Below are 56774 nucleotides of genomic sequence, written 5' to 3' on the forward strand. Positions count from 1 at the left end.
GCCTCGCCCGCATCGCGCCACTTCGTGTAGAGCAGCCGCTGCGTCAGGTGAAAGAGCAGCGTGGACGTCCGGGTATCTTCCAGGTGGTCCAGGCTCAGATCGACGGCCTCGCCGATGATGCCGGCGTTCCGGGTGATTGTGGGCCCGACCAGGTCTGGCGTCAGCATCAGCGTCGACTCGTCGGTGAACCTGGCGGTGCGCCTGCTCTGCGAGCGCCGGACAGCGTTGATGGTCTGCCAGGCGATGAGCATGGCCATGACGGTCGTCTTGCCGGCGCCGGTGGCCAGCTTGAGCGCGAGCCGCATCAGCTCTGGATTGGCGTCGTTGTTGGCGTTGGTCAGGTGCTCCAGGAACCCCTTGCCGGCGCGCTCGCTCGGCGCTACCTCCGTCAGCCAGATCACCGCCTCGACGGCCTCGATCTGGCAGAAGAAGGGCCGGATGCCGGCGAACTCGTGGTGCCGCCAGTGCTGGAGCAGCCTGGCCGTCTCGGGCGTCACACCCCAGTGGCTCGGGTTGCCGATGGCACGCCACTGATCGACGCGGCGGCGCAGCTCGTTGATGAGGGGAGTGGGATCGTACTGCTGTGTAGCAGTCGACACGCCTGCGCCCTCGTCAAAGACAAGGCGCTCCTGTCCGGTACGGCGCTTGTGTTTCTTCGGCCTGGGGATCGGGGTGATGAACCGCGCTTCACGCCGAGATTCGATGAGCCGCCCGGTAGGCTGGCCGTCCGCGTCGAGCTCCCAGTGGCGGGCGGGGTACTCGTATGGCGAGTTGAGGATCGGCCGCTCGAAGAAGCTGCCGTCCAAGGTGGGATCATTTTGTGTATCAGTCCATTCCTTGTCAATCGCGGCCCGGCCCGCCACCGGGCGAAGCCCCATTTGCCCCGCCCCGCGCCGGCATGGGATAGTACCGGCCAGATAGCCCGCGGAGGTAGGCCATGGCCAAGCAAGGGTTCCGCGTCATCGACAGCGATCTCCACGTGATCGAGCCCCGCAGTCTCTGGGAGGATTATCTCGATCCCAAGTTCCGGGGCCGGATCGTCACCGTTCCGGGCGACTACGGCGCGGTGCGCGCCCATGTGGACGGCAAGGTCCTGCCGCCCTACGCCGACCGGCCGGAGCGACAGCGCGCGTGGTCGTTCCGTTATCGCCGCCCGGGCGCCGAGCGCCTGCATCGGGGCACGCTGCCCAAAGAGGCGCTCGAGGCCATGGACATCGAGGGCATCGACATCGGCATTCTCTTCCGGACGTGGGCGACCCAGGCGATCAACATCGACGGCCTGGAGCCGGCGTTCGCGGCGGCCATGAGCCGGGCCTGGAACCGCTGGATCGCCGACTTCTGCCAGGAGAGCCCGGAGCGTCTCAAGCCTTCGGCCCTGGTGCCCCTTCAGGATATCGACCTGGCGGTGGCCGAGGCCCGCTTCGGCGTGCGCGAGCTGGGCGCCATCACCCTGGTGCTGCCCTCCCACCTCGTCAACAACCGTCCCATCTACGACCGCTACTACGACCCCCTGTGGGCGGCGGCCCAGGAGATGGACGTCGCGGTGTCCTTTCACGGCAACCACGCGGTGTACGCCGAGCACCTGGCCAAGCGCTACCTGGACAACCTCGTCCTCAGCCACGCCTGCGGCCAGCCCGTGGAGATGATGCTCACGCTGGGGGCTGTGGTGACGGGCGGCGTCCTCTCCCGCTTCCCCCGGCTGCGGATGGCCTTCCTGGAGGGCAACTGTGGCTGGCTGCCCTGGTGGCTGTGGGCCCTGGACGAGCGCTGGGAGGCCTGGGGCGATCAGGAGCGGTTCCAGCAGGACGCCAAGCCCTCGGAGCTCTTCCACCGCCAGTGCTTCATCTCGGCCGAGCCCGAGGAAGAGCTGGTCAAGTATGTGGTGGCCGAGCTGGGCGACGACACTCTTGTGCTGTCCACCGACTGGCCCCACGACGACTCGCGGTTCCCGCACGCCATCGACGGTTTCCTGGCCGACGTCCCGATCCCGGCCGACAGCAAGCGGAAGATCCTCTGGGACAACTGCGCCCGCCTGTACAAGCTCGGGGGGAACTGAGCATGGCCTACGACCTGGTCATCAAGAACGGGATGGTGGTCGACGGCACGGGCTTCTCCCGCTACCGCGCGGACGTGGCGGTGAAGGATGGCCGCATCGCGGAGATCGGCAAGGTCAGCGGCGTGGCCGAGACCACGCTCCACGCCGACGGGCTGTTCGTGGCGCCCGGCGTGATCGACCTGCACACCCACTACGACGCGCAGCCCTACTGGGACCGCCTGTGCACCTCGTCCATCTGGCACGGCGTCACCTCGGTCCTCATGGGCAACTGCGGGCTCACGCTGGCCCCCCTCCGCCCCGAGCACCGCGACGCCATGCTGGCGACCTTCTGCTGTGTCGAGGACATTCCCGTACGGTCGCTGGCCAGCGTGCTCCGCTGGGAGTGGGAGAGCTTCGACGAGTACCTGCGCGCCATCGACGTGGGGCTGGGGCTCAACCTGATGCCGCTGGTCGGCCACAACCCCCTGCGGCTGAGCGCGATGGGCCAGGCCGCCTGGGACCGCGCGGCCACGCCGGACGAGGTCGCCGAGATGCAGCGCCTGCTGCAGGCCTCGCTGCAGGCCGGCGCCTGGGGGTGGAGCACCACGGTGTCGCCCACCCACGCCGGGCCCAAGGGCGAGCCCGTGCCCACGCGGCTCGCCGACGACGCCGAGCGCCTGGCGCTGGGACGGACCCTGGGCGAGTTCAACCGGGGCATCATCGAGATCCTGCCGCCGGGGGCCGGCAAGCCCGGCGAGAGCGACCGCGCGCACCTGCGCGAGGTAGCGGTGACGAGCGGCCGGCGGGTCTTCTTCCTGACCTTCGACGCCGACGCGCGGGGCTTCGTGGAAGACGCCACCCGGGAAGGCGCCCAGCTCACGGCGCTGCTGCGCGCCATCCCCTTCAATCCGAAGTTCACGCTGAAGAAGAGCACGTTCTTCAGCAACCTCGACGGCTGGGACGTGGTCATGGCCAAGCCGTTCGAGGAGCGGCTGGCCGCGCTGGCCGATCCCGCCCGCCGGCCCGCGCTGCGTGAGCAGGCCATGCAGCGCCAGCGGCGGCGGCCGGGGGTGCCGGGCCGGTTCGTACCCTGGGCGTCCATCATCGTCAAGACGGTGGCCCGGGCCGAGCACCGCCCGCTGGAAGGCCGGCGGCTCGTGGAGATCGCCGAGACCGAGGGCAAGCACGTGGCCGACGTCATGCTGGATCTCGCCGTCGCCGAGCGACTGGAGACGGAGTTCCAGCTGGTGACGCGGTCCGCCGAGCAGGAGCGCGAGCTGGCCGAGTTCGTCAAGACGGGCCACGCCCTGCCGTCGCAGACCGACGCCGGCGCCCATCTGAACACCAACCCCTGCACGGCGGGGGAGTCGAGCTACGTGCTCGGGGAATGGGTCCGAGAGCGGCAATATCTAACGCTGGAGGAGGCGGTGCGACGCTTCACGTTCCAGCCGGCGCGCATCATGGGCCTTCGCGACCGTGGCTGGGTGGCCGAGGGGATGGTCGCCGACCTCATGGTGTTCGATCTGGCCCGGATCGGCGTGATGGACGACGAGATCACGCACGACGGCCCCAACGGCACGCCGCGGCGCGTGCAGGGCGCCCACGGCGTGGACTACGTCATCGTCGGAGGCCAGCTGGTGCTGGACCACGGCAAGCACACGGGGGCGCTGCCCGGGCGGGTGCTCAGGGCTTCTTGAGCCGCACCTCTTCCAGCGGCGCCGACCAGGGGTACGGGTTGATCAGCATGAGCGCGGGCTCTTCCACCCGCGGCCCGACCCCGCTGGGCCAGATGTACTGGTAGATCGGCGCGATCCGCACCCGCTCGTGGACGAGCTTCTGGATCTGGTGCAGGAGCGCCTCCCGCTTCTTCTTGTCGGCCTCCCGGCCCTGCTGCTGGTAGAGCGCATCGATGTCCGGGTAACCACCGTACGCGTAGGTTCCGGTCGACGGGTACACCTCCGACATCCGCGACGCCGCGTTGCCGTAGAGCGCGCTGGTGCAGACGCAGACCCCTTTCAGTTCTTCGTCAGCAGGGCCGAGTAGTAGGCCGCGCGCTCCATCGGCCGCATCCGCATCTTGATGCCCTCGCCGCCGTCGAAGCCGTTGGGATAGCCGGCCTCCGCCAGGAGCTTCTTAGCCCGCGCCGGATCGTAGGGATCCGGCGCGATGGGCAGGGCTGCCCTGGACGAGCTTGCTTTTCGCCCGGTGGAAGCTGAACTTGACATCCTCCGCGGTGAAGGGGTTTCACCATCGCGTCGTGCAGGGCGTAGAGGATCCAGAACGGGGTGAGCGCGCCCACGAGCCTGGACGAGCCCTTTCATGGCTTCTCCTTGATCAGAAGAAAAAGGTGAGATTCTTCGTCAGCAGCACGCTCTGGTCGAGGATGATCTTGCGTCGGGCGATCTGCCAGCGGCCGTCCACCCGCCGCAGCAGATCCTCCCGCTTGCCGACGAGCACATCGGTCTCGGTCTCCACGCGGTTGCGATAGATCAGGAACCGGCTCTTGACGCCGACTTCGGTCGGCGACGGGCCCGCCGGTTGCGCCGACAGGATCTGGACGTTGGCGATCATGTGACAGATCCGGGAGGGTGGCTCCTCCGCCCAGTGCACGCCGGTGCGGAGCTGGCCGACCCGGCGGCCCAGCGTCGCCTTGCCCTCGTCGAACCAGTTGACGTCCGTCCCCTCCCGCGTGAACTCCCGGCCGCCCTCGCCGGCGGGGACGTTGCGGCGCATCGGCATCCAGTACCGCGCGTCCTCGGTGAAGAGGGCGAGCCACTCCTCGTACCGGCGCTCGTCCAGGAGCTCGGCTTCCCGATACAGGAACTCCTCGACCTCCTGCTTGAGGAGGAACCGGGCGAGCTCCGGGCTGACGGGGGCGTTCACGGCGCGGCCAGCTCCTTCCAGCTCGCCGCCTCCATGAGCTGGCGCCAGCGCCCGTAGAAGCCGCGCTGATTGTGCTCGCTGGCGTTGGCTTCCGTCACGTCGGCGATGACGCCGGGCAGCGCCAGGCCGTGGTCCTCGAAACGCGCCGTTGCCCGGCCCAGGCCCATCTCGTAGTTGTAGGCGTAGCGCCGGGCGATCGTCCCCCGGCTGGCCCCGTGGGCGTAGTTCCAGTTTTCCATGTCGTCCTGCTCGGTCAACCCCGCCGGCCCCGAGTAGCGGATGTAGTACTGGCGCAGGAAGTCCTTGACCTCGGCCGGCGCGTCGGCGTCGACGAGATACCAGCGCCACACCTCCGTCTGGTGCGGTCCCCGCGGATGCCACACGGCGAGCGTGCGCGGCTGGCGGGCCAGAGGCGACGTGTTGGGGAAGATGGTGCCCGGGCCGCCGAAGAGGCGGGCCTGGGCCCCGCGCCGGCGCTGGCGCTCCTCCTCGCAGCGCCGGAAGTACTCGGCCACGTCCGGCGCGTCCTGATAGGCCGGCGCGATCGGCGCATCGGGCGGCCGGAGGAAGACGATCATCGAGTGGCCGAGGTCGGGAAACGAGACGTCGAGCCAGCGCGCCTGATTCCGTTCCTGCATGTCCCGGCGGCCCTTGCCGCTGGGCCCGATGCCGACCAGGTCGACCGAGCGGTGGCTCACGTTGTGATAGCGGTCGCCCGAGAAGTTCTCGGCGGGAAACTTCCAGTTACAGGGAATGAGCCACTTGTGGACACCGCCGATCACCTCGGTGCCGCCCTCGCGGCCGTCCCAGGCGTCGAGCAGCAGGTCGAGGTAGAGCTTGTACCCGCCGAGGTAGTCGAGAAAGGCCGGGGCCTCGGGGTCCCAGGTCGCCCAGAGGGCGCCTTTGTAGTTCGTCATCTGCGCGACCTCGACCAGTCCCCACCTGGTCCGATCGAGCCGAGGCCCGTAGGCGTCCTTCGCGAAGGGCACCCCGACCAGCGCACCGTCGGTCCCGTAGCTCCAGCCGTGGTAGGGGCAGGTGAACTCGACCGTGTGGCCTTCGTCGTAGCGGCACACCTTCATGCCCCGATGCCGGCAGGAGTTGAGGAACACGCGGACGCGGCCGGCACCGTCGCGGCAGACGATGACCGACTCCTCGCCCATGGACGAGACGAAGAAGTCTCCGGGCTGCCGGACCTGGCTCTCGTGGCCGACGAAGAGCCAGGCCCGCGCGAAGACCCGCTCCAGCTCCTGCCGGTAGAGCTCCTCGCTCACGAAGATCTCCCGGCTGACGATCCCTCGCTCCACGTCGACCAGGCCGTCGAGCATCAGGGTCCCTCCCGCGCCACCTTGGGTGAGCACCGTCCCTGGCTTGCGGCTATCATGCTGTCCCGCACGCTGTCAAACGCGGGCTGGCCGCAGAGGCCAGCCGCCGGGAGGAGGCGCCGACATGCGCATCGGATTCATCGGGTTGGGAAACATGGGCGGGCCGATGGCCTTGAACCTCATGAAGGCCGGCCATTCGCTGGTAGTGCACGACGTCCGGCAGGAGGCGGCCAAGCCGCATCTCGAGCGCGGGGCCAAGTGGGCGTCGAGCCCCCGGGCCGCCGCCGAGGGTGTCGAGCTGGTCCTGACCTCGCTGCCCGGGCCGCCCGAGGTGGAGGCCGTCGCCGTTGGCGCCGACGGGATCGTCCACGGCGCCAGTCGGGACACGATCTACGCCGACCTCTCGACCGGCTCGCCGGCGGTCATCCGCAAGCTGCACGGCGTCTTCCAGGAGCGGGATATTCACATGCTGGACGCGCCGGTCAGCGGCGGCGTGATCGGCGCCCAGCGGGCGACGCTTCAAGTGATGGTCGGAGGCGACGAGGCGCTGTTCGAGAAGATCAAGCCCGTGCTCCAGGCGATCGGCAACAGCGTCAGCTACATGGGCGGGATCGGTTGCGGCACGATCGCCAAGCTGGTCCACAACATGATCAGCATGGCCAGCCGCATGGTCATCGCCGAAGGGTTCACGCTGGGCGTCAAGGCGGGGGTGCGGCCGGAGGCGCTGCTGCAGGCGGTCAAGGGGGGCTCGTTCGGTCAGGGCCTGGCCCTCAGCCACATGCTGCCGGACGTCGTGTTCAAGGGCGACTTCGACACGGTCCGCTTCGCGCTCAAGCTGGCCCGCAAGGATCTGGGCCTGGCCACCGAGCTGGCCCGCCAGTACAACGTGCCCATGCCCATGGCGTCGCTGGCCGAGCAGACCATGGTGGAGGCGATGGTGCGCGGCATGGCGGACAAGGACTCCACGGCGCCCTTCATGCTGCAGGAGGAGCGGGCGGGGGTGAAGGTCCGAACGCGTTAGGGACCGAGGACCAGCAAACCTTCTCGGCCAGCGGCTTCGGCCTGATTGGCGTCGAGCGTCACGAAGGTCAGTGACTCCGGGTCGTCGCCCGCCGCCACCAGAGCCGCTCCGATCTGGAGCGCATCCGCCGCCCGCAGGGGATGGCTCTCGACGATGCGCTCAGCCTGGCGGCGCACGAGGTCGAGGGCGCTCACCTCCGACCATCGCTCCCACACCTCGAGGATCGCCCGCCGGGCCGCCACGAGAGCCGCCGGTGCGGCCCCGGCCTCTCGTCGCCGGCGCGCGAGCGCGGAAAGCAGCTCGACACGCGCCAACGTCCAGACGACGACGTCGTCGTCCTCAGCCATCCAGCGGCGCACACGTGGTGTTTGTCGCTCGACCACGACCAGCGGAACGAGCGCCGAGGTGTCCCAGAACCTCACCAGCCCGACTTCCGATCCGCCCGCAGGGTTCTCAGCACGCCACCTTTCACGCGAATCGGACGCCAGCCCCGTAACCACTTTGCCGTGCCGCCGGAGCCTCGCCGGACGATGCCCTGGCGCTCGAGCTGGGCCAGGCGGTCGTTGCTGGACGCGATGGAACGTCCCTGGACGGGCACCAGGCAGGCCACAGGGCGGTCGCGCTCGAACACCAGCACCGTTCCTCCGCGCTTGACGTGAGCGAGATACATCGACAGACCGTTCTTCAGCTCGGCCACTCTGGCCTTCTTCATGTGGCCATGTTAGTCATGTTGATCGATCGGGTCAACCCTACGCCATCGCGATCACACGACGCGGCCCAGGATGAACTGAATGACATTCCGGAAGTGGCGTGGTCCGTCGCCCTGGGGATACATCGTGGCCATGACTTCCGCCTTTGCTTCCTGCTGGCGTTCGGGCGGAAGGTCAGCTGTCGTGACCCCGGCCAGGACGTCCCACGCCGCCGCGAAGGTCTCGAAGTCGAAGCCGAGCGTTTCGCGTTCGACGCGGGCCTCGATGCCAGCATCGGCAAGCTGCTGCAGGAAGGGGCTGGGGTCGTCCAGGGCTCCTGGCCCAACCCCGGGCACGGGCGGAGGGCCGCCCAGGCGCCCCGCCGTCTGTTGAAACAGCACGATGTCGCAGCTCTCTGGTCCCGCCCAGACGGCGGCGACCAGCCGCCCCTGCGGCCGCAGCACCCGCGCCAGCTCACGCGCCGCCGCGGCGCGATCGAGCACGTACATGAGGCTAAGCGAGGCGAGCACCACGTCGACGGCTCGATCCTCGAGCGGCAAGCTCTCGGCGCGTCCCTGGCGGAGGCTGACCTTGGTCAGGACGGCCGCGTCCATCCGCCGCTGGGCCAGCCGCAGCATCTCCGGGCTGATGTCCACGCCGATGACGTGACCGGACGGTCCGACCTGCCGGCGGCGCGCTCGGTGACCGCCCCGACAGGAACGCCGGCCGGCTACAATCCGGGCATGAGCATCGGCCAGCCGCTCAGGCGCAAGGAGGACGGCCGCCTGCTGCGCGGGCAGGGGCGGTTCACCGACGACTTCTCGCTTCCCGGGCAGGCGTACGCGGCGATGGTGCGCTCGCCGCACCCGCACGCCCGCATCGTGACCATTGATGCCGAGAGCGCCCGCACGATGCCGGGCGTGCTCGCGGTCTTCACGGGCGCCGACGTCCTCGCCGACGGCCTGGGCGCGATCCCCCACAACCCGGTGCCGTCCAACCGCTACGATCTCAAGCTCCGCGCTCCGAACGGCGGATCGATCTTCTTCGGCCCGCACGTGCTGCTGCCCGCCGACCGGGCTCGCCACGTGGGCGAGGCGGTCGCGATGGTCGTGGCCGAGACGAGAGCCCAGGCGGCGGACGCGGCCGAGGCCGTGCGCGTGACGTGGGAGCCGCTGCCGTTCGTCGTCGACACGGCGGAAGCGGCCGAGGGCCGGGCGCCGGCGGTGTGGGACGAAGTGCCCACCAACGTCTGCGTGGATTGCGCCTTCGGCAGCGACGAGGCGGCGGTGGACGCCGCCTTCGCCCGCGCGGCTCACGTGGTGGCCCGGGAGTTCCACGTGGGCCGCGTGACCGGCGCGCCGATCGAGCCGCGCGCCGCCCTGGGAGCGTACGATCCGACCACTGGCCGCTACGTTCTCTACGCGGGGAGCGGCGGCGCGGTCCGCCAGCGCCGCGAGATCGCCGAGGTACTCGGCCTGCCGCCTGAACGGCTGCGCGTCGTCTCGCTCGACGTCGGCGGCAACTTCGGGACGAAGAACCGCGTCTATGTCGAGTCGGGCCTGGTGCTCTGGGCGGCACGCAAGCTCGGGCGCCCGGTCAAGTACACGGCCACCCGGGCCGAGACCCTGGTGAGCGACTACCAGGGCCGTGATCTGGTGACCCGCGTGAAGCTGGCGCTCGACGCCGACGGCCGCTTCCTCGCCTTCAGCGCCGACAACGTCTCCAACGTGGGCGCCCGCGCCGTGTCGTTCTCGCCGCTTGGCAAGGGCTCCGCGCTGGTGACCGGCAACTACGACATCCCGGTGGCGCGGGTGCGCTCGCGCGCCGTGTTCACGCACACGGTGCCGACGCAAGCCTATCGCTCCTCCGGCCGACCGGAGGTGACCTACGCCATCGAGCGGCTGATCGACCTGGCCGCCGCGCAGACCGGCATCGACCGCATCGAGCTACGCCGACGCAATCTGATCGACGCCGGCCGGATGCCGTACACCAACCCCTTCGGTATGGTTTACGACAGCGGGCGCTACGCCGAGAACATGGCGCTGGCCATGCGCCTGGCCGACTGGGACGGCTTCGCCAAGCGCCGGGCCGAGGCCGAGGCGCGGGGTCAGTTGCTGGGCCGGGGGCTCGCCAACTACGTCGAGTCGTCCGTGGGCACGCCGCGCGAGCAGGCCCGGCTGACGGCGCGCCCCGAGGGCGTCGTGGACGTCGTCATCGGCACGCAGTCGGCGGGGCAGGGGCATGAGACGAGCTTCGCCCAGGTCGCCGCCGAGCGCCTGGAGCTCGACGTCGCGGCGATCCGCATCGTGCTGGGGGATACCGATGTGGTCCGCGCCGGGGGCGGGACCCATTCGGGCCGGTCCATGCGCATGGCGGGCACGGTGATCGCGCTGGCCGCCGAGGACTTGATTGCCGAGGGCAAGCGCGAGGCGGCCCAGGCCATGGAGGCCGCCGAGGCCGACGTGCGCTACGCGCGCGGGCGCTTCACCGTCGCCGGCACCGACCGCGGCATCGGCCTGTTCGAGCTGCCGGATGGGCTCACGGTGACGCGCGACAACGAGATGCACGAGCCCGTCTTCCCGAACGGTTGCCACGTGTGCGAGGTGGAGGTCGATCCGGAAACCGGCGCCGTCCGCCTGGCGCGCTATGCTGCGGTCGACGACGTGGGCCGAGCCGTCAACCCCATGATCGTCGAGGGCCAGACCCACGGGGGCATCGTGCAGGGGCTCGGCCAGGCGCTGGGTGAGGCCTGCGTGGTCGACCCCGCTACCGGCCAGACCCTCACCGGCTCGCTGATGGACTACGCGCTGCCCCGCGCCGGCGACCTGCCCTCGTTCCCGACCCTGCTGAACGAGGTGCCGTCGCCGACGAATCCCCTGGGCGTGAAGGCTGGCGGCGAGGGCGGCACGACGCCGGCGCCGGCGGTCGTGGCCAGCGCCATCGCCGATGCGCTGGCGCCGCTCGGCGTCGCGCACATCCCGATGCCAGCCTCGTCAGCGGCGATCTGGGCGGCGATACGCCGGGCCCGGGCGATTCCGCCGGACGGTCCGCGGCTCAGAAGGGCCTGAGCTCGACCTTGCGGAACTTCACGGTGCCGCGACCCCACTGAAGCGCGAACGGGCCGCTGGTGAACTTGGAGTCCCGGATGTCGACGGTCTTCTTCCCGTTCAAGACCACCACGAGATGCGGGCCGCGCATGGTGATCTCGTACGTGTTCCACTTGCCGCCCGCCTTCGGCCTGGGTTCGGCGACAGGAGCCACCTTCACGATGGCGCCGGTGGCGTACGTCGGGTCCGGGCGCTGGTCGAAGATGTTGGCCTCGTAGCAGCTCTCGTCGGTGATCTTTTCCGGATTCTGGCAGCGCATGAAGATGCCGCTGTTGGCGTCGTCGCTGGCCCAGAACTCCACGCGCATCATGAAGTCCCCGTACGAGTTTTTTGAGACCAGGTAGGCGGGCGTCTTGCCGCCCTGAGTGGCCTGGATCGCGCCGTCGGTGCCCATCCAGTTCGCTTCGCCGACACGGTTGAAGTTGTCGAGCCCCTTGGTGCCATCCACGAACGTGATCCAGCCGGGCTCGCCGCCGCGCATAGCGCAGCCACTGAGCGCGGCGACGAGAACCGCAACGACAACAGCGCGGAACGCCAATCCGTTCATGTCAGGCTCCCTTCACGTTGTTTGTGCAGCTCTCAGTCGCGGGGGACATGCCTACCCGATCTGTATTTCGGGCGGCACCTCCGGATTCATCAAAGATGCGCCACCGTCCGCACAAATGACCTGGCCCGTAATCCATTCGGCCTGGTCCAAGCAAAAGAGGGCAACGACGTTCCCCACATCCGCCGGTGTCCCCAGGCGCCCCATCGGTGTCCAGCCCCGGACGTGCCAGTTCCGGATCAGCTGCTGGGCCTGGTCAGGCAATGTGTTCAAGACGCTGTCTTCCGTCCAAGCCGGACTGATGGCGTTCACGGTGATCCTGCGCCTGGCGACAGCGACGGCGAAGTACCGCACGAGAGACTCCAGTGCGGCCTTTGCCGACCCCATGCCGACCCAGGGCTGCAGGCCGCCGGTTCGACTCCCGGCGGCGTAGGTGATAGCGAAGATGCGACCGCCGTCGCGCATCAGCGGGAGCGCTTCCCGAACGCCGACGAGAAACGCCTTGGCCTGAGAATCGAACGCCGTGTCCCACTGCTGCGGGGTGATGTCCAGGGGGGGTTGAAAGAAGGTCGGTACCTCGGGCCGCGCATTGCTCACGAAGATGTCGAGCTTCGCGTGCGAACTTCGGCGAGGGTCTCTTTCGCGGCGACATCGTTCTGGTAGTAGTGGACCGCGACCTTGACGCGTCGATCCGCCAAGGCCAGCACGATCCCTCTCCCGATGCCGCGCGAACCGCCAGTAATCAGCGCGTGCTTTCCATCAAGGGTCATGTGAGTCTCCTCCCGTTATTCGGGCTCGACATGATCTGGATGGGGGCTCATGCTGCCCGGGACTATAGCCTCCTGACCGAGCGGAGACAAGGCATCGGCCGCCAATTGACGCGGCCGCGCATGGCCCACCAGCGCCCCAACCGCCGATCAGTCGATGACCCGATCCGCGTGCACTGGGCCGAGCATCGCGGAGCGAAAGCGGCAAGCAGCTGGCCCCTGAGTCGGCCTATTGGCCATCCAACATCCAACCGTATTGCACGAGACGCGGTGCGCCGTTTACTCGGCTTACTGCCACTGCCGCGCGACGACCGTCGGCTTGATGTTCTGGTTCAGTCGGAAAAGGTTCGTGGGGTCGTACTTCTCCTTCAACGCGAGTAGCCGCTGATATTTGTCGGCGCCGTAGGCTGCCCGGACCCGCTCGGCCCCCTCGTCCCCTTCGCGACCCAGATAGTTCACGTACACACCGCCGGTCGAGAACGGTTGCATGGCCTCCCAGAAGTCACGCGCCCACTGCGTGCAGCGCTTCGCCTCGGCGGGATCGGTGCACAGCCCGAGGGCGACGAACGCGTGCTGTGCATCGCGCGCCGCGAACGCGGTGGTATCTCGATCGATCCGTCCCACCGCGCCGCCCAGCTGGTACTCAAGTAGCGCATGGCACAGCGGCGAGGCGAGCGCCGTGCAATGGGCGATCATGGTGTCGATCGCGTTGTCGCCGACATCGTGAAGGAAACTCGACTTCCAGTAGTGCTGCATCCCGGATGGATACGAGGCGTCCAGCATCGTCTGGACCGCGGTGTATGAGGTCGGCCCCAGCTGATCGACGACCGGCGTGCCAAGCTTTTTCAAGGGCGCCAGCAGGCATTCGCCCTCGGCCACGGGCCCGCAGTAGCACGCGGCGATCCCGGCGACCTTCGCGCCGTCTGGGAGCGTGAGGAGGGCGGCATCGACGGCCAGTTCGTCCGGAGCCGTGTGCGTCAACTCGCGGTACCGCTGGAGCACCTCCCTGGCGATGGCGAAGGGATAGAACACGAACCCGCCCACTACGGGACCGACGGGATGGAGCCGATACTCGAACGAGGTGACGACGCCGAAGTTGCCACCCCCGCCGCGCACGCCCCAGAAGAGGTCTGCGTTCTCGGAATCGCTAGCCGTGCGAAGCTGCCCGTCCGCGGTGACGATGTCGACGGACATGAGGTTATCGCTCGCCAGGCCGTACTTCCGGGCCAGCCAGCCCCAGCCGCCGCCGAGGGTCAGGCCGGCGACCCCGGTCGTGGAGACCTGACCACCCGTGGTGGCCAGCCCGAAGACCTGAGTCTCGTGATCGAACTCGCCCCACGTCACACCGGCCTCGGCCCGGGCCGTCCGTCTGCCTGGATTGACGTGGACGCTCTTCATCCCGGAGAGATCGATCATGAGGCCGGCGTCGCACGCGGCGTTGCCCGCGACATTGTGGCCGCCGCCGCGAACGGCCAGAACCACGTCGTGATCGCGTGCGAAGTTGACACACGTGATGACATCGCCAGCCCCGGCACAGCGGGCGATCAGCGCCGGTCGCTTGTCGATCATGCCATTCCAGATCTTGCGGGCTGCGTCGTACCCGTCGTCGCCGGCGCGCAAGAGTCGACCGCGCAGGCGGCCCTTCAACTCCGCGACGGCCGCCTCTCGGAGAACGTCTTCGGCGCCGCTGTTCATGATGATTCGCACGTCTGCCATGGCTTCCTCCTTTGTTCGGCCGCCATTGCGCCTCTAACGGCCCAGATCAGCGGCATGGGAAAAGCAGCGCGCCTTTTGCGCCTCGCAAAAGGCGTGACGCTTTTGACATGTCCGCTGCATCTGGTTGTTATGTGGCACGCTGAGCGCCTTCGGCTAAGGCGGTCCGGAATACATCGTTCAATCGAGCACGAAGATCGCTGCCTACCAACAGATCCGGCCGACCCTGACCGGAGAAGGTCGCACACCGTGGCGCTCCAATTCACCCTCAATGAATTCACCGATCTCGGGGATAGGATCACCGAGACCGAGTTCCGAGGTTTGCGCTTTTAACTCGGGAAGATTCGATATGGCCTGTCGGATTCGCGTTGGCGCCACCAAATCGACTAGGTCCTGAAAACGCACCGGAAGTATACCGAGTCCTTCTTCAATGTGTTTTATCGCCAACAAGGGACGGAGCACGTAGAAGTACTTCTTAAGGCGCACCTTGTCCTTATACAGGTACGCTCGCGCATTGCGGCGTGCCATGCGCGCGAAGCGCGTCCGCTCGATTGCGAAGTTATCCGTCATCTGTGCGTTCGAGCCTCGGACACGGCGCCATCACTGTCACGTCACGGCTCGATCCTGACTTCGATCGTCCCAAGGCGGTCGAACCGGGCGACGACACGATCACCGGCGCGTGCGGCGATCGGAAGGGTGAAGCTCCCCGAAAGGATCATCTGCCCGCCTGTGAGCTTCAGTCCCGTCGCGGCGAGTTGATTCGCCAACCACGCAACCGCCTTTGCCGGCCCGCCCAAGACTTCTGAGCCCGTGCCATTGCGACAACCTCGCCGTTCTTTTCGAGCACGACTGTGATTGACGCGAGATCGCCGACGTCGGCAGGCGTCATCACCGAAGGCGAGACCACCATGTACGCCGCCGCGGCATTGTCAGCCGTAACATCCTCCAGCTTCCATCCTCCGCTGAAGCGAGTCCTGGCGAGCTCCAGGGAGGCGCCGAGCCCTCCCGTAGCTGAGAGGATGGCGGATTCGGTGAGACCTGGCCCGGAAACCTCGTGGGCAAGGGAGAAGGTCACCTCCGGCTCCACGAGGAAATCGGGCCCGCCGGATAGGGATACCTCGCTGGCGGCCAGAGCGGTCTCGAAGGGGTGACCCCGCGTTGGCTCACGAGCTTGAAACCGCTCGCGGATTATCGGATTGGTGAACGCGGTTTTCCATCCGACGTGGCGAAGACCTGAACGACTCTTCAGCGCTGCGACACGCGCTTGGATTTCATAGGCATCGGCCAGCGTCAATTCCGGGTGCTCGCGAGTGAATGGGACGAGCATCCTCCCGCTCTGTTCTGCCCCGGCCGGCAGGTGGAATGCGTGGTTATCCGTCGATCTCAAGCCGAGCGTCGGCACGTTCTGACGGCGACGAGATCGTCGTCAGCTACCGCGCGGACGTCCCGGACGCCCAGCGTAAGGAGCGCTGCTGTCCTGCCAGACGCGGTCACAAACTCCACCTCGAGCCCGTCGGGCTCATAGACCTCCACCACCGCGCCCAGATCGCCCTTCCGCAGCCCATACTCGGGTACGTCCCGGTCGAGAACGATGGTGTCCAAAACGCGATACGTCATCTTCCGGCCTCCGGATACGCCGTCACGAACCTGGCGAAGTCCTCACCGGCGCGAATGACCCAGACGCTCACGAGGGCCGCCGGGGCGCCGGCTGGCCCAACCAGAGTAGCGCGGACCACGTATTTCTGCCCGTATCGAGTCGGTTCGTCGGCCGTCGCTTCCTTGGAGAGGTGCTGGCTACGGAGGTCTGCCTCGAGCTGCCTCTAATTTTGAGATGAGTAGCCAAGTGACTGAAAGAAGGCGGCTTTGAACCGCCCCACGGGATGACCGCGTGAGAGCAGGTAGTCATGCAGCTTTGCCGGTTCGACAACTGCACGATCCGCATTCGGGATCAGCAATCGCTAGCGTTCCTTACGTTCTCCTGAGTCCGCCAACTCTGGTACGGATAACGCTGGGCATCAGCCGCGCGCGTAGCGCGTCGGCTGCATGCCCGAGTTAGGGTTCGGTTCCGCCACATCATTCGCAAAAGGGCGATCAATCGATCAGCTGGTCCGCCCGAATCAAGAGCGATTGTGGAATCGGCAAGCCGAGGGCCTTGGCGGTGGTGAGGTTGATGATCAGCTCAAACTTCGTCGGTTGCTCCACGGGGAGGTCGCCAGGCTTGGCGCCCTTCAGGATCCTGTCCACAAACAACGCCCCATGCCGGTACATCTCTGGCAAATTCACTCCATAGGCCATCAGACCACCAGCCCCGGCGAGTTCCCTGACTCCGTACATCGCCGGGATTCGGTACGTCGCGGCGAGGTCGATGATCCGTGCTTGATGAGCCAGGAACATCCCGTCCGGAGGTACCGTGAGAGCTTGCACGCGCTCTTGGGTCATCGCCGAAAAAGCACCCTGGAGGTCTTGGGGGTCCCGCACCGCCATCGCATGAAGCTGTACCTTGAGCCGCCGCGCTGCGGCTTCGATCACCTTCAAACTCGGTCCATGTATCGGGTTGGCGGGGTTCCAGAGGGCAGCAATCCGAGCGGCTTCGGGCACCGCCTCCTTGAGGATCTCAAGGCGTTTCGCATTCAACTCCACGCCTGCGAGGTGTGTCCAGCCCGTGATGTTGCCCCCGGGGCGCGCCAAGCGAGGGACGAGTCCACTCCCGACCGGATCGGCGACAAATCCGATGACGATCGGAATCGTCGTGGTGGCTTGCTTGGCTGCCAGCGCTGATGGCGTCGTCGAGGCGAAGATAATGTCAACCTTGAGGCGTACCAGATCAGCCGCAAGCTCGGGGAGCCGACCCTGCCGTCCCTCGGCGTATCGAACCTCAATGACCATGTTCTGGCCGTCGATCCAACCGTACTCGCGAAGCCCTCGGCGAAACGCCTCCAGGTGCGGTGTACCGGGGGCCGCCGATCCGAACTCAAGATACCCTACCCGGGCTGTCTTCGGCTGTGCCTCAGTGGCAGGCCCGGCAGTGAGTACGCCGAGGACGAGGACGACGACGACAGGCATAAATTCCTTGCGAGTAACCATCCCACCTCCTATCACCGAACTTTCCTCTGGGTCGGCCTCACCGTAACCACTTCCCCTCGAGAGTTCCCGAAGCCGAACGCAGCGCTCAGCGGCCGGCGCAGCCGGTCCGCTGAAGCGGCTTGTTCGACGAGCGCGGCTCACTCGACGATCTCGTCTGTCCTGAGCAGCAGCGATTGGGGCAGGGTTAATCCCAGCGTCGCGGCCGTCTTACGATTGACGGTGAGATAGTATCTCGTCGGCTGTTCCGCGGGCACGCCGGCCGGGTTGGCGCCTTTGAAGATCCGATCAATGTAACGTGCCGCCGTTCGGTAAGTGTCTTCCACGCTGACTCCGTAGGACATCAGCCCACCCTCCCGGACGATGAAGTTCCATTCATACATGGCGGGAATGCGGTGGCTGGTCGCGAACTCGACAACCCGCTTGCGATTCGTAGTGGTAAGCCCGTCTGCCACCAGGAACATGGCGTCTGGACGACGGCGCGCCATCGCAGAAAACACCTCGGCGAAGTCATCGGGCCCCCGCAGCCCAAGGGCTTGCACCTCCACCCTGAGGGTGCGCGCGGCCTTTTCAATCTCACGGTAACGAAGTGTCATCCCTTGATCGTTTGCGTTCCAGAGGATGGCAATTACACGCGCCGTCGGCAATGCTTCCTTCAGGAGTTCCATACGCTTGCCGCTGAGCTGAATCGATTCGTCGGTCAACCCAGTCACATTCGCACCGGGACGCGCGAGGCTGGCTATCAGCCCAGTCTCCACCGCGTCTCCGGCAAACGTCGCCATGATGATCGGAATCGAGGAGGTCGCTTGCTTCGCCGCCACCGTCGCCGGCCCGCCATTCGTCGCGATCACGTCCATCTTGAGTCGCACGAGCTCGGCGGCCAGGCCCGGCAGTCGCTCCACAAAGCCCTCCGCAAAGCGGGCTTCGTACACGATGTTCTTGCCCTCGACATAGCCGAGACCGCGCAACGCCTCGCGGAGCGGGCCGGGGGGCGCACCGTCGGGTGTCCGACTTGCTACCGCGAGGAAACCGAGCCGAAACACCTTCTGGCCGGGTTGCGCTACGGCCAGTAGGGGAGCCACGAAGATGCCGAGCGCCAGTGATAGCGCAACGGCGAACCTCAGGATGGGCGGTCGAACATGCCAAGACGCCGTGGAGCCGTCCATGAATCTCCGTCTCCCGCTGATCTGAGTTTTCGTCGAACTAGAATTCGACGCCGGGATAGGCTGATCTGCATAACACCACAAGCGCCGCGAGTTCCGGCGGCCTATCTCGGGCGGCCAACTGGACGAGAAGTGCATTTCGGCCTGCCGATTTAGCGCGTTGCCCAACAGGACCGCGTTTAAGACGCTCTGGATAGGCTGCCCGATCGCGCAGCGTATCCCGGCGCACTTGGGTTGAAATAACAGGGGGAGGCGGCTTCCGACAACGGATCCGAGTGACTGCGTGAGGACGATGAAGACCGCCCCCTTTCGTTCCTGGCGCCGGCGACTATAGCGTGTCTCCGCTGGTGCGGGCAAGGACGACAGCCGCCACTTGACGCCGCCGCGGTAGCGACGTATCCGTAGGAGCCTCAAGGGAGGCGGCGGCATGGAAGAGCGCAGCACGGTCGATGTCCCGCGCGATCTGCGGGAGTGGATAGCCCGGGCCGAGGCGATCGGCCAGATCCAGCGCATCCGGCAGCCGGTCGCCCGGGACGAGATGGGCGCCATCACGTACATGGCCCACCAGACGCCCAACGCGCCGGCGCCGCTGTTCGAGAGCATCGAGGGCTGCCGGCCAGGCTTCCGCGCCCTGTGGAACCTGATCGGCTCCAGCACCGACCGCTTCGCCCTCGCCATCGGGGAGCCGACCGGCCTGCCGGTGATGGAGCTCATCCGCCGCTGCAAGAGCCGGTTCACGCAGAGCCTGGCGCCGGTCTTCCTCGACCCCAGCCAGGCGCCCGTGAACGCCAACCACATCTATGGCGACGACGTCGACGTCATGATCTTCCCGGCCGGCCGCCACTGGCCGCGCGACGGCGGCCCGTACATCGGCACCGGCGACGCCGTCATCACGCGCGATCCGGACGCCGGCTGGCTGAACGTGGGCTGCTACCGCCAGATGGTCCACGACGGCAAGCACGTCGGCCTGTACCTGTCGCCGGGCAAGGACGCGCGCCTGCACATCGAGCGGTACTGGAGCCGGGGGGAGCCCTGCGAGGTCGTCGCGGCGTGGGGCGTGGACCCGGCCATGTTCATCGCGGCCTCGCTCACGTTTCCCAAGACGGTCTCCGAGCTGGACTTCATCGGCGGGATCGCCGGCCGGCCCGTGGAGCTCTGCAAGGGTCAGGCGGGCGGGGTGCCGTACCCGGCGCGCGCCGAGATCGTGATCGAGGGGGTCGTGCATCCCGAGGCCCTCAAGCGCGAGGGGCCCTTCGGCGAGTTCACCGGCTACTACGGCCGGCCCGAGGACTTCGCCTTCGTCGTGGAAGTGAAGGCCATTCACCACCGCGACGAGCCCATCCTCACGCACGCGCTCATGGCCGACTATCCGGCGAACGAGACGAGCCTGCTCTACTCCATCGCCCGGTCGGCCAAGATCTGGAACGACCTCGATCGCCTGGGCGTGCCGGGCATCCAGGGTGTCTACTGCCATCCCGCCGCCGCGGGGGGCTGGGGCATGACGATCGTCTCGCTGGAGCAGCGCTATGCCGGCCACGCCCCCCAGGCGCTGGCCCTGGCCGCGCAGTGTCCGGGCGGCGCCTACTTCGCGAAGTGGATCGTCGCCGTCGACGAGGACGTCGATCCCTCGAACATGAACCAGGTGCTGTGGGCCATGGCCACGCGCTGCAATCCGGTCGAGGACATCGACATCCTGCGATCCACGTGGTCGACCTGGCTCGATCCCACCCAGAACCCGCCGGAGGAACGGCCCTACGGCTCGAAGGCGCTGATCAACGCCTGCATGGAGCACCGGTACATCAAGCAGTTCTCCAAGCGCACGAAGGTCAGCCGCTCCGTCTACGAGTCGGTGGCCCGTCGCTGGAGCGAGCTCGGGTTCACGGGCACGCCGCCGAAGCTCTGGGCCCTCGAGGACTGACAGCCGCAGCCATGATCGGCCAGTCGGTCCGCCGCCGGGAGGACGTCCGCCTGCTGACGGGCCGCGGCCGGTACGTCGCCGACCTCCCGCTCGACGGCGCAGTGCACGTGGCCGTCGTGCGAAGCCCGCATGCCCACGCCGAGATTTTGGGCATCGACGTCGCGGCGGCCCGCCGGCAGTCCGGCGTCATCGGCATTTTCACCCTGGGCGATCTCCCCGAGCTCCGGGGGTGTCTGCCGCCTCCCGCCGTTCCCGGCGGTACGGTCCGCGCGTATCGGCAGTCGGCGCTGGCCGACGGCCTCGTGCGCTTCGTGGGCGAGCCGGTGGCCGTGGTCGTGGCCGCCGACGCGTACCGGGCGGTCGATGGCGCCGAGGCCGTCCGCGTGGACTACGAGCGCCACCCGGCCGTCGTCGATCCCCAGGACGCGATCCGCCCCGGCGGTGTCCTGGTTCACCAGGACTGGGGCACGAACGTCGCCACCACGGTCACGATGGAGACGGGCGACGTCGACGGCGCCCGGGCCCGGGCCACCCACGTGGTGACCCGTCGGTTTCGGTGCGGCCGGCTCACGGCGTTGCCGCTCGAGCCGCGCGGGGTGGCCGCGCGGTGGGACCCCGTGGAGGAGACGCTGCACGTGTGGTCGAGCACGCAGATGCCGTACGGCGTGCGGCAGCGCGTGGCCGAGACGCTGGGGCTCGCACCCGAGGCCGTCCGGGTGACGGCGCCCGACGTGGGGGGCGGCTTCGGCACCAAGGGTCCGACGTACCCCGAGGAAATCATCGTCGCGACGCTGGCCCGCCGGCTGGGGCGGCCCGTCCGCTGGAGCGACACGCGGGAGGGCAGCTTCGGCAGCACCGCGCACGCCGGCGACCAGGTCCACGACATGACGCTGGCCCTCGCCGCCGACGGCGCGATCCTGGCGCTGGAGGACGACTTTCTGATCGACGCCGGCGCCTATCTGCCGCGCGGCGCGGTGGTGGCTGGCGTCACCGTGCCTCACCTGCTGAACCTCTACCGCATCCCCGCTGTTCGCTGCCGGGGCCGCATCGTGGTCACCCACAAGGTGCCGGCGGCGCCGTACCGCGGCGCCGGCCGGACCCAGGCGACGTTCGTCACCGAGCGCCTGCTCGACATCGCCGCGCGCCAGATGGGGCTGGACCCGGCCGAGCTACGCCGCCGTAATCTCCTGAGCCGGGGCGAGATGCCGCACGACCGGGGCGTGCCGTACCGCGACGGGATGCCGCTGATCCACGACTCGGGCGATTACCCGGCGTTGCTGGAGACCGCCCTGAAGCGCGCGGAGTATCCGGAGTTTCGCGTCCGTCAGCGCGCGGCGCGCCGCGAGGGCCAAGCGCTCGGCCTGGGAGTGGCCGCCTACAGCGAGGCGACCGGCATCGGACCGCACGAGGGCGCCCGCGTCGACATCGACGGGGGTGGCCGCGTGCTCGTGAGCACCGGCGCGCCATCCCAGGGGCAGGGCCACGAGACGACGCTGGCCCAGATCTGTGCCGACCGGCTGGGCGTCCCGCTCGAGTCGGTCTCGGTGGTCGGCGGCGACACCGCGCGCTTTCCGTCCGGCGCCGGCACCTTTGCCAGCCGGATCGCGGTGATCGTGGGCAATGCCGTGGCCCAGGCCGCCGACGACGTGCGACAGAAGACCAGGCACGTGGCCGCCCGCGCGCTCGAATGCTCGCCCGATGACGTGGTCATCGCCGACGGCCGCGCCCATGTGAAGGGCTCGCCGAATCGCGCGCTGGCCCTCGGCGCCGTGGCCGCGCTGGCCCAGCGCCCGGACGTCGTGCGTGATCTCGGTGAGCCGGGACTCAGCGCGACGCGGTACGTGAGCCCATCGAGCGTGACCTGGGCGGCCGGAGTCCACGTGGCCACGGTCGAGGTGGACCGGGAGACGGGCGCGGTGAAGGTGCTCGGCTATCACGCCGTGCACGACGCCGGGCACGAGATCAACCCGCTGATCGTGGAGGGCCAGACCCACGGCGGCGCGGCCCAGGGCATCGGGGCGGCGCTGTCGGAAGCGATCGTTTACGACGCCAGCGGCCAGCTCCTCACCCGGACGCTCATGGACTACGCGCTGCCGCGTGCCGACGAGGTGCCGGCCATCGACGTGACGAGCTGCGACTCGCCCTCGCCGCTCAACCCGCTCGGAGTGAAGGGGACCGGCGAGGGCTCCGCGGTCGCCGGCCCGGCGGCGATCGCCAACGCCGTGGCCGACGCGCTGGGAAGCGACGGCCCCGAGATCACCCACGTGCCCGTCCTGGCCATCGAGGTGTGGCGGCGTGACACGTCGGCCGGCCTGAGGTAAGGTGCCGTCGCGCATGCGCATCGGCTTCCACCTCACGCCGTTCTGGAGTCCGACCGATCGCCCGCCGACCGTCATCATCGACGAGGCGATCGAGGTGGTGCGCGCGGCGGCGCGGCTGGGCTTCGCCTGGGTCTCGGTGGGCCATCACTGGGTCTCCTATCCGACGGTGTGGCCCCATCCCATCCCGCTGCTGGCTCGGTTGGCCCCCGAGACGGGCCTCATGCGGCTCAAGACCTCCATGCTGCTGCTGCCGCTCTTGAACCCGGTCGACGCCGCCGAGAATGTCGTCACCCTGGATCACATCACGCACGGCCGCCTCGACGTGGGGGTAGCCATCGGCTACCGGGAGAAGGAGCTGGCGGCGGCCGGGCTGACGCGCAAGGACCGCGTGCCCAAGCTCGAGGAATCGCTGGCCCTCATGAAACGGCTCTGGAGCGGTGAGGAAGTGACGTTCGAGGGCGCGTACACGCGCCTGACCGGCGGCCGGCTCGGCATGCTGCCGGCCCAGCGGCCATACCCTCCGCTGGAGATGGGGGCGCAGAGCGTGGGCGCCACGCGCCGGGCCGCGCGGCTGGTGGACGCCGTGTTCTTTGGCCCCCAGGTGGCCTGGCGCGACGTGGCACGCCTGGTCGGCATCTATCGCGAGGCGCGGACCGCCGAGGGGCCGGGGACGCCGGGCACCGCGTTCGCCTCGCGCAGCCTGATCGTCGGCGCGAGCAAGGAGGCGGCGAGAACGGCCGCCCGCGCGTATCTCGAGCGGACGTTCGCCATGTACCGGGGCTGGGAGATGCAGGAGCCCACCATGGTGCCGCTGCAGCTCGGCTTCGACGGCAACCTCGACGACTGGACGATCAACGGCACGCCCGCCCAGTGCGTGGAGACCATCGCCCGGGCCGGCGAGATGGGGCTCGACGGCATCGGCTTCACCATCTACAGCCTGCCGCCGGGCGCCGCCGCGCGGATCGCGTATCTGCAGATGATCGCCGAGGAGATCGTGAAGCCGGTCACCGCATCGGCAGCGGCATCAGCTCCTCGGCGAAGATGATCTCGCCGTCGTAGATCCGGCGGACGTCGCCGATCCCCTTCTCCATGGGGCCGTGGCCGGAGAGATGGGGACCGGTGTGCACGAGGACCAGACGCTTCACCCCGGCCGCCTTGGCCATCTCCGCGGCGCCCGTCGTCCCGCACTGGCCGAAGTTCTCGCCCATCGACCCCATGCGCTCCTGGTCATCCCAGCACATGCAGAGCATGGTGTCCGCTCCGCGGGCTAGATCGATGACGCTGGGGCAGGGCTGGGTGTCCCCGGTGAACACCACGCTGCCCGCCGCCGAGTCGAGCCGGTAGGCCAGCGAATCCAGATAGGGCTGCACGTGCTCGGCGGGGGCCGCCGTCACCTGCCAGTCCGGGCCCCGGTGGATGAGCCCCGGCCCCACGTCCCGGACCTGCACGGACGGTGGCTTGCGCGGCAGCGTCCCGCCGCGGTTGACGAACACGCGCTGCGAGAGCGGATGATTGACGCGGGCCTTCCAGTCGTGGGCGAACGCGCCCTCCTCGCCCAGGATCCGCTCGGTGATCGTCTCCGTGAGCGTGGGACCGTACACCTGAAGCATCTTCTCCTTGCCGATGCTCTGGTCCCACCGGCAGAGCAGGAAGCACGGATAGTCCACGTCGTGGTCGAAGTGGTGGTGCGTGAAGAACAGGTAGTTGACCTGGGTCGGGAAGATGCCGGCCTTCACGAGCTTGTGGGTGGCGGCGGGCCCGCAGTCGAACATGAGGTACTCGCCGCCGACCTCCACCGCGTAGGCCGAGCCGAACCGATGCGGCGTCGGCGTCGGCGTGCCGGCACCGAGGACGAACACTCTGGACATGCGTCACCTCGCGTTGGTGGTGGTAGGCACGGCCATGGGCCACACCTCGACGCGGGCGGCCCGGGGGTCCACGCGCACCCGGTCGCCGGTCCGGATCACGGCCACCGGATCGGGCGACAGGCGATCCATCAGGGCGACGCCGGCCAGGACGGCGCCCTGGACCATCACGGGGTTGGCCCAGCCGAAGAGCATGGCCACCGGGGCCAGCCGGCGGGATTTCAGGTCGAGCAACGCCCACGAGGTGGCGAACCCGCCCTTGGCCAGCGGGCACACGAGCACCTTGCCCGCGATGGACCTGCCGTAGAGCGGGTGCGACTCGCGCGCGATCGTGCCGGTGGACCGGTCCAGGTCGTAGCGGGCGCTGAAACCCTCGGCGGACACGAGCGCCTCGCCTTCCACGACCTCGCCGACGCCGGGGTGGCCGGTGAGGACGAGGGGCGCCGTCATCGGGGGATGCGGCCGGCCACCGCCGCCTCCACGCACCGGGCCGTGGGCCGGAAGATCGGATTGTAGCCGTAGGCGGCGATGATGTTGGCGAGCTTGGCCGAGTCGGTGACGATCGTGCGGAGCCCGTGCCGACGGGCCATCTCGCGCGGACTCATGATGTAGTAGCAGACGCCGACGGCGATGCGGCCGCCGGCGGCCTCGATCACCCGCGTGCGGCCCTCGCGATCGGCCATCGCCTTGATGGGGGCGCTGGTGGTGAGCAGGAGCATCGTGCGAGGGTTGACCGTGGCCCCGTCCAGCAAAGCCGCCAGCCGGCGAATTTCCTCGATCGAGAGGTGCGGGGTGCCGAAGACGACCACATCGACCTCGGGTTTCTCCGGCACGAAGGAGGAATAGGTCCGCTCGAGCGCGCCCGGCTCGACCGCGATCGTCTCCCGCGGCGGCCGACCGCCGAAGGCCTCGTCCAGCGTGCGCGCCTCCGGCGTGACGCCGACGATGTGGAACATGGCCAGCGAGCCGTACGACGCGAGCGTGGCACCCAGGTGCTTGAGGGCGTCGGCATCGGGCGCCGCCTCGATGCCGCTGAACACGGGGACGAGCCAGTAGTTGGTCAGCTGGCGGCCCACGAAGACACCCAGGGCCCCCCAGTCACTCACGCACCGCGGCTGGTCGCGGACCTGGACCAGATGCGTGCCGCGCCGGCAGGCATCGAGGTGCATCCCGTACGCCGGCACTCGTCCGGTGAGGGCCGCCGCGTACGACGCCGGCCCCCCTTCGAAGTTCGAGCGGGCGCCGCACACCGCGTTGGCGTAGATGACCGCCCCGGTGTCCCCCCACGCGAGCGACTCGCCGAACGCGGGCGGCCCCAGGGCCTGATAGTTGGCGCACGAGGTGAGGAGCGTGCCGCCCATGGCGGTGATCAGCGCACGGAGCCGGCGCTCCTTCTCCGCCACTTCCTCGGGCTGGCCCAGGGACCGGTACAGGTCGAAGTCGACGTTGCACGAGTTGGTGGTGGCCGGCACGACGAAGCGGGCGCCCTGTCGCACGAGATCCTCGACGAAGGCCAGGCCGGCCTCGCCCATCGATTCCGGGTCGCCGGTGAGGTGGGCGGATGTGACGGGCACCATCCGCTCGGCCCCGAAGAAGTCGCCCACGGCGAGCTGCATCTCCAGCGCCCGGCGCGCCGGCTCGCCCCGGCGCCCGGCACGGATCGCCTCCTCCTCGGCGGTCAGGCGCATGGGCAGGCTCAGGGAATCAGATCGGCGACGCGGATGCGGGCGCCCGGGGACGCCAGCGGTGACACGGAGGCGTCCGGTCCGAGGATCTCGCGGGATCGGTACCGCCAGCCGAAGGACGCCGCCGGGTCGGGAGTCGGCTCGCGGTGGACTTCGAGGACGCGATCGACCAGGTTCACGATCCAGTAGTCGGCGAGGCCGGCGCGGGCGTAGAGGCTGCCCTTGTGCTGCCGATCGAGCCCCAGGCTCGACTCGCTGACCTCGACCACCAGGACGGGTCGGGACGGATGTGCGGCCACATAGTCGCGAAAGCTCCCGGGCACCACGGCCACGTCCGGCTCGGGCTCGGATTCGTCGTCGAGCGCCACGGGGCCCTGCCCACGGACCTGCCAGCCCGCTCCGAACGCCGCCCGCAGCACTTCTTCCACCGCCTGGATGGCTGAGAAATGATAGCTGCCCTGGGGCTCCGCCACGATGAGTTGACCGCCCAGCAACTCGACCGGGTCCCCGGGCTGGAAGAAGCCGCTCGCGATCAACCGCTCGTATTCGGAGCGGGTCCAACGGCGGAGTCTGACCTCCACGCCAGCCATGCCCACGACCCTAACGGCCTCCGCGGAATGAGTCAATGTCCGAGGATCGAGGCAGGGGCCTCGGGCTTCGGGGTGGCCGTCGAGACGCGAAGCACGTGACAGCGCTCGGTCGCTGGGGTAAGGTTCCGTCGCTCATGCTGCGCCCGTTCACCCTGCACCGGCCGCGCACGGCGGTCGAGGCGTGCGAGCTGCTGGCCCGGCTCGGCGACGACGCCGCGCCCTATGCCGGGGGCACCGAGCTGCTCCTGCTGATGAAGGAGGGGCTGGCGCGCCCTCGCCACCTGGTGGACGTCAAGCGCATTGCCGGCCTGGACGCCATCGGCGAGGACGGCGCCGGCCTGGTCATCGGCGCCACCGTCACCCACCGAGCCCTCGAGCGCTCCCCGCTCGTGAAGACGCGCTGTCCGGTGATGGCGGAGGTCGCCCGCCACGTGGCCAACGTGCGGGTGCGTAACGTCGGCACGGTGGGCGGCAACCTGGCCTTCGCCGATCCCCACAGCGATCTGGCCACGCTCTTCCTCGCCCTCGATGCCCGCGTCGAGCTGATCTCGCCACACCGGCGCCGCCAGCTGCCGATCGCCGATTTCGTGCGCGGACCGTGGGAGACGGCCCGCGCGCCCGACGAGCTGCTGGCCACCGTGAGGCTGACGCCGTGGGCGGGCAGGGTGGCGGCCGCCTACGTCAAGTTCGGCGTGTACGAGCGGCCCACGCTCGGGATCGCGGTGGCGCTCCAGCTCGAGGACGGTGGCGACGGCGGGGCGCGGGTGGCCGACGCCCGGATCGCCATCGGATGTGTCAACCCGCGCCCCGCCCGCGTGCCCGGCGCCGAGGCCCGGTTGCGCGGCTGCGCGGTGGCGGAGCTGGAAGGCGCGAGCGGGGCGGTGGCCGAGCTGGCGGCGGCGAGCGCGGACCCGGCCGACGATCTCCACGGATCGGCCGACTACAAGCGCGAGATGGTGGCGGTGTTCACGCGGCGGGCGCTGGGGGCGGCCGCGGCCCGGTCGCGGGGCGCCCAGCCGGCGGCGCGCTACCCGTACGCGGTGGTCGCATGATCGACGGGGCCCCGGCCGGCGCGCAGATCCGGCTCACCGTCAACGGGCGACCGCACGACCTCGAAGTCGCGCCGCACGACCTGCTGCTCGACGTGCTGCGCGATCGGCTCGATCTCAAGGGCGCCAAGCGCTCGTGCGATACGCAGGTGTGCGGCGCCTGCACGGTCCTGGTCGATGGCCTCGCCGTCAGCGCCTGCACCTATCTCGCCATCGAGGCGGACGGCCGCGCCGTGCTCACGGTCGAGGGCCTGGCCGAGGGCGACCAGCTGCATCCGCTCCAGCGGGCGTTCGTCGAGCGCGGGGCCGTGCAATGCGGATTCTGCACGGCGGGGATGCTGCTGACGGCCAAGGCCCTGCTCGACGAGGCGCCGGCCCCCAGCCGGGAAGACGTCGTCCATCACCTGCGCGGCAGCCTCTGTCGTTGCACCGGCTATCGCAAGATCGTCGAGGCCATTCTGGCCGCCGCCGGCACCCCGGAGACGCCGTGAGCGACCGGCCGCTGCGCGTCGTGGGGCACGCCGTCACGCGGGTGGACGCGATCGAGAAGGTCACGGGGCGCGCCCGCTATGTCACCGACCTCGTCCTGTCCGGGATGGCCTACGCGAAGGTCCTGCGCTCGCCGTACCCGCACGCGCGCGTGCGCCGCGTGGACCTCACGCGCGCTCGCGCGCGGACGGGCGTCGTCGCGGCGCTGGCCGGCAGCGATCTGAGCTGGTGCGAGCCCTACTTCGGGCCGGCGTTCCGCGACCGCCCCGTGCTGGCCATCGACGTGGCGCGCTACGAGGGGGAGCCGGTGGCGGCGGTCGCCGCGGTGGACGAGCTGACCGCCGCCGAGGCCCTGGAGCAGATCGAGGTGGAGTACGACGCGCTGCCGGCCGCCCTCACGCTGGAGGAGGCCCTCCGACCCGGCACGCCACTGGTCCACACCGGGGAGCCGCTGGCCGGCCACTTCGCCGATCTGTCCAGCCTGAGACCCGAGCGCGGCACCAACATCTGCCATCGCTTCTCCTACGCCCGTGGCGATACCGCCGCGGCGCTGGCGGGTGCCCACCTGGTCCTGGAGGACACGTTCCACTTCCCGCGCGTGCAGCACTACGCCATGGAGCCGAACGCCGCCGTGGCCGCCTGGGACGAGACCGGAGCCCTGACCGTCTGGGCCGGTACCCAGAACCCCTACTCCGTGCGCGTGGAGCTGGCGAAGATGTTCGGCGTGCCGCTCTCGCGCATCCGCATCGTCGTCCCCCACCTGGGCGGCGGATTCGGCAGCAAGACCTACGCGAAGCTCGAGCCGCTGGCGGCCGCGCTGGCCCGCGCCGCCGGCCGTCCGGTGCGCCTGGCCGCCACGGCCGCGGAGGCGTTCCAGACGGTGCGCCGCTGCAGCGCCCGCGTCACCGTCCGCGTGGGGTTCGCCCGCGACGGCCGGCTGCTCGCCGTCGCGTGTCACGCCGACTACGACGTCGGCGCCTATGCCGACATCGGGCCGCGCGTCGTCCAGAAGGGCACCTACACGGCCACTGGCCCCTACCGCGTTCCCCACGTCGCGCTCGAAGCGCGGGCCGTCTACACCAACACCACGCCGGGCGGCGCGTTCAGGGGCTTCGGCGTTCCCCAGCTCGCCTGGGCCCTGGAATCGCTGCTCGACGTCGCCGCCGAGCGGCTCGATCGAGATCCGGTCGAGCTGCGTCGCCAGAACCTCCTGGCCCACGGCGAGGAGTTCGCGCCGGGGGACACGCCGATCGACGGCAAGCTGGAGGAGAGCCTGGGTCGCGCGGCGCAGGCCATCGGCTGGACGCAGGCCGCGGCGGCCGATCGCGGGCGGGGCGTGGCCGCCATGCTGAAGGCCTCCATCGCCCCCAGCGTGTCCGAAGCCATCGTGCGCCTGCACGCCGACGGCAGCGTCACCGTGCTGGCCAGCACCGTGGAGATGGGCCAGGGCGCGCGGACGGCGCTGGCGCAGATCGCCGCCGAGGTCCTGGCTGTGCCCATCGCCCGCGTCACCGTCGCGCCGCCCGACACGGCCATCACGCCCTACGATCAAACGACCAGCTCCAGCCGCTCGACGAACATGACGGGCCGCGCCGTGCAGGAGGCTGCGGCCGACGTGCGCGATCAGCTCCTGCGTATCGTCGCCGACCACCTGGCCGTGCCGGTTCGCGAGCTCGGACTGGATGAGAGCGCCGTCGTGGCCGGCAGCCGGCGCCTGGGGTATCCAGAGGTCCTGGCGCTCCGCTTCGGGATGACGGGCGGCGAGCTGATCGGGCGTGGCGTGGTGGCGCCCGGGCGGACCGGCGCCCCGCTCGGGGGCAGCACGCCGTTCTGGGAGATGGCCGTGGGGGCCGCGGAGGTCAGCCTCGACGAGGAGACGGGCGCGCTCACCGTCGAGCGCTATGTCTCGGTCGCCGACGTCGGGCGCGCCATCAACCCGCTGATCCTCGAGGGCCAGGACGAGGGGGCGGTCGCCCAGGGGCTCGGTCACACGCTGTTCGAGGAGATGGCGTACGGCGACGGCCACCTGCTCAACGGCACGCTGCTCGCCTACCGGGTGCCGCGGGCCGAGGACGTGCCGGCCCAGCTCGAGTGCGGCTTCGTGCAGAACGGCGACGGCAGCGGTCCCTTCGGGGCCAAAGGCGCGGGCGAGGGAAGCCTCATCCCCGTCGGTCCAGCCGTGTCGAACGCGCTGGCCCGGCTCGCCGGGATCCGGCTACGCGAGCTGCCGCTGCTGCCCGAACGGGTCTGGCGGGCCCTGCGGGCGCGGGGCCGGCGGCCGCCACCATGAGCGAGCGGCTCTTCGGCGCCAGCGTGCGGCGGCGCGAGGACGCGCGGCTCGTGACCGGCCACGGGCGCTACGTCGCGGACCTGACGTTGCCCGGGATGCTCCACGTGGCGGTTCACCGGAGCCCCCAGGCCCACGCCCGCGTCGTGAAGGTCGACGCTCAGCCGGCGCGAGGACAGCCGGGGGTGAAATCCGTCTTGCTCCCCGCGGACGTCGCCGCCCTGGGCCGCCTGCCCCTGCTCGTCCCACACGCGAGCCTGACGGCGCCGGTGTGCGCCGAGATCCTTCCCCAGGACGTCGTCTCCTACGCCGGCCAGCCGGTGGCTCTGGTCGTCGCCCAGAGCCCAGAGCAGGCCGAGGACGCGCTGGGGGCACTGCGGGTGGAGTACGCGACGCTGCCGGCCGTGGCCTCACTGGACGACGCGCTCCGGCCGGACGGGCCGCGCGTGCATCCCGGCGGCAACGTGGCGGCGTGCTTCACCCAGCGGGTCGGCGATCCGGCCGGCGCGCTGACGCGGGCCGACGTCGTCGTGAAGGAGCGCTTCCGCTTGCATCGCGGCGCCGGCATGGCGATGGAGACGCGGGCGATCGTCGCGCGGTGGGAGGCCGAGCTCCGCCAGCTCACGGTGTGGTCCACGACGCAGATGCCTCAGCTGCTGCGCCGGCTGGTGGCTCGCTTCCTCGGGCTGCCCGAGCATGCCGTGCGCGTCGTGACACAGGACATCGGCGGCGGCTTCGGTCCCAAGGGCATCGTCTATCCGGAGGACATCCTGGTGCCCTTCCTGGCCCGCGCGCTCGGCCAGCCCGTGCGCTTCGTGGAGAGCCGGCGCGAGCACTTGCTGGCCGTCACCCAGGAGCGGGATCAGTGGCACGAAGTCGAGCTCGCGCTCACCCGTGACGGGCAGATCGTGGCGCTGCGCGACACGTTCGTCCACGACTGCGGGGCCTTCGTGTCCTGGGGTATCATCGTCCCGCTCATCACCTCGGTGAGCGTGCCCGGGCCCTACCGCGTGCCCAACTACGAGGTGACCTTCACCGCGCTGTACACGAACCGGGTGCCTGTCACGCCGGTGCGGGGCGCCGGGCGTCCGCAGGCCGTCTTCGTGATGGAGCGCATGCTCGACCTCGCCGCCGAGCGCCTGGGGCTGGACCGTGTCGCCATGCGCGCGCGCAACCTGATCCAGCCAAGCGAGTTCCCCTACGACGTCGGCCTCGTCTCCCGCGACGGCGGCCCCCGGCGCTACGACAGCGGCAACTATCCCGAGTGCCTGCGGCGGCTCAGTGAGGCGGTGGGGTGGGAGGGGCTGGTGGCCGAGGGCCAGCGGGCGCGGGCCGACGGGCGGTGGCTCGGCGTCGGCCTGGCCCTCTTCGTCGAGGACACCGGGCTCGGGCCCTGGGAAGGCATCCGCGTCCGCGTCGATCCCGCGGGCCAGGTGTTCGTGTTCTCGGGGGCGTCGAGCCAGGGACAATCCCACGAGACCACGCTCGCGCAGATCGTGGCGGACGGGCTCTCCGTGCCGCTCGATCGCGTCACCGTCGTGCCGGGCGACACCGCCGGAATCCCCTACGGCGTCGGCACGTTCGCCAGCCGGATCGCCGTGCTGGCCAGCGCCTCGGCGGCCCAGGCCGCTGCCGAGGTGCGACGCAAGGCGCTGGCGGTGGCGGCCAGCCAGCTCGAGGCCGCGCCCGCCGACCTGGTGCTCGACGATGGACGGATCGGCGTACGCGGCGCGCCCGGACGCGGGCTCAGTCTGGCCGAGGTGGCCACGATCGCCTCGACGCCCCGCCCCGGCTACGCCATGCCCTCGGGGCAGGACCCGGGGCTGGAGGCCTCGGCCTACGCGCCGGTATCCCAGTCGACCTACTCGAGCGGCGCCCACGCCGCCGTGGTCGAGGTCGACGCGGAGACCGGCGCAGTCAGGATCCTGCGCTACGTCGCCGTCGACGACTGCGGCGTGGTCATCAATCCGATGATCGTCGAGGGCCAGGTGCACGGAGGCATCGCTCACGGCGTGGGCAATGCGCTGCTCGAGGAGGTCGTCTACGACGGGGCCGGCCAGCTCGCTACCGGCAGCCTGATGGACTACGCGCTACCGCGGGCCGACCAGGTGCCCCGGCTCGAAGTGCACCATGTCGTCACGCCGTCGCCGCTCAACCCGCTCGGCGTCAAGGGCGCGGGGGAAGGCGGCACGCTGCCGGCGCCGGCGGCCATCGCCAACGCGGTCGCAGATGCGCTCCGCCCGCTCGGGGTGGCCGTGACCGAGATTCCGCTCACAAGCCGGCAGATGTGGCAATGCCTGCGCGCGGCCAGGGCTCGCCGCCACGCTCCCAGCCCGTCTTGACCACGGGCCCAGGGAGTGGGCGCGACAGCCGATTGGGCTGTCGCCTCCCACGCCCCTCGGCCCGGAGGCATCGCGCTATTCGAGGTAACGGGTGTCCTGGAGGGGTCCCAGCCAGGAGTGGAGTTGACCAGGATAACGAACGGCTCGGCGCCCAGTTGCTCGAAGCTAACGGGATGGCACGGCCCGGATATTCCAGCCGGTGAATTATGCTCGGCCGTCAGGCCGTCAGAAGGTGGGTCGAGGCCGGTAGTACTTCTCACGGTCGATCGATTTGACCGTGACGGGCTGCAGCCCACCGTCCCGCAAGACCTCGAGCGGTACTTCGACGCCCGCCTCGCCGTGCGACCACAGGCGAACGTAGAAATCCGCCTGACCCTTGATGACTCGGCCCGCGAGGCGAACGATGACATCGCCCGGCCGGATGGCCGCCGCATCGGCGGGGCTCTCTGGGGAGACCCGGGTCACGATGACGTTGCCCTCGACCTCGCGGGTCTGAACGCCGAGCCACGGTCGCGGGCGCGCGCTGGACTTGCCGTGAGCCACCAGCTCTCCCAGCAACGGCTTGAGCAGGTCGATGGGCACGAACATGTTGCCAGGCAGCTGGCTGTCGGGGCCCATGGCGTCGTTCACCGACAACGAGCCGATGCCCAGCAGCGTGCCCTCCCGGCTGAGCAGGGCGGCGCCGCTCCAGTTGACCGTGGCCGGCGCGGTATAGATCGCCTCGTCGAGCAGGTACTCCCAGTAGCCCACGAACTGCCGGCGGGAGACGACCACCGCGGGAGCCACTCCGTCGAAGCCGACGATGAGCACCGGCTCGCGGGCGGCGATGCTCGACGACTGGCCGATCGTGATCGGCCTGATCGGTAGCGGCCGCAGCGATCGCAGGAGACCGAAGCCGGTCGCGCTGTCGTAGGCCACCACGGTCGCCGGGAACGACGTGCCGTCCGCCGTCGAGAGCTCCACCGACTCCGCTTCCAGGATCAAGTACCCGATGGTGAGCACCAGCCCCTGGGCGTCGAGCACCACGCCGGTGCCTTCCCGCACCGACCCCAGCGTCTTGTTGGAGCGGGCGTCGGCGACGGCCTTGCTGCGCAGCTTCACCACCGACAGCGCATCGACGGTCCGCTTCGGCTGCGGATGGGCCGCCGGAGGCGTGGGGTTCGGCTCGTTTTTCGCCGCGAGCGCGGCAGGCGCCCACAGCAGGATGGCGAGCAGGGAAGCGACCAGCGCGACAGCCATCACAGGAAGTGTACGCATTTTCCCGGCGCAACGGAGAGACAAAAACGGCCGTGGGGCAGACAGGCTAGCGGACCCAGAGCGGGCGGAAGCCGGTGGCCACGACGTCCGCGTAGGCGAGCGGCGCCGTGACCAGCCCCAGGGCGCGAGCGAAGGCGCTCATGGCGGCCACCGACGATTCCGAGATCGCGGGATCGTAGAACGGCAGGTCCCGCTCCACCAGAGCGGCGATCATGTCGGCCGCCGCCAGCGGGAACCGGCGCCGCCCGACCTCGGCCGCGCGCGCCGGATCGGCGCGGAGCGCCCGCTGGGCGGCCACGATCCCGCGCACCGCAGCCGCCACGCGCTCGGGATCGCGGGCGACGAGAGCGTCGGTGACGACGAGGGCGGCGAACGTGAAGTCGCGCGCCGACGGAGGACCGTCGCCACGGCGGACGTCGACGACGATGCGGCCCACGCCCTGGCGCACCGCCGTCTCGCTGCCCAGCGCGTTGGCCCAGAAGCCGTCGAGCAGCCCCTGGCGCAGCGCCTCGGCCGCCAGGACGCCGAAAGAGGCGCCGGGACGCTCGGCGCCGGGCACGCGGACGACCTGCACGCCGTCGCGCGCGGGATCGACGCCGGCCTCGGCCAGCAGGCGCACGAGCGCGGCCTCGGGCCCCGGGGCGGCGCCGATCCGCAGCCCCTTCACCGCGCCCACGTCGCCGCGCCGGACGGGAAGGTCGGCGCGCAGCACGAGCAGCCACGGCGTGCCCTGGGCGACCGCCACCGCCAGCTTCGCCCCCTTGAAGCCGGGAAACGCGCTGAGCGCCGTGTGCGCGCCGGTCACCACGAAATCGACCTCCCCGTCCCGCAGGGCCGCCATCGCCCGTGGGGCCGGCCCCACCAGCTCCACGCGGGCGTCGAGCCCTTCGGCGCGATAGAAGCCCAGCTCCTCGGCCGCCAGGGCGGGGAAATAGGAGTTGGTGACGAGATCGGGCACGGCGATGCGGGCGAGCGCGCTCATGGCGGGGCCAGGGCTCAGCGCGTCGCGCTCGACGACGGCGAGGCGATCGCCACCGTGGCGCGCCGCCCGCCCAGCGTGAAGCCGAGCAGGCCCAGCCCGAAACCCGCCAGATCGGTCCAGAGGCCGGGCTTGATCAGCAGGAGGCCGGCCACCACCAGCGTCGCGCGCGCCCAGCCGGCCAGCGGCCGCCACAGGAAGCCGTGAGTTCCCGCGGCCAGGCAGACGACGCCGATCGAGGCCGTCGCGAGGGCGCCAAGAATGGCCGCCCACGGGCCCTCGAGGAGCAGCTCGGGCGAATAGGCGAACATGTAGGGCACGACGAAGCCCACCAGGCCCACCTTGCAGGCCATGAGCCCGGTCCGGAAGGGGTCGCCGCCCGACAGGCTGGCCGCGGCGTAGGCGGCCAGCGCCACCGGCGGGGTGATGGCCGCGATGGTGGAGAAGTAGAAGGCGAAGAAATGCGCCGCCAGCTCGGCGTTGACCGTGTTGATGGGCTGCAGCGCCGTCGTCATGGCGGGGATCGTCAGCGAGGCCAGGATGATGTAGACGGCTGTCGGCGGCATGCCGCAGCCGAGCACCAGCCCGGCGATGGCGCCGAGCGTGAGCGCGGCCAGCGAGGTGAGGAACACGCTGGTGTCCACGGCCAGGGCAGAGGGCACCCCGAAGGCTTCGAAGACCGGGGCCGCGGCCGCCGCGTGCTCGGTGACCCTCAGGAGCACGGAGGAGAACTTCACGCCCACGCCGGTGAGGCCCACCACGCCGACGATGATGCCGGCGCACGCGCAGGCCGCGGCGACGGACAGCGTGTTGGCGGCCCCGGACTCGAGCGCGTCGTAGAGCTTCCCCAGCCCCATGCGCGTGGCCCGCCGCGGCAAGCCCAACGCCACGATGAGCAGGATCGACCAGAACGCCGACTTCATGGGGCTGTAGCCGATGACGAGCGCGCCGACGAGGACGACGAGGGGAACGATGACGTGCAGACGGCCCCGGAGCGCGCTACGCAGCGGAGGCAGCTGCTCGCGCGGTAGCCCGCGCAGGCCGCGCTTCACGGCCTCCAGGTCCACGAACAGGAACACGGCCAGATAGAAGAGGAAGGCCGGGATGGCGGCCGCGGCGATGATGCGCACGTAGGGTACGCCCATGAACTCGGCGATGATGAACGCGGCGGCGCCCATGATCGGCGGCGTGAACATGCCGCCGGTCGAGGCGCAGGCCTCGATGGCGCCGGCCTGCACCGACGTATAGCCGGTGCGCTTCATCAGCGGGATGGTGAACGTGCCCGTCGTCACCACGTTGGCCACCGGAGAGCCGGAGATCATCCCCATGAGCCCGCTGGAGACCACCGCGGTCTTGGCCGGGCCGCCACGGAACCGGCCGGCCACGGCGTGGGCCAGGTCGATGACCATCTGGCCGCCGCCCGACGTGGTGAGAAACGCCCCGAAGAGCACGAAGAGCAGGATGTAGGTGGCCGAGGCGGCGATGGGGATGCCGTAGATGCCCCCGGTGGTGATGTAGAGCTCCTCCACGATGCGCTCGATGCCGTATCCCTTGTGGGCGAGCCAGCCGGGCATCCACGGGCCCAGGCAGGCGTAGGCCAGGAACAGGAACGACACGGCCGGCAGCAGCGTCCCCAGCGACCGGCGCGCGCCCTCCAGCACCACCACGACCATGATCAGGCCCATGGCGATGTCGAGCGGCGACAGCGACTCGAGCAGGAACATGCGGTCCGGCCAGACCCAGAAGATGTAGCCGCCGGAGACGAGGGCGGTCCCGGCCCAGAGACCGTCGAGCCAGGTGCCGGGCTGACCGCGCCGGGCCCGCCGGGCGCGGTAGAGGAGGAAGATGGCCACGGACAGCAGCGTCCAGTGCACCGTCCGCAGCGTCATAGCCGAGACGCCACCGTAGCCGGCGGCGTAGAGGTGGAACAGCGAGGCGACCACCAGGATGATGGAGGCGGTCCGTCCCGCCCGGCTCCCGCGCGCTACCCGAGGCCCCTCGGCCGGCTCCGCCGGCTGGGGGCCGGCGGGGCCAGGTGTCGCCGGGTCCGTCACTTCAACAGGCCGGCTTCCTTGTAGTAGCGGAGGGCGCCGGGATGGAAGGGCAGGTCGGCCACCGCCTGCGCCGAGGCTTCCCGCGTCATGTCCTTGTGGGTGGGATGGATCTTCTTGAACTCGTCGAGGTGCTCCATCATCGCCTTGGTCGCGCGATACGCGAGGTCGTCGGGGACGTCCTTGTTCACGATCAGCACGTTCGGCGCGGCGATGGTGACGGTGTCGGCGGACTGGCCGTACGCCCGGCCTGGCACCACGTAGCGGATGTAGCCCGGATTCGCCCGGGCGATCTGCTGGGCCCGGTCGTCGGGCACGGCCAGCAAGCGCCACTGCGTCCCGGGGGTCGCCTCCAGGGACTTGAGCGCGGGCACGGGCACGGCGGCATACGAGAGGAACGCGTCGACGTTGCCGTCGACCAGCGCCTCCTTGCCCTGCTCGTAGGACATGAACGAGGCGGTCACGTCGGCCTGGCTGAAGCCGCAGGCCTTGAATGCGGCCAGCGCGGCGGGGATGCCGCCGCCGCCGGCGGGGCCGAGGGCCACCCGCTTGCCCTTGAGATCGCAGACGGTCTTCAGACCGGACTTCTCCAGCGCCGCGAACTGCATCACGCCGACCGTCCAGTTGGAGACCAGCACGCGGATGTTCGGCAGCTTTTCCTTGAACAGGCCCTGCCCCGCCAGGGCCATGGCCGTCAGGCGGGCCACCGAGGGCGCGAACTCGGCCTTGCCGTCGCTGACCAGCTTGTTGTTCTGCAGCCCCCCGCCGGACTGCTCCACCTTGGCCTCGACCCCGGGCACGTACTTGTTCAGGAACTCGGCCCAGCCGGCGCCGGTGATGTACCAGGAGCCGCCCGGGCGGGCGGAGGCGATGGTGATGAACTTCTTCTGCTGGGCAATCGCGACGCCGGCCCAACCACTTCCGACGACGGCCGCCACGGCCAGAGCGACGACCACGATCCGCATGCGTTTCATGCTCGACCTCCGTCTAGACGTTACGATGGCGGCCGACGCGTTCACCGGCCGGCGCCGCCTGCTCGAAATACGCGCTCGCCTCGGCTCCCGAGACGACGTCGGCGTACTTCATCGACAGATCGAACAGATGGAGCCGGTGGAGCGTCTCGGCGCGGTCGAAGACGCAGTCCTCGACCACGACGACGCGGTAGTTGTACGAGAACGCGTCGACAGCGGTGGCCCGGACGCAGCCGCTGGTCACGCAGCCGGTGACGACGACCGTGTCGATGCCGCGCGCGATCAGGTGCGCGGTGAGCGGCGTGCCGAAGAAGGCGCTGGGCTTGTCCTTGCGGAGTACCACCTCGTCGGGCAGCGGCGCCAGCTCCTTGACGATCTCGGTGCCGATGCGGACCGCGTCGTCGGTGACCTCGGTGGCCCGCGCGTTCTTCTGCCCCCAGGAGCCGACCCCGAGCGGGTCGAGCCGGTAGCCCTGGGTGGTGAAGAAGACCGGCACGGCACAGGCGCGGGCCCGGGCCAGCAGCTCGGCGATGCGGGGGATGACTTGCCAGGCGACCTCGCCGCAGCTGTTGCGGAAGCGCCGGATCGAGTCCAGGATCGGCTCCGGACGATCCCCGGCGAAGTTGTAGTTCACGTCGACGACGAGCAAGGCCGGCCGGGCCCCCCACCGGCCGCGCTGACCGTAGCCGGCTGCCCGAAAGACCTGAAGCTCGCGCTCGGGAATCAGACCGTCCCAGGGACGTGCCATGCCGCTTAGGTAGCTCGGCTGCGGTCCCAGATCAAGCACAAAGTCCACGGTTGGGGCTTGACGCCGCTGGAGCGCTGACGTATCGGTAGCAGCGCGCTAGGCAGGCCGTCGACGGCGGGGCAGAGCCCCCAAGGAGGTCGTCATGGTTCGTCTGCTGCTGGCCGGAGTCCTGATCCTCCTGCCCCTGGTGAGCGGCGCTGCCGCCCAGGAGCGGTATCCCACGCAGCCCATCACCATCGTGTCCCCGTACCCGCCCGGCGGCGCCGCCGACCTCACGGCCCGGCCGTTCGCGCCGGCCCTGGAGCGCGTGCTGAAGCAGCCCGTCGTCGTGCTCAACAAGGTCGGCGCCGGCGGGGCGGTGGGGACGCAGTGGGTGTCCCTGGCCAAGCCCGACGGCTACACCATCCTGCTCACGGTGTTCTCCATCTCCACGATCCCGGAGGCGGAGCGCGTCGCCGGCCGGACGCCGATCTTCACGCGGGATCAGTTCGTGCCCATCGCCCGCCTGAACGCGGACCCCACGCTCTTGATGGTGCCGGCCAACGCCCCCTGGAAGAGCATCAAGGACCTGGTAGAGGATGCCAAGAAGCGTCCCGACCAGATCCTGTACGCATCGGCCGGGCCCTACACCGTGTCGCACATGGCCATCGAAGTGTTCCAGCAGGCGGCGGGAATCCGCCTGCGCCACCTGCCCACGACGGGCGGCGGCCCGGCCATGACCGCGGTGCTGGGGGGACACGCCATGCTGTCGGCTCTCTCCACGGGAGCGGTGACACCCCAGGTCAAGGGCGGCAAGGTTCGGGTCCTGGCCAACTCGGGGGCCAGGCGGCTGGCCGCCTTCCCGGACACTCCGACGCTGAAGGAGCTCGGCTACGACGTGGAGGTCTATCTGTGGACCGGGCTCTTCGCGCCGAAGGGTGTGCCGGCCCACGTCCTCCAGACGCTCCGGGACGCGACGCGCCGGGCCGTGCAGGACAAGGAGTTCCAGGCCGCGTCGTTGAAGATGCAGATGCCGCCCGCCTACCAGGACACGGACGAGTTCAAGGCCTGGTGGGACAAGGACGCCGAGATGCTGGCCGCCGCCATCCGGCGGATGGGGAAGGCGAATGCCAAGTGACCCCAACGACCGATCGGCTGGCGGGGACGGTCCTGGCCGGGTTCGCCCTCTTCGTCCTCTGGGAGAGCCGTACCATTCCCTTCGGGACGATCCGGGCTCCAGGCCCCGGCACGGTGCCGGTCCTCCTCGCCCTGACCCTGCTCGTCTGTAGCGTCGCGGTCATCGCGGGCGGGGCGTCCGCGCGCCCCGTCCGCGTCCTGCAGTGGCCCGAGTGGCGCCACGCGGTGGCGATTCTGGCGACCTGCGCCTTCATGGCCCTGGCGCTGGAGCGGCTCGGGTACCGCCTGACGATGCTGATCGCGCTGCTGGGGCTGCTGGCGGTCGTGGAGCGGAAGGGGTGGGTGGTGGGCGCGGTGTTCGCCGTCACGTTCGCGCTGGGCACCTATTACGTCTTCCACACCTTCCTGCGCGTCCCCATGCCGCTGGGGCCGTTCGGCTTCTAAGCCGCCCCGGCCCGCCGATGCTCGAGACGCTGCAGAATCTCTCCGCCGGGTTCGCCACGGCGCTGTCGCCGTCCGTGCTGCTCTACGCGTTCGTGGGCTGCATCGTCGGCACGCTGGTGGGCCTCCTTCCCGGCGTGGGGCCGCTGGCCGGCATCAGTCTGCTCCTGCCCGTGAGCTTCGGACTCGACGCCACCACGGCCATCGTCCTGCTGGCCGGCATCTACTACGGCGCCATGTACGGCGGCTCGACGACCTCCATCTTGATGCGCGTGCCCGGCGAAGCGGCGTCCGTGATGACGTGCATCGACGGCTACGCCATGACCGAGAAGGGGCGGGCCGGGCCCGCGCTGGCCCTGGCCGCGTTCGGATCCTACGTCGCCGGAACCGTCAGCGTGGTGGCCCTGATGATCCTGGCCCCGCCCCTGGCGGAGTTCGCGCTGCGCTTCGGGCCGCCGGAGAATTTTGCCCTGCTGATCCTCGGCTTGCTGGTGCTGGCGTACATGAGCGGAGGATCGATGGCCAAGGCGCTGGCCATGGCGGCGCTCGGCCTGCTGCTGGGGATGGTCGGCATCGACACCATGACGGGCTTCTTCCGCTTCCACTACGGGATCGTCGAGCTGGGCGACGGGATCGGTGTCGTGCCGACCGCGGTCGGGCTCTTCGGAATCTCCGAGATCCTCTTCTCGGCCGGCAACACCACCCGGGCGCCCGTCCACCGGCCCCGCCTGCGCGAGCTGTTGCCGTCCCGGGAGGAATGGCGAGACGCTCGGGGACCGATCGTCCGGGGAACGCTCCTGGGATTCGTGATCGGGATCATCCCGGGACCGGGTCACGTCATCTCCTCCTTCGTGTCGTATGCGCTCGAGCGGCGTCTTTCCCGCCATCCGGAGCGGTTCGGCCACGGCGCCGTGGCGGGCGTGGCCGGGCCGGAAGCCGCGAACAACTCGGCCACGTCCGGCGCCTTCGTGCCCATGCTGGCCCTGGGGCTCCCGTCGGGCGCGGTGCCGGCCATCATGATGGCGGCCATGATGATCCACGGCATCTCGCCGGGGCCCCTGCTCATCCAGGAGCAGCCCCAGCTGTTCTGGGGATTCATCGCCAGCATGTACGTGGGCAACGTGGTGCTGCTCATCCTGAACCTGCCCTTCGTCGGGGTGTTCGTGAACATCCTGCGCATCCCGTACTCCTACCTCTACCCGTCGATCCTGGCCTTCGCCACGCTCGGGGTGTACGCGGTGAACAATAGCGTGGTGGACGTTTGGATCATGGCCGGCACCGGCCTGCTGGGCTACCTCTTGCGGAAGTTCGACTTCGAGCTCGCCCCGATCGTCCTGGGCCTGGTCCTGGCTCCCATGATCGAGCTGAGCTTCCGCCAGTCGCTGGCCATGTCCGGGGGCAGCTACCTGATCTTCGTGACTCGTCCCATCGCCGTCGTCATGTTGCTGGTCGGCCTGGCGCTGCTCCTGCTGAGCGTCCGCTCAGCGCTGAGCGGGGCGCTGGGCTGGCGCCCGGCCATCCGGCTGGAGGCGCCGACGGGCGGGGAAGGAGGAAGCAAGCCATGAGCGAATCCGAGCGCGATCCCGCCTGGGCCTGGGAGGAGCGTCGCTGGCGCGCCGGCGTAGACAAGGTCCGGGCCGGACGCTCGCTCCGGCCGGCCCGCTGGAAAGACGGCGCCCGCGTCTGCGTGGCGCTGTCCTTCGACTCCGACCACGAGACCTCCACGTTGCGCGAGGGCTCGGTCTCTCCGGGGCGGCTGTCCCAGGGCGAGTACGGCTCGCGCGTCGCCGTGCCCCGGATCCTGGCCTTGCTCCGCCGGCACAACCTGCGGGTCTCCTTCTTCGTCCCGGCCGTGGTGGCCATGCTCCATCCCGACGAGCAGCGCCGCGTGGTCGACGAGGGCCACGAGGTCGCCCTGCACGGCTGGATCCACGAGATGACCAGCCAGCTCACGCCGGCGGTGGAGCGCGATCTCATGCGGCGCGCGTTCGAGACGCTGGCCAAGATCGCCGGCCGGCCGCCGGTCGGCGTGCGCTGCCCGTCCTGGGACTTCAGCCCGGCCACGCTGGGGCTGATCCGGGAGCTGGGGCTGCTCTACGACTCGTCGCTCATGGCGGACGACGAGCCCTACGAGCTGCTGGAGAACGGCGAGCCCACCGGGATCGTGGAGCTGCCGGTGGAGTGGATCAAGGACGACGCGCCCTACTTCGGGATGCACCGCGCCTCGTCCCTGCGCCCGCACACGCCGCCCTCGGCGGTGCGGGAGATCTTCAAGGCCGAGTTCGACGGGGCGGTGGCCGAGGGCGGGCTCTTCCTGCTCACCATGCATCCGCACATCATCGGACACCGCTCGCGGATGGCCCTGCTGGTCGAGCTGATCGAGCACATGAAGGGCGTGGACGGCGTCTGGTTCGCCACCCACGAGGAGGTGGCCCGCTACTGCCTGGCCCAGGCCCCCGCCGGTCACTCCTCGTAGGTGCGGATCCGGGGCAGCTCGGGGAACAGTCGCATCCAGAGGGCCGCCACCAGCATGGTCCCCACGCCGCCGATCAGGACGGCCGGCACGGGGCCGAAGAGCTCGGCGGCCAGGCCCGACTCGAACTCGCCGAGCTGGTTGGAGGTGCCGGTGAACAGCGAGTGCACCGCGCTCACCCGCCCCCGCATCTCGTCGGGTGTGCGGATCTGCACCAGCGAGAAGCGGATGACGACGCTGACGACGTCGGAGGCGCCCAGCACGGCGAGCGCGACGAGCGACAGCGTCAGATTGGTGGAGAGGCCGAAGGCCACGGTGGCCGCCCCGAACGCCATGACCGCGCGGAACAGCGTCCGGCCCAGCCGTCGCTGGAGCGGGTGCTGGCCCAGGACGACCGACATGGCCAGCGCGCCCACGGCGGGCGCCGCGCGCAGCAATCCCAGGCCGCCGGGGCCCGTGCGCAGGATGTCGCGGGCGTAGATGGGCAGGAGCGCCGTGGCGCCCCCGAGCAGCACGGCGAACAGATCGAGCGACATCGTGCCCAGCAGCACCGGCCGGCTCCGGATGAAGGCGATCCCCGACAGGACCGCCTCGAGGGTGGCCGGCTCGCGGTCCCGCACGGCTCGCGCCACCCGGATGGCGGCGGCGCACCCCGCGGCCAGGACCACCAGGCCGGCGATGGTCAGATATGCCTCGACCGGTCGCAGACCGTAGAGCAGACCTCCCAGCGCCGGCCCCACGATGCGCGCCGTCTGGTTCGCGGAGACTGACCAGGCCACCGCGGGCGCGATGAGCGGTCGCGGCACCACGTCGGGCACCAACGCCGCCAGCGTGGGCATCTCGAAGACGCGGGCGGCCCCCACGACGGCCATGGTGGCCAGGATGCTCTCGCGGTCGAGCCAGTCCCCGGCCGTGCCCAGGGCCAGCGTGACGGAGCCTGCCGCCTTGACCACCTGGCTGAGGATCAGGATCCGGCGGCGATCGTACCGGTCGGCCGCGTGGCCGGCGACCAGCGTGAAGAGGAGCATCGGGACGAACTGGACGAGGCCGACCAGGCCCAGATCGAGCGCGCTGCCCGTCAGGTCATAGAGCTGCCAGCCTACCGCCACCGCCTGCACGTGGAAGGCGAGGGTGGACAGCACGCGCGCGGACCACAGGAACGCGAACGAGCGATGAGCGAAGACCGCGGGCATGCGCGCCCGATGGTAGTCGACCGACGTGACGGGCGCCAGCGTCCGGGCCGGGCCTGGTCTTTTCCGGCGCTCTGGCGTACCTTGCCGCCATCGGCTCGAGGCAACCGGTGAGGAGGCGCGGCCATGCTCTCACGCGACGACAACGAGCTGTTGACCCGAGTCCACCCCGGCACCGCGATGGGCGCGCTCATGCGCCGCTACTGGATTCCGGCCCTGCTGGCCGGGGAGGTGCCGCAGCCCGACTGTCCGCCCGTGCGGGTCAAGCTGCTGGGCGAAGACCTGGTGGCCTTTCGTGACACCGAGGGTCGGGTGGGTCTTCTCGGAGAGTACTGCCCCCATCGGCGCGCCTCGTTGTTCTTCGGCCGCAACGAGGAGTGCGGGCTGCGCTGCGTCTATCACGGCTGGAAGTTCGACGTCGGCGGCCGCTGCGTGGACATGATGAACGAGCCGGACGGCGCGAGCTTCAAGCAGAAGATCCGCACGACGGCGTATCCCACGGTGGAGGCGGGCGGCCTCATCTGGGCCTACCTCGGCCCCGCCGGCCTCGAGCCGCCCCGGCCCGACTTCGCCTGGACGCGGGCGCCGGCCACCCATCGCAACGCGTCGAAGGTCATCCAGGAGTGCAACTGGCTGCAGGCGCTGGAAGGCGGCATCGACACCTCGCACGCGCCGATCCTGCACCGGACGCTGGCCGCCGACTCCAGGCGTCCCGGCTTCAAGCCGACGCACCCGTTCGTGGCGAGCCGGGCCCCCGCCATCGTGGTCGATCTCACGGACTACGGCTACCAGTACGCCGGCATCCGGCCTCTCGACGAGGCCAGCGTGTACATCCGCACGTACCACTTCATCCTGCCGTTTCATCAGATCCGTCCCTCGCGGCTGGCGTCCGGCTCGGCGTCGGTCGCCGGCCACACGTGGGTGCCGATCGACGACGAGCACACCATGGTCTACAACTGGGAGTACAGCGTCACCGACGAGCCTCTCGGCGAGGAGGACCGTCTGGAGCGCCGCCTGGGCAACGGCCCCCTCGACGTGGACCAGAGCACCTTCCGCAGCCGGCGCAACCGGGACAACGACTACCTGCTGGACCGGCAGGTGCAGAAGACCGAGACCTTCACCGGGATCGAGGGCGTGAACACCCAGGACCGGGCCATCCAGGAAAGCATGGGGCCCATCGTCGACCGCAGCCAGGAGCACCTGGGGCCGGCGGACAAGGCGATCATTCAAGCGCGCCGGCTGCTCCTGCAGGCGGTGAAGACGGTCCGCGACGGAGGCATTCCCCTCGGCATCCAGCCCACCTACAGGGCGCTCCGCGCCGCGGAAGGCGTGGTGCCCCGTGACGCCGACTGGCGGACCGTCCTGGCGTCCGACGTGCCCGCGCGCGACATTCTGCAGACGGTGTGACCCCCCGGAACTAAGGGTGTTGCGGCCGGCGCCGCGATCTGGCAGGATCGGCGGCCCGGATCGCCCGGGGTGTCTATCGATCGATACATCTTGACGACGCCGCGCTGATCGGGAACCCTCGGGCGGTCACTATGCGGGGCTCGGGGAGCGGACATGACGATGCCGGGGGTCGACGATCGCGATACCGGAGGACGGCGGGGCACGGTGCTGGTCGTGGACGACGAGGAAGGGGTCCGCGCCTCGGTGCGGGCGATCCTCGAGGACACCTGCGACGTCCTGGAGGCCGAGCACGGCGGGGCCGCCCTCGAGCTGCTGAAGGCTCACGAGATCGACCTGGTCATGCTGGATCAGCGCATGCCGGGCGAGCCGGGCATCGAGCTGCTCCCGCGGGTCAAGGCCTTCGATCCCACCATCGTCGTCGTACTGGCCACCGCCGTCCGCGATGTCCGGACGGCCGTGGAGGCGATGCGGCTGGGCGCCTATGACTACCTGGTCAAGCCGTTCGACGTGGACGACATCATCCTGCTGGTGCGGCGAGCGCTGGAGAAACGGGCGCTGGAGCGCGAGGTGCTGTGCCTGCGCTCGGCCCTCACGCCGACGGGCATGGAGTCGGTGGGTTTCGAAGGGATGGTGGGTCGCCACCCGGACATGATCCGCATCTACCAGTTGATCACCCAGATCGCGGAGACGCCGGCCACGGTGCTGATCACCGGCGAGAGCGGGACGGGCAAGGAGCTGGTGGCGCGGGCGATCCATCGGCGCAGCTTGCGCCGGGACCAGCCGTTCGTGGCCCTCAACATGGCGGCGATTCCCGACACCCTGCTGGAATCGGAGCTCTTCGGCCACGAGAAGGGCGCGTTCACCGGAGCCCACGCCCGGAAGCTGGGGAAGTTCGAGCTGGCGCACGGTGGCACGGTGTTCCTGGACGAGATCGGCTCCCTGCGGTTCGATCTGCAGACGAAGCTGTTGCGGGTGCTCCAGGAGCGGGAAGTCGAGCGGGTGGGCGGTCTGCGGCCGGTGCCGGTCGACGTGCGGGTGCTGGCGGCCACGAACGTCAACCTGCGGCAGGCCGTGCGTGAGCGGACGTTCCGGGAGGATCTCTTCTACCGGCTCAACGTGGTGCCCGTCCACGTGCCGGCCTTGCGCGAGCGCCGAGAGGACATCGCGCTGCTCGTCGAGCACTTCGTGCGGAAGATCGCGCGGGAGTGCCGCCGGGAGATGCGGGGGGTATCGGCGGGAGCGCTCGACGTGCTCATACGCTACGACTGGCCGGGCAACGTCCGGGAGCTGGAAAACGTCATCCACCGGGCGGTGGTGCTGGCCCGCCAGCCCGTGCTGCAGCTGCAGGACATCCCGCTCGACGTCGCGCTGCCCGAGACGGGGGCGCGCCTGACCGAGGACACGGGGCTGCTGCTGCGCGAGGCCTGCGAGCAGTTCGAGCGGCAGTACGTCCTCAGAGTGCTGGAGCGGGTGGGGTGGAACGTGAGCCGGGCGGCGCGACTGCTGGGCGTCCATCGCAACACGGTCCTGGCCAAGCTCACGGCCTGGGGTATGAAGCGCCCGGGCCATCCCGAGGGCCGCAGCATGTCGCTGTGACATCAGCGGCCGATGACATGACGGGCTTTGCCACCAAGCGACTTCCAGCCGCACCCGACACCGTGGCCCCGGATGGCTCAGATGTGCGTCTGCTCCTGTCGTTGCCGCGAGGGGGATTCGCGCATTTCCGGCTCGCCCCCGGACAAACCTCCGTCCCCGTGGCCCACAACACGGTCGAGGAGATCTGGTTCTTCGTCGAAGGCCGGGGCCAGATGTGGCGGCGCGTGCGCGAGCAGGAAGAGATCGTCGAGGTCGAGGCGGGGGTGTGCGTGACGCTCCCGGTCGGCGCCCACTTCCAGTTCCGAGCCGTCGGCTCCGCGGCGCTGGCCGCCGTGGCCGTCACCATGCCGCCATGGCCGGGCCGGGGCGAAGCATACTTCGTCGAGGGACCGTGGACGCCGACGCTGCCCGCGGGACCGGCGTGACGCGGCGCATCGGCCGAAGGGGCGCCTGCAGAAAGAATGCGGTCTGGTGGGCGTTCTCGGCCTATCATCCTGCCCCGTGACGCCGTGGGCGGTCGCCGGAATCGTGCTGCTCGGACTCGGGCTCGAGCGCCTGGTCAACCTGGGGATGCTGGGAGGTGAGCTGAGCAGCTACCCGGTGCGCCTCTTGTTCGCGACGGCCGCGACGGTCACCGGGGGCTTGCTCATCGTCGTGGCCGGTCGCTTCAGCTCCCGATAAGCGGCGGGCACCGCCGCCGGAGCCGCTTCACCGGCGCTACTTGCGGTTGACGCACTTCACGAGGCGCCACCCGTTGAACATGTTCACCTTCGCCACCAGTTCCGGGGTGAGCCCCACTCGGGCCAGCAGCGGGCGCAACGGAAGATTCGACTTCCAGCCCAGCCGCGTGCAGAGAGGCGCGACCAGGTCCTCGCATCGCCCCACCATCCGGCGCTCGCTGCGGAAGTGGTTCAGGATGACGATGCTGCCGAAGGGCCGTACGACGCGGCGGATCTCCTGCAGCACGGCGACCGGATCCGGCACCGCCGAGATGGTGTAGGTCGCCACGGCTTTGTCGAACTCGTCATCGGCGAAGTCCATGGCCGTCGCGTCCATGACCTTCAGCGTGACATTCGGCATGGTGAGCGTCTGCACCCGCTCGACGGCCTTGTCCAGCATCTCCTGAGAGATGTCGATGCCGGTGAGGCGCACCGATGGCGGATAGAGGGGCAGGTTCAGGCCGGTGCCGATGCCGACCTCCAGCACGCGATCGTTGGCGCGCAGGCTGAGCTGCTTGAGTGCCGTCGATCGGCCGGGAGCGAAAATCCAGTCGAAGACGAAGTCGTACACGGGCGCGTACAGCTCGTACGCCCGCTGGACCTGCTTCTTCTGCAGCACGACATCCACTGAGGTTCCCTCCGGCACTGTGCGCGTCACACCGGTCCTTCCGAACACGCGCAAGCCGAACAAAGCGCAACCGGGTCAGCATGTTACCCGCCGTCACTCGGATTGCCAAGCGGATTTTGTCGGCGGCGCGGTGACCTTAGAGCAGGAAGCGTATGAGCAGCGTGGCGAGACCGAGGAAGGAAAAGAATCCAAACACGTCGGTGAACGTCGTGATGATCACGCTGGACGCGATGGCCGGGTCGACCCGGAACAGCGTGAGGGCCAGCGGCACCAGCGTGCCCACCACGGCGGCGATCAGCATGTTGAGCAGCAGGGCCACGCCGAGAATGACGGCCAGCAGGAGCTGGCCCTTCCACGCGTAGGCGATGGCCGCGATGACGAGGCCGTTCACGGCGCCGGTGGTCAGGCCGAGCCACAGCTCCTTGCGGAGCACCCGGCGGACTCCGCTGCGGGTGAGCTCGCCCAGCGCGATCCCGCGAATCACCACGGTCGCCGTCTGCGTGGTCCCGATGCCGCCCATGGAGGCCACGATGGGCATGAAGACCGCGAGGGTGGCCATCGCCTGGATCGTGGATTCGAAGAGTCCGATGACCGACGCGGCCACCACCGCGGTGCCCAGGTTGATGAGCCGCCAGACGAGCCGCCGGGGCAGGACGGCCTGGGGCGGATCGAGCACCGTCTCGTCGCCGCCGGCCCCGCCCAGCCGCTGGATGTCCTCGGTGGCCTCCTCGTGGATGACGTCGATCACGTCGTCGACGCTGATGGTGCCGAGCAGCCGGCGATTGGCGTCGACCACCGGGATCTGCACGAGATCGTAGCGCTGGACGCGGCGAGCCACCTCCTCCTGGTCGGTGTCCACGGTGACGCTCTCCACGTCCTCGTTGCGAATGGCGTGGACCGGCGTGGCCGGATCCGCGGTGAGCAGCCGATGCAAGGGGACCATCCCCACCAGGTGCTCGTGCTCGTCGACCACGTACACGTAGAACGCGTCGTCGCCCGTCCGCGACTTTCGGATGTGCTCGATGGCCTGCCCCACGGTGGCCCGCTCCGACACGGCGACGAAGTTCGGGGACATGAGGCGGCCGGCCGACCCGTCGCGGTACTCGAGGAGCTCCTGGACCTCCTCGGATTTCTCCTCCTCCATGAGATCGAGGAGCTTCTCGGCCTCGGCCTTGGGAAGCTCCTCCACGACCTCCACGACGTGGTCGGCCGGCATGTGCTCGAGGATGCGGGTCACTTCGGTCTCGTCGAGCGCGCGCAGGAGCTCGCGCGTCGTGGGGTCGTCGAGCTCGGAGAGCACGGCGCCGGCGTCGTCGGGGGCGAGGAGTCGGAACACGCGCACCTGGTCGGCCGCGGGCAGCTCGCGGACCACGGCGGCCAGGTCGGCGGCGTGCGCCTCCTCCAGCACCGTGGCCAGCCGCCCTTCGCGTCCCGCCTCGAGCAACTCCTTGACCGCTTCGGTGAGGCGCTCCATCTCGCTCATGACACTTCAGTATGGCGCCGGAGCAGCCCTACAACAACGATGCCTTCAATCTTCGGTAGGCGGGGCTCGCCTGGATCCGACGCCGAAGCGCCGCATCCAGTCGCTGGGGTCGGGTCGTGGCGGCGGGCCGGAGCAGGCGGTCCAGGGTGGGCCGGTCCATCAGGTTGCGCGCGGCGACGACGGCGCGCAGCGGACGACGCGAGGTCAGGGCCTCTTTCACGAGCTCGGCGGTGACCTCGTAGCCCAGGTAGGGCGACAGCGCGGTGGCCTCGACGAGGCTGTCGGCCAGCAGCGCGGCGGCCCGGGCCCGGTTCACGACGATCCCCTCCACGCACCGGGTCCTCAGCAGGCGGACCGCTCGCGTCGCCAGCTCGGCGGCCTGGCCCAGATTGTGGGCGGCGAGGGGGGTCATGACGTTCAGCTCCAGCTCACCCCGGACGGCGGCCAGGGCCACCGCCTGATCGTGGGCCCAAACCTGGAAGCACGCCATCTCCACCGCCTCCACCACCGAGGGGTTCACCTTGCCCGGCATGATGGACGACCCCGGCTCCACCTCGGGAAGGCGGATCTCGGCGAGGCCCGTGTGAGGGCCGGACGCCATCAGGCGCAGGTCGAAGCCGATCTTGGCCAGGTCGATGGCCAGCCCGCGCAGTGCCGCCGAGCAGGCGGCCAGCGGCCGCAAGCTCCACGTCGTGACCACCGGGCTCGGGGCCGGCCTCAAACGCTGGCCGGTCAACCGGGAGAGCTCGCGGACCACGGTCGCTCGAAACCGGGGATGCGCGGTGAGTCCGGTGCCCACGGCGGTCCCGCCCAGGCCGATGACCCGGAGCTCGGCGGCGGTGATCGTCAGGGCTCGCGTGGCCGAGCGCATCGCCTCGGCGTACCCGCCGAAGACCTGGCCGAAGGTGATGGGCACGGCGTCTTGCAGGTGGGTGCGCCCGGGCTTGACGACCGCTCGCTCGCGGACGGCCAGCCGCTGGAAGGCCCGGGCGAGGCTGTCGAGCTCCCGGGACAGGGGGCCGAGCAGCTCGAGCACCATGAGGCGGATCGCGGTCGGCGTGACGTCGTTCGAGGACTGGCCGAGATTGACGTGGTTGTTGGGATGGATCGGGAGGTATCGGCCGCGCCGGCCCCCGAGCCGCTCGTTGGCGAGGTTGGCGATGACCTCGTTGACGTTCATGTGCGTGGGGGTTCCCGCCCCGGCCTGCAGGCTGTCCAGCACCGCCGTGTCGGGGACCCTTCCGGCGATGATCTGGTCGGCGGCCCATACGATGGCCCGCGCCCACGACTGCGGGAGCAGCCCCAGGCTGGCATTGGCCCGCGCGGCTGCCTTCTTGATGACGGCGTAGGCTCTGATGAGGGCGGGATGCGGGGGGCGGCCGGTGAGCGTGAAGGTCTCCCGCGCCCGCTGCGTGAAGATGCCGTAGAGCGCGCGGCTGGGGACCGCCCGAACGCCGAGGCTGTCACGCTCTCGGCGCATCCGTCCTATCGACTAGGCGGCGAGGTCGCGGGCTTGATAGCGGTGACGGTCTCCGTTCTGGACCAGCCGGGGCCGCTTGCCGAAACGACCGAAGTACCAGGCCTCGTAGCACTCCCGGTGATAGGTGCCGGTCGGCGTGCTCACCTGGGGGGCATATCGCGCAACCAGCATGAAGCAGCGTCCGCATGGCGGCGCGCCTTTCATGTCGACGTCGACGACGTGATCCTTCATGGCCTCGCCCATCCTTTCCTGCTCGACTCGATGTGATGGGCAGACGCCAACGCAAGCGCGATGCCAGAACCGGAACGCCGGATTTCAGGAATTTCCAGGCCGGCTTTCCGGGTGTGATGGCCTCAGTGTGTAACAGCTACCAGTGGCCGACGCAAGCGGCGGTAACCCTTACATCCGGTCGTCGGGCAGGCCCTCGCGTTCCACCGCGGGCCGGGCAACCCGGGCCAGCTCGCTGAGCAACCGGCCAGCCCAGCGATAGATGTTCTGCTCGTGGACCTGAGCGCGCAGGCGGGCCATGCGCGCCTTGCGCTCGCTCTCCGGCATCTCGAGCGCGCGGCGGATGGCGGCGGCCGTGTCCTCGATGTCGTAGGGGTTCACCAGGAGCGCGTCGACCAGCTCCCGGGAGGCGCCGGTGAACCGGCTGAGGATCAGCACCCCATCGTCGTCGTCCCGAGCGGCGACGTACTCCTTGGCGACGAGATTCATCCCGTCGTGCAGCGCGGTCACCATGCAGAAGTCGGCCGCCCGGTAGAAGGCCCGGATCTCCCGATGGTCGTGATGCCGCTCACGGTAGACGATGGGGCGCCAGCCCCGCTCGCCGATCTCATCGTTGATGGCCCGCACGATGGCGCGGGTCTCTTCCTGCAGGGCGTGGTAGCGCGCGATCCGCGTCCGGCTCGGGGAGGCGATCTGCACGAACACCAGCCGCCGGCGGTACTCCGGCCACCGCTCGAAGAAGCGCCGCACGGCCCTGAGACGCTCGGGCAATCCCTTCGTGTAATCGATGCGGTCCACCCCCACGCCCAGGAACTCGGCGGACACCCCCAGCTCGGCCATGACCGCAGGCCGGGGAATGGGCAGCCCCTCGTGGGGGCTGTCGGTGGCCACGCTGATCGGGAAGGGCAGCACGTGAGTCGTGTGCTGGCCGCGCACGACCGTGAAGTGATCCCATTCCACGCGGCCCTCGATGGCTCGCTCGACGGTCTCCAGGAAGTTGTTGCAGTGGAACTGGGTGTGGAAGCCGATCAAGTCGGCACCCAACATCCCCAGGAGGATCTCCTCCTGCCACGGACAGATCCCGAACGCCTCGACGTTGGGCCAGGGAATGTGCCAGAACAGCGCGACACGGGCGTCCGGGCGCTCGCGCTTGATCATCAAGGGCAGCGCGGCGAAGTGGTAGTCCTGGACGAGAACCGTGGGTGCCTCGGTCTTCTCCATCTCTTCGAGCAGCGTGTCCGCGAACTTCTGGTTGACGGCGCGGTAGTGCTCCCAGTCGTCGGCCCGGAACCGCGGGCGCTCGTGCACGATGTGGCAGAGCGGCCACAGCCCCTCGTTGGCGAAGCCGTAGTAGTACCCGGCTTCTTCCTCGGGGGTGAGCCAGACTCGCCGCAGCGTGTATGTGGGGTCGTCGAAGGGGAGGCCGATGCGCTGCCCGACGGCCCGGTCGGCATCGCCGCTGCCGTGGGCGACCCAGACACCTCCGCACGCGAGCATGATCGGCTCCAGGGCCGAGACCAAACCACTGGCCGGCTGCAGCTGCCGCACCGTCTTGCCGTCGATGATATGGGTGACCGGCTCGCGGTTGGACACCACGAAGATCGGGTGCCCCCCGAAGCGCATCTGGACGAACTGCTTCAGGCGCTCCTCCGTCCATACCGTCTCGCCGAGGAGTCTCAGCCGGGCTTCTTGCTCGGCCGCCGAGCGGGCCCGGGACAGCGAGCGAGCCAGGCCGGTGACCTCGCCGGCCAGATGGCCGAACAGGCTGGCGTCGGCATCGGGCGGCGGCACGACCGGTTGCCCGGCTTTCAGTTGCTTCGTCCACTCGGCGATCCGTGCGATGGGGCGGGTCACCGTCCACCGGACGAGCAGCCAGGTGATGCCCGTCAAGAGGAGGACGAGCACCCCCAGGCGGACGGCCGAGCGTCGCCAGAGGCTCCATTCCTGCGTCTCGAGGACGGCGGCGTCGAGGAGGACGGCGACAGCGCCCACGACCTGGTCGTCGCGCTCCAGCGGCACCGCCCACACCAGCCGGGACAGGCCCCCCACGCTGCGGAAGTCGCGCGTGCTCCCCCGCGAGCGCATGGCGTCGGAGATGATGGGCGACAGCGGGGGCAGATGCGGCTTGACCTCGGACGTGGCGTCGATGACGCTGCCGAACTGGTCGTAGATGGCAATGGCCCGGTCCGGTCGGCCGAACCGCTTGAGGATGCGGTCGTAGCCGCCCCGAGCCTGCCGGGCGACCAGCGGCTCGGCGGCCTCTCGGACGGCGTCGGCGGCGAGGGCGGCGCGGCGGCCCAGATCCTGGACCAGACGCTTGCGCTCCTGGCGCACCTCCAGATAGGTGAAGAGCACGGTCACGATGAGCGTGACCAGGCCGATAGCGCCGAGCAGTCGCAGGAGAAACCGCATGCTCAGATCCGACGGCTCCGGAGTGTCCTCATCGCGTCACGCACCGAACTTGGCGAGCCTCAGCGCGTTGGCCATGATCAGGGGCATGAGGTGCTGCGCAGCCAGCACCCCCAGGCTGCCTGCCGCGCAGGCGCGCTCCGAGAAGGCACCGACGGGGTCGGCCCCGCAGTAGCGGCTCCACAGCACCACGGGCACGGGTTGCCAGCCGTGACCGGCCAGGACGGCGGGGCTGGCATGGTCGCCGGTGACGGTCAACACGTCGGGCCCCAGCCGCTCGATCTCAGGCAGGTAGCCGTCCAGCCGCTCCAGCGCCGCGACCTTGGCCGTGAAATCTCCGTCCTCACCCGCCTTGTCGGTGTCCTTGTAATGCAGGAAGACGAAATCGTACGTCTCCCAGTGCTGGCGCAGGGTCTCCACCTCATCGGCGAACGTGGCCCCCGTCTTCAGCACCTCCATGCCGACCAGCCTGGCCAGCCCCCGGTACATCGGGTACGCGGCGATCGCGGCCGCTCGGAGCCGGAACACGTCGGGAAACCGCGGGAGGTCGGGCCGCCGATCGAAGCCCCGGAGCAGGACCATGTTGGCGGGGGCGGCATCGCTCAGCAGGCGGCGGGCCTGCTCCACGAATGCGTTGACCAGCCCGGCCGTCCGCTCCGCCGCGGGATCCAGGGCGCGCGCGGGCAGCGGCGGTTTGCCCAGCGCCTGAGGGTCGGTCTCGCTCAGGCTGCCGCTCAGGCCGACGCCCCGGAGCACCAGGACGAATCGATGCTCCTTCACGGGCTCGACGAACAACTCGACCCCTGGCAGCTGGATGGCCCTCAGGCGCTCGGTGAGCCGGGTGCAGACCTCGGTGGAGATGCGACCGGCCCGTCGATCGGTGATCAGCCCGTCGGCGTCGACGGTGCAGAAGTTGCCGCGGGCGGCGACATCCCCGGGCCTGAGGTCGAACTCGATCCCCAGCGCTTCGAGCACACCTCGGCCCACCCGGTAGGCGAGCGGGTCATATCCGAACAACCCCAGATGACCCGGCCCGCTGCCCGGCGTGATCCCGGGCGCCACGTGGCGGATCAGGCCGCAGGCCCCGCGCCCGGCCAGCGCCGTCAGGTTCGGAATCCGCGCCGTCTCCAGCTCCGATCGCCCCGTATCGGGATGGGGAAGCCCGCCCAGCCCGTCGAGGGAAAGGAGCAGGATCTTCGTATCGCCTGGGATGACCAGGTCGTTGAGCAGGTCCAGCACCTGCCCAGTGTACCGCGAGAAGGCCGCGCCGGGCATGGTGGGGGGGAGGGAGTGGGTGGGGGTGGCGAGACCACGCCGTTGGAGTCCATCTGACCGGTGGCGGCTGGGCTCCATCTCACCGGCGGCGGCCGTCCGTCCGACGATGGGAAACGGCTCTCGCCACCCCGGCTGGCTAGGCGTCTTTGACGGGGTTCTCGAGGGTGCCCAGGCCGGTGATCTCCAGCTTGCAGACGTCGCCCGGCTGCAGGAAGACCGGCGGCTTGCGGGCGAAGCCCACTCCGGGAGGCGTGCCGGTAGCGATCAGGTCGCCGGGGCCGAGCGTCATGATGCCCGAGAGATAGCTGACCAGATAGCGCACGTCGAAGATGAACGTCTTGGTGTTGCCGTTCTGCATCAGGTTGCCGTTCACCCACAGCTTGAGGTCGAGCACGTGGGGATCGGCGATCTCGCTACGGTCGGCGATGTAGGGGCCGACGGGGGCGAAGGTGTCGGCGATCTTTCCCGCCGCCCACTGGCTGGTGATGAACTGAAAGTCGCGCGCGCTCACGTCGTTGATGTTGGTGTAGCCCCAGACGTAGTCCAGCGCGCGCTCTCGCGGCACATGCCGCGCCGTCCGCCCGATGACGACGCCCAGCTCCACCTCCCAGTCGAGCTGCTTCGACCCGCGCGGACGAAGGATCGGCTCGCCGGGGTCCAGGAGCGTGTTGTTCCACTTGGGGAAGATGGGCGGCTCCTTGGGAATCGGCTGGCCGGCCTCCTCGGCGTGATCCCGATAGTTCAGCCCGATGCAGATGAACTTGCCGGGGTCGGCGATCGGGGCGTGCAGGCGGGCCTCGCGTCGGGACACGGTGACCCGTTCGGTGATGGACGCCACCGCGTCCTGCGAGGCCGCTCCGCCTTCGAGGAAGGCGCGCGTGCTCGCGGGGACGAGGGCCGCGGCGATCTCCTGACTACGTCCGACCCCCTTCTTGGCCAGGGTGGCCGCCACGCTCGACTGGAGGTCGACGATGCGGTCGTTTTCGAGCGCGCCGATGCGCGGGGACTGCCCGTTGACGGAGAAGCGGACCAGCTTCATCTAAGTGCCCTCCGGGAAAGGATGTAGGGGGATTATATAGCCGCTCCACGATTTCCGTGGGTGGGCGGCCGGTCGGGCGGGGATAATGGTTGGCGTCGGAGACCCGAGACAAGGGGGGCGCAGGATGAGGCTTCGCGTGGTGGCCGCGTGCGTGGCGGTCGCGCTGTCCGTGACGGTGCCGCTCCAGCCTCTGCTGGCGCAAGCTCAGCAGACGTCGTCCAGGGCCGTCAAACGGAATACGGATGGGTACGACGTGGGCGCGGCCATCATGACGGTGGTGGGCGCTCCGCTCAAGGGTGCCGTCTGCCTGCTCGGCGGCGTGGCCGGGGGCACGCTCTTCCTCGTCACGTTCGGCAGTGCGGACCGCGCGTCGGCGGCCGTGGTGCGGGAGGGCTGTGACCAGCGTTGGG

52 protein-coding genes and 1 pseudogene (1 of these 53 running past the window's edge) are annotated in these 56774 nt (G+C 69.8%); 20 read left to right on the forward strand and 33 right to left on the reverse strand.

Annotation, left to right across the window (positions count from 1 at the left end; translation table 11 throughout):
- Positions 1-806, reverse strand: an 806-nt coding sequence (locus VFR64_02215; GenBank protein HET9488560.1) for a hypothetical protein, incomplete at its 3' end; no start/stop codon positions are given.
- Positions 807-937: 131 nt separating this feature from the next.
- Between VFR64_02215 and VFR64_02220 the strand changes: the two genes are divergently transcribed.
- Positions 938-2056, forward strand: coding sequence for an amidohydrolase family protein (locus VFR64_02220; protein HET9488561.1), 1119 nt, complete (start codon positions 938-940; stop codon positions 2054-2056).
- A gap of 2 nt (positions 2057-2058) precedes the next feature.
- Entirely contained in the window at positions 2059-3732 is a 1674-nt protein-coding gene (locus tag VFR64_02225) for an amidohydrolase family protein (protein HET9488562.1), read from the forward strand.
- Here VFR64_02225 and VFR64_02230 read toward each other — a convergent pair.
- From VFR64_02230 to VFR64_02245, 4 genes are all read right to left on the reverse strand, one after another.
- Positions 3719-4000: a hypothetical protein gene (locus tag VFR64_02230; protein HET9488563.1), complete on the reverse strand. Its 282-nt coding sequence runs from the start codon at positions 3998-4000 to the stop codon at positions 3719-3721. The two genes, VFR64_02225 and VFR64_02230, sit on opposite strands and share 14 nt — an antisense overlap.
- A 50-nt stretch (positions 4001-4050) precedes the next feature.
- A complete protein-coding gene (locus tag VFR64_02235; protein HET9488564.1) occupies positions 4051-4260 on the reverse strand; it encodes a hypothetical protein in 210 nt (69 codons plus the stop codon).
- A 109-nt stretch (positions 4261-4369) separates the two neighbouring features.
- The gene (locus tag VFR64_02240) at positions 4370-4918 is read right to left on the reverse strand and encodes a 3-phenylpropionate/cinnamic acid dioxygenase subunit beta (protein HET9488565.1); all 549 of its coding nucleotides are present in this window, start codon (positions 4916-4918) and stop codon (positions 4370-4372) included.
- Complete coding sequence (locus tag VFR64_02245; GenBank protein ID HET9488566.1) at positions 4915-6246, reverse strand: aromatic ring-hydroxylating dioxygenase subunit alpha; 1332 nt, start codon at positions 6244-6246, stop codon at positions 4915-4917. Before VFR64_02245 ends, VFR64_02240 begins: the two co-directional genes overlap by 4 nt.
- A gap of 121 nt (positions 6247-6367) precedes the next feature.
- On the opposite strand from VFR64_02245, the gene VFR64_02250 reads away from it, so the two are divergent.
- Positions 6368-7264 carry an NAD(P)-dependent oxidoreductase gene (locus tag VFR64_02250; GenBank protein HET9488567.1) on the forward strand — a complete coding sequence of 299 codons (897 nt, stop codon included), beginning with the start codon at positions 6368-6370 and terminating at the stop codon, positions 7262-7264.
- On the opposite strand, the gene VFR64_02255 is transcribed toward VFR64_02250, so the two are convergent.
- Genes VFR64_02255 through VFR64_02265 form a run of 3 tightly spaced genes read right to left on the reverse strand, consistent with a single transcriptional unit; the run spans position 7261 to position 8609 of the window.
- Complete coding sequence (locus VFR64_02255; protein HET9488568.1) at positions 7261-7686, reverse strand: type II toxin-antitoxin system VapC family toxin; 426 nt, start codon at positions 7684-7686, stop codon at positions 7261-7263. The genes VFR64_02250 and VFR64_02255 overlap by 4 nt on opposite strands.
- Complete coding sequence (locus VFR64_02260) at positions 7683-7976, reverse strand: hypothetical protein (protein HET9488569.1); 294 nt, start codon at positions 7974-7976, stop codon at positions 7683-7685. The genes VFR64_02255 and VFR64_02260 overlap by 4 nt, the downstream gene beginning before the upstream one ends.
- A 51-nt stretch (positions 7977-8027) precedes the next feature.
- Positions 8028-8609, reverse strand: coding sequence for a methyltransferase domain-containing protein (locus VFR64_02265; protein ID HET9488570.1), 582 nt, complete (start codon positions 8607-8609; stop codon positions 8028-8030).
- A gap of 9 nt (positions 8610-8618) precedes the next feature.
- On the opposite strand from VFR64_02265, the gene VFR64_02270 reads away from it, so the two are divergent.
- Complete coding sequence (locus VFR64_02270) at positions 8619-11021, forward strand: xanthine dehydrogenase family protein molybdopterin-binding subunit (GenBank protein ID HET9488571.1); 2403 nt, start codon at positions 8619-8621, stop codon at positions 11019-11021.
- Here VFR64_02270 and VFR64_02275 read toward each other — a convergent pair.
- From VFR64_02275 to VFR64_02310, 8 genes and pseudogenes are all read right to left on the reverse strand, one after another.
- Positions 11008-11607, reverse strand: a complete 600-nt coding sequence (locus tag VFR64_02275; protein ID HET9488572.1) for a DUF1080 domain-containing protein — start codon at positions 11605-11607, stop codon at positions 11008-11010. The genes VFR64_02270 and VFR64_02275 overlap by 14 nt on opposite strands.
- 51 nt (positions 11608-11658) lie before the next feature.
- Positions 11659-12374 (reverse strand): annotated as a pseudogene (locus VFR64_02280) (SDR family oxidoreductase).
- A 285-nt stretch (positions 12375-12659) separates the two neighbouring features.
- Positions 12660-14087, reverse strand: a complete 1428-nt coding sequence (locus VFR64_02285; protein HET9488573.1) for an FAD-binding oxidoreductase — start codon at positions 14085-14087, stop codon at positions 12660-12662.
- A gap of 201 nt (positions 14088-14288) precedes the next feature.
- Positions 14289-14654 (reverse strand): nucleotidyltransferase domain-containing protein, encoded by a 366-nt coding sequence (locus VFR64_02290; protein HET9488574.1) that lies wholly within the window; start codon positions 14652-14654, stop codon positions 14289-14291.
- A 166-nt stretch (positions 14655-14820) separates the two neighbouring features.
- The gene (locus VFR64_02295; protein HET9488575.1) at positions 14821-15411 is read right to left on the reverse strand and encodes a hypothetical protein; all 591 of its coding nucleotides are present in this window, start codon (positions 15409-15411) and stop codon (positions 14821-14823) included.
- Between the two features lie 56 nt (positions 15412-15467).
- The gene (locus VFR64_02300; GenBank protein HET9488576.1) at positions 15468-15701 is read right to left on the reverse strand and encodes a DUF4926 domain-containing protein; all 234 of its coding nucleotides are present in this window, start codon (positions 15699-15701) and stop codon (positions 15468-15470) included.
- Between the two features lie 474 nt (positions 15702-16175).
- Positions 16176-17168 carry an ABC transporter substrate-binding protein gene (locus tag VFR64_02305; GenBank protein ID HET9488577.1) on the reverse strand — a complete coding sequence of 331 codons (993 nt, stop codon included), beginning with the start codon at positions 17166-17168 and terminating at the stop codon, positions 16176-16178.
- A 137-nt stretch (positions 17169-17305) separates the two neighbouring features.
- Positions 17306-18331, reverse strand: coding sequence for an ABC transporter substrate-binding protein (locus VFR64_02310; GenBank protein HET9488578.1), 1026 nt, complete (start codon positions 18329-18331; stop codon positions 17306-17308).
- A gap of 424 nt (positions 18332-18755) precedes the next feature.
- Between VFR64_02310 and VFR64_02315 the strand changes: the two genes are divergently transcribed.
- The 3 genes from VFR64_02315 to VFR64_02325 are packed head-to-tail and all read left to right on the forward strand — an operon-like array spanning position 18756 to position 23612.
- Positions 18756-20246, forward strand: coding sequence for a UbiD family decarboxylase (locus VFR64_02315; GenBank protein HET9488579.1), 1491 nt, complete (start codon positions 18756-18758; stop codon positions 20244-20246).
- An 11-nt stretch (positions 20247-20257) separates the two neighbouring features.
- On the forward strand, positions 20258-22567 hold the full coding sequence (locus VFR64_02320) for a xanthine dehydrogenase family protein molybdopterin-binding subunit (protein ID HET9488580.1): 2310 nt from the start codon (positions 20258-20260) through the stop codon (positions 22565-22567).
- A gap of 13 nt (positions 22568-22580) precedes the next feature.
- The gene (locus VFR64_02325) at positions 22581-23612 is read left to right on the forward strand and encodes an LLM class flavin-dependent oxidoreductase (protein ID HET9488581.1); all 1032 of its coding nucleotides are present in this window, start codon (positions 22581-22583) and stop codon (positions 23610-23612) included.
- Here the strand turns inward: VFR64_02325 and VFR64_02330 are convergent.
- From VFR64_02330 to VFR64_02345, 4 genes are read right to left on the reverse strand one after another with little or no spacing between them, the layout of a single operon-like run.
- Positions 23572-24435: an MBL fold metallo-hydrolase gene (locus tag VFR64_02330; GenBank protein ID HET9488582.1), complete on the reverse strand. Its 864-nt coding sequence runs from the start codon at positions 24433-24435 to the stop codon at positions 23572-23574. The genes VFR64_02325 and VFR64_02330 overlap by 41 nt on opposite strands.
- Positions 24436-24438: 3 nt before the next feature.
- Complete coding sequence (locus tag VFR64_02335; protein HET9488583.1) at positions 24439-24882, reverse strand: DUF126 domain-containing protein; 444 nt, start codon at positions 24880-24882, stop codon at positions 24439-24441.
- A complete protein-coding gene (locus VFR64_02340; GenBank protein ID HET9488584.1) occupies positions 24879-26120 on the reverse strand; it encodes an aconitase X catalytic domain-containing protein in 1242 nt (413 codons plus the stop codon). The genes VFR64_02335 and VFR64_02340 overlap by 4 nt, the downstream gene beginning before the upstream one ends.
- A gap of 8 nt (positions 26121-26128) precedes the next feature.
- Entirely contained in the window at positions 26129-26707 is a 579-nt protein-coding gene (locus VFR64_02345) for a Uma2 family endonuclease (protein HET9488585.1), read from the reverse strand.
- A gap of 95 nt (positions 26708-26802) precedes the next feature.
- Here VFR64_02345 and VFR64_02350 point away from each other — a divergent pair, with 95 nt between their 5' ends.
- From VFR64_02350 to VFR64_02365, 4 genes are read left to right on the forward strand one after another with little or no spacing between them, the layout of a single operon-like run.
- Complete coding sequence (locus VFR64_02350) at positions 26803-27759, forward strand: xanthine dehydrogenase family protein subunit M (GenBank protein ID HET9488586.1); 957 nt, start codon at positions 26803-26805, stop codon at positions 27757-27759.
- Positions 27756-28247, forward strand: a complete 492-nt coding sequence (locus VFR64_02355; GenBank protein HET9488587.1) for a (2Fe-2S)-binding protein — start codon at positions 27756-27758, stop codon at positions 28245-28247. The genes VFR64_02350 and VFR64_02355 overlap by 4 nt, the downstream gene beginning before the upstream one ends.
- A complete protein-coding gene (locus VFR64_02360) occupies positions 28244-30535 on the forward strand; it encodes a xanthine dehydrogenase family protein molybdopterin-binding subunit (protein ID HET9488588.1) in 2292 nt (763 codons plus the stop codon). Before VFR64_02355 ends, VFR64_02360 begins: the two co-directional genes overlap by 4 nt.
- The gene (locus VFR64_02365; GenBank protein HET9488589.1) at positions 30532-32874 is read left to right on the forward strand and encodes a xanthine dehydrogenase family protein molybdopterin-binding subunit; all 2343 of its coding nucleotides are present in this window, start codon (positions 30532-30534) and stop codon (positions 32872-32874) included. Before VFR64_02360 ends, VFR64_02365 begins: the two co-directional genes overlap by 4 nt.
- 225 nt (positions 32875-33099) lie before the next feature.
- On the opposite strand, the gene VFR64_02370 is transcribed toward VFR64_02365, so the two are convergent.
- The 5 genes from VFR64_02370 to VFR64_02390 all read right to left on the reverse strand — a co-directional run bounded on the left by VFR64_02370 (position 33100) and on the right by VFR64_02390 (position 38880).
- Positions 33100-34113 (reverse strand): S1C family serine protease, encoded by a 1014-nt coding sequence (locus VFR64_02370; protein ID HET9488590.1) that lies wholly within the window; start codon positions 34111-34113, stop codon positions 33100-33102.
- Positions 34114-34177: 64 nt separating this feature from the next.
- Positions 34178-35113, reverse strand: coding sequence for an ABC transporter substrate-binding protein (locus tag VFR64_02375; GenBank protein HET9488591.1), 936 nt, complete (start codon positions 35111-35113; stop codon positions 34178-34180).
- A 14-nt stretch (positions 35114-35127) separates the two neighbouring features.
- Positions 35128-37164, reverse strand: a complete 2037-nt coding sequence (locus VFR64_02380) for a TRAP transporter fused permease subunit (GenBank protein ID HET9488592.1) — start codon at positions 37162-37164, stop codon at positions 35128-35130.
- Complete coding sequence (locus VFR64_02385) at positions 37161-38135, reverse strand: TAXI family TRAP transporter solute-binding subunit (protein HET9488593.1); 975 nt, start codon at positions 38133-38135, stop codon at positions 37161-37163. The genes VFR64_02380 and VFR64_02385 overlap by 4 nt, the downstream gene beginning before the upstream one ends.
- A 13-nt stretch (positions 38136-38148) precedes the next feature.
- Entirely contained in the window at positions 38149-38880 is a 732-nt protein-coding gene (locus VFR64_02390; GenBank protein ID HET9488594.1) for an isochorismatase family protein, read from the reverse strand.
- 142 nt (positions 38881-39022) lie between these two features.
- Here VFR64_02390 and VFR64_02395 point away from each other — a divergent pair, with 142 nt between their 5' ends.
- From VFR64_02395 to VFR64_02410, 4 genes are read left to right on the forward strand one after another with little or no spacing between them, the layout of a single operon-like run.
- Positions 39023-39997, forward strand: coding sequence for a tripartite tricarboxylate transporter substrate binding protein (locus VFR64_02395; GenBank protein ID HET9488595.1), 975 nt, complete (start codon positions 39023-39025; stop codon positions 39995-39997).
- Positions 39994-40440: a tripartite tricarboxylate transporter TctB family protein gene (locus VFR64_02400; GenBank protein ID HET9488596.1), complete on the forward strand. Its 447-nt coding sequence runs from the start codon at positions 39994-39996 to the stop codon at positions 40438-40440. Before VFR64_02395 ends, VFR64_02400 begins: the two co-directional genes overlap by 4 nt.
- A gap of 17 nt (positions 40441-40457) precedes the next feature.
- The gene (locus VFR64_02405; GenBank protein ID HET9488597.1) at positions 40458-42002 is read left to right on the forward strand and encodes a tripartite tricarboxylate transporter permease; all 1545 of its coding nucleotides are present in this window, start codon (positions 40458-40460) and stop codon (positions 42000-42002) included.
- Complete coding sequence (locus VFR64_02410) at positions 41999-42913, forward strand: polysaccharide deacetylase (GenBank protein ID HET9488598.1); 915 nt, start codon at positions 41999-42001, stop codon at positions 42911-42913. Before VFR64_02405 ends, VFR64_02410 begins: the two co-directional genes overlap by 4 nt.
- Here VFR64_02410 and VFR64_02415 read toward each other — a convergent pair.
- Positions 42901-44103 (reverse strand): MFS transporter, encoded by a 1203-nt coding sequence (locus tag VFR64_02415; protein ID HET9488599.1) that lies wholly within the window; start codon positions 44101-44103, stop codon positions 42901-42903. The two genes, VFR64_02410 and VFR64_02415, sit on opposite strands and share 13 nt — an antisense overlap.
- Before the next feature lie 123 nt (positions 44104-44226).
- On the opposite strand from VFR64_02415, the gene VFR64_02420 reads away from it, so the two are divergent.
- The 4 genes from VFR64_02420 to VFR64_02435 all read left to right on the forward strand — a co-directional run bounded on the left by VFR64_02420 (position 44227) and on the right by VFR64_02435 (position 47784).
- Complete coding sequence (locus VFR64_02420; protein ID HET9488600.1) at positions 44227-45507, forward strand: Rieske 2Fe-2S domain-containing protein; 1281 nt, start codon at positions 44227-44229, stop codon at positions 45505-45507.
- A gap of 153 nt (positions 45508-45660) precedes the next feature.
- Positions 45661-47103 (forward strand): sigma-54 dependent transcriptional regulator, encoded by a 1443-nt coding sequence (locus tag VFR64_02425; GenBank protein ID HET9488601.1) that lies wholly within the window; start codon positions 45661-45663, stop codon positions 47101-47103.
- 83 nt (positions 47104-47186) lie between these two features.
- Positions 47187-47528: a cupin domain-containing protein gene (locus VFR64_02430; GenBank protein ID HET9488602.1), complete on the forward strand. Its 342-nt coding sequence runs from the start codon at positions 47187-47189 to the stop codon at positions 47526-47528.
- A gap of 76 nt (positions 47529-47604) precedes the next feature.
- A complete protein-coding gene (locus tag VFR64_02435) occupies positions 47605-47784 on the forward strand; it encodes a hypothetical protein (protein HET9488603.1) in 180 nt (59 codons plus the stop codon).
- A gap of 36 nt (positions 47785-47820) precedes the next feature.
- Here VFR64_02435 and VFR64_02440 read toward each other — a convergent pair whose 3' ends face one another.
- The 7 genes from VFR64_02440 to VFR64_02470 form a co-directional block, all read right to left on the reverse strand.
- Positions 47821-48480 carry a class I SAM-dependent methyltransferase gene (locus VFR64_02440; GenBank protein HET9488604.1) on the reverse strand — a complete coding sequence of 220 codons (660 nt, stop codon included), beginning with the start codon at positions 48478-48480 and terminating at the stop codon, positions 47821-47823.
- A 106-nt stretch (positions 48481-48586) separates the two neighbouring features.
- Complete coding sequence (gene mgtE / locus VFR64_02445) at positions 48587-49933, reverse strand: magnesium transporter (GenBank protein ID HET9488605.1); 1347 nt, start codon at positions 49931-49933, stop codon at positions 48587-48589.
- A 28-nt stretch (positions 49934-49961) separates the two neighbouring features.
- Entirely contained in the window at positions 49962-51413 is a 1452-nt protein-coding gene (locus VFR64_02450; GenBank protein ID HET9488606.1) for an aspartate ammonia-lyase, read from the reverse strand.
- 12 nt (positions 51414-51425) lie between these two features.
- The gene (locus VFR64_02455) at positions 51426-51644 is read right to left on the reverse strand and encodes a hypothetical protein (protein ID HET9488607.1); all 219 of its coding nucleotides are present in this window, start codon (positions 51642-51644) and stop codon (positions 51426-51428) included.
- A 168-nt stretch (positions 51645-51812) separates the two neighbouring features.
- On the reverse strand, positions 51813-54053 hold the full coding sequence (locus VFR64_02460; GenBank protein ID HET9488608.1) for a trehalose-6-phosphate synthase: 2241 nt from the start codon (positions 54051-54053) through the stop codon (positions 51813-51815).
- 36 nt (positions 54054-54089) lie between these two features.
- Complete coding sequence (locus VFR64_02465) at positions 54090-55289, reverse strand: 2,3-bisphosphoglycerate-independent phosphoglycerate mutase (GenBank protein ID HET9488609.1); 1200 nt, start codon at positions 55287-55289, stop codon at positions 54090-54092.
- 172 nt (positions 55290-55461) lie between these two features.
- Entirely contained in the window at positions 55462-56364 is a 903-nt protein-coding gene (locus VFR64_02470) for a fumarylacetoacetate hydrolase family protein (protein HET9488610.1), read from the reverse strand.
- Between the two features lie 124 nt (positions 56365-56488).
- Between VFR64_02470 and VFR64_02475 the strand changes: the two genes are divergently transcribed.
- On the forward strand, positions 56489-56774 hold the 5' portion of the coding sequence (locus tag VFR64_02475; protein ID HET9488611.1) for a hypothetical protein. It continues 89 nt past the right edge of the window; the window shows 286 of its 375 coding nt (coding positions 1-286); it begins with the start codon at positions 56489-56491; its stop codon lies off the right edge, out of view.

This window comes from Candidatus Methylomirabilota bacterium (genome assembly GCA_035709005.1).
Classification (GTDB): Bacteria; Methylomirabilota; Methylomirabilia; order Rokubacteriales; family CSP1-6; genus 40CM-4-69-5.

Coding starts and splice junctions, on each gene's coding strand:
- VFR64_02335 (HET9488583.1), bottom strand. CDS start 24,882: ATGACGGCGCCCCTCGTCCTCACCGGCCACCCCGGCGTCGGCGAGGTC.
- VFR64_02355 (HET9488587.1), top strand. CDS start 27,756: ATGATCGACGGGGCCCCGGCCGGCGCGCAGATCCGGCTCACCGTCAAC.
- VFR64_02370 (HET9488590.1), bottom strand. CDS start 34,113: ATGGCTGTCGCGCTGGTCGCTTCCCTGCTCGCCATCCTGCTGTGGGCG.
- VFR64_02460 (HET9488608.1), bottom strand. CDS start 54,053: ATGCGGTTTCTCCTGCGACTGCTCGGCGCTATCGGCCTGGTCACGCTC.
- VFR64_02455 (HET9488607.1), bottom strand. CDS start 51,644: ATGAAGGATCACGTCGTCGACGTCGACATGAAAGGCGCGCCGCCATGC.
- VFR64_02285 (HET9488573.1), bottom strand. CDS start 14,087: ATGGCAGACGTGCGAATCATCATGAACAGCGGCGCCGAAGACGTTCTC.
- VFR64_02245 (HET9488566.1), bottom strand. CDS start 6,246: ATGCTCGACGGCCTGGTCGACGTGGAGCGAGGGATCGTCAGCCGGGAG.
- VFR64_02225 (HET9488562.1), top strand. CDS start 2,059: ATGGCCTACGACCTGGTCATCAAGAACGGGATGGTGGTCGACGGCACG.
- VFR64_02300 (HET9488576.1), bottom strand. CDS start 15,701: ATGACGTATCGCGTTTTGGACACCATCGTTCTCGACCGGGACGTACCC.
- VFR64_02385 (HET9488593.1), bottom strand. CDS start 38,135: ATGAAACGCATGCGGATCGTGGTCGTCGCTCTGGCCGTGGCGGCCGTC.
- VFR64_02415 (HET9488599.1), bottom strand. CDS start 44,103: ATGCCCGCGGTCTTCGCTCATCGCTCGTTCGCGTTCCTGTGGTCCGCG.
- VFR64_02220 (HET9488561.1), top strand. CDS start 938: ATGGCCAAGCAAGGGTTCCGCGTCATCGACAGCGATCTCCACGTGATC.
- VFR64_02295 (HET9488575.1), bottom strand. CDS start 15,411: ATGCTCGTCCCATTCACTCGCGAGCACCCGGAATTGACGCTGGCCGAT.
- VFR64_02310 (HET9488578.1), bottom strand. CDS start 18,331: ATGGACGGCTCCACGGCGTCTTGGCATGTTCGACCGCCCATCCTGAGG.
- VFR64_02450 (HET9488606.1), bottom strand. CDS start 51,413: ATGCGCCGAGAGCGTGACAGCCTCGGCGTTCGGGCGGTCCCCAGCCGC.
- VFR64_02390 (HET9488594.1), bottom strand. CDS start 38,880: ATGGCACGTCCCTGGGACGGTCTGATTCCCGAGCGCGAGCTTCAGGTC.
- mgtE (HET9488605.1), bottom strand. CDS start 49,933: ATGAGCGAGATGGAGCGCCTCACCGAAGCGGTCAAGGAGTTGCTCGAG.
- VFR64_02395 (HET9488595.1), top strand. CDS start 39,023: ATGGTTCGTCTGCTGCTGGCCGGAGTCCTGATCCTCCTGCCCCTGGTG.
- VFR64_02305 (HET9488577.1), bottom strand. CDS start 17,168: ATGGTTACTCGCAAGGAATTTATGCCTGTCGTCGTCGTCCTCGTCCTC.
- VFR64_02230 (HET9488563.1), bottom strand. CDS start 4,000: ATGTCGGAGGTGTACCCGTCGACCGGAACCTACGCGTACGGTGGTTAC.
- VFR64_02345 (HET9488585.1), bottom strand. CDS start 26,707: ATGGCTGGCGTGGAGGTCAGACTCCGCCGTTGGACCCGCTCCGAATAC.
- VFR64_02375 (HET9488591.1), bottom strand. CDS start 35,113: ATGAGCGCGCTCGCCCGCATCGCCGTGCCCGATCTCGTCACCAACTCC.
- VFR64_02320 (HET9488580.1), top strand. CDS start 20,258: ATGATCGGCCAGTCGGTCCGCCGCCGGGAGGACGTCCGCCTGCTGACG.
- VFR64_02235 (HET9488564.1), bottom strand. CDS start 4,260: ATGTCAAGTTCAGCTTCCACCGGGCGAAAAGCAAGCTCGTCCAGGGCA.
- VFR64_02315 (HET9488579.1), top strand. CDS start 18,756: ATGGAAGAGCGCAGCACGGTCGATGTCCCGCGCGATCTGCGGGAGTGG.
- VFR64_02420 (HET9488600.1), top strand. CDS start 44,227: ATGCTCTCACGCGACGACAACGAGCTGTTGACCCGAGTCCACCCCGGC.
- VFR64_02405 (HET9488597.1), top strand. CDS start 40,458: ATGCTCGAGACGCTGCAGAATCTCTCCGCCGGGTTCGCCACGGCGCTG.
- VFR64_02325 (HET9488581.1), top strand. CDS start 22,581: ATGCGCATCGGCTTCCACCTCACGCCGTTCTGGAGTCCGACCGATCGC.
- VFR64_02290 (HET9488574.1), bottom strand. CDS start 14,654: ATGACGGATAACTTCGCAATCGAGCGGACGCGCTTCGCGCGCATGGCA.
- VFR64_02340 (HET9488584.1), bottom strand. CDS start 26,120: ATGCGCCTGACCGCCGAGGAGGAGGCGATCCGTGCCGGGCGCCGGGGC.
- VFR64_02250 (HET9488567.1), top strand. CDS start 6,368: ATGCGCATCGGATTCATCGGGTTGGGAAACATGGGCGGGCCGATGGCC.
- VFR64_02260 (HET9488569.1), bottom strand. CDS start 7,976: ATGAAGAAGGCCAGAGTGGCCGAGCTGAAGAACGGTCTGTCGATGTAT.
- VFR64_02410 (HET9488598.1), top strand. CDS start 41,999: ATGAGCGAATCCGAGCGCGATCCCGCCTGGGCCTGGGAGGAGCGTCGC.
- VFR64_02425 (HET9488601.1), top strand. CDS start 45,661: ATGACGATGCCGGGGGTCGACGATCGCGATACCGGAGGACGGCGGGGC.
- VFR64_02365 (HET9488589.1), top strand. CDS start 30,532: ATGAGCGAGCGGCTCTTCGGCGCCAGCGTGCGGCGGCGCGAGGACGCG.
- VFR64_02330 (HET9488582.1), bottom strand. CDS start 24,435: ATGTCCAGAGTGTTCGTCCTCGGTGCCGGCACGCCGACGCCGACGCCG.
- VFR64_02470 (HET9488610.1), bottom strand. CDS start 56,364: ATGAAGCTGGTCCGCTTCTCCGTCAACGGGCAGTCCCCGCGCATCGGC.
- VFR64_02275 (HET9488572.1), bottom strand. CDS start 11,607: ATGAACGGATTGGCGTTCCGCGCTGTTGTCGTTGCGGTTCTCGTCGCC.